The sequence below is a fragment of the Myxococcus virescens genome (assembly GCF_900101905.1).
In the GTDB taxonomy this organism is placed as follows: Bacteria; Myxococcota; Myxococcia; order Myxococcales; family Myxococcaceae; genus Myxococcus; species Myxococcus virescens.
The window spans coordinates 56,768-113,368 of the sequence record NZ_FNAJ01000020.1 but is presented as its reverse complement, the minus strand read 5'-3'; the positions used below and the strand labels follow the sequence as shown (position 1 = coordinate 113,368).

47 protein-coding genes (1 of these 47 running past the window's edge) are annotated in these 56,601 nt (G+C 69.4%); 30 read left to right on the top strand and 17 right to left on the bottom strand.

What is annotated here, in order from left to right; translation table 11 throughout:
* The 7 genes from BLU09_RS33780 to BLU09_RS33750 form a co-directional block, all read left to right on the top strand.
* Window positions 1–65 carry the end of a lytic transglycosylase domain-containing protein gene (locus tag BLU09_RS33780; RefSeq protein WP_011553131.1) on the top strand. It extends 676 nt beyond the left edge of the window, so 65 of the gene's 741 nt are visible here — the last part of the coding sequence; the start codon falls outside the window, past its left edge; it ends in the stop codon at window positions 63–65.
* Between the two features lie 129 nt (window positions 66–194).
* Window positions 195–884, top strand: coding sequence for a hypothetical protein (locus tag BLU09_RS33775; protein WP_244172269.1), 690 nt, complete (start codon window positions 195–197; stop codon window positions 882–884).
* Window positions 885–916: 32 nt separating this feature from the next.
* The gene (locus BLU09_RS33770) at window positions 917–1,384 is read left to right on the top strand and encodes a hypothetical protein (protein WP_011553133.1); all 468 of its coding nucleotides are present in this window, start codon (window positions 917–919) and stop codon (window positions 1,382–1,384) included.
* Window positions 1,385–1,421: 37 nt separating this feature from the next.
* A complete protein-coding gene (gene tgl / locus BLU09_RS33765; protein WP_090494965.1) occupies window positions 1,422–2,183 on the top strand; it encodes a social motility TPR repeat lipoprotein Tgl in 762 nt (253 codons plus the stop codon).
* A 22-nt stretch (window positions 2,184–2,205) separates the two neighbouring features.
* A complete protein-coding gene (locus BLU09_RS33760) occupies window positions 2,206–2,592 on the top strand; it encodes a helix-turn-helix domain-containing protein (RefSeq protein ID WP_011553135.1) in 387 nt (128 codons plus the stop codon).
* Window positions 2,593–2,601: 9 nt separating this feature from the next.
* Window positions 2,602–3,336: a DNA repair protein RecO gene (gene recO, locus BLU09_RS33755; protein WP_090494962.1), complete on the top strand. Its 735-nt coding sequence runs from the start codon at window positions 2,602–2,604 to the stop codon at window positions 3,334–3,336.
* Window positions 3,333–4,355 (top strand): carbohydrate kinase family protein, encoded by a 1,023-nt coding sequence (locus tag BLU09_RS33750; protein ID WP_090494959.1) that lies wholly within the window; start codon window positions 3,333–3,335, stop codon window positions 4,353–4,355. The genes recO and BLU09_RS33750 overlap by 4 nt, the downstream gene beginning before the upstream one ends.
* 125 nt (window positions 4,356–4,480) lie before the next feature.
* Here BLU09_RS33750 and BLU09_RS33745 read toward each other — a convergent pair whose 3' ends face one another.
* A complete protein-coding gene (locus BLU09_RS33745; protein ID WP_090494956.1) occupies window positions 4,481–4,969 on the bottom strand; it encodes a GyrI-like domain-containing protein in 489 nt (162 codons plus the stop codon).
* A 55-nt stretch (window positions 4,970–5,024) separates the two neighbouring features.
* On the opposite strand from BLU09_RS33745, the gene BLU09_RS33740 reads away from it, so the two are divergent.
* The 5 genes from BLU09_RS33740 to BLU09_RS33720 all read left to right on the top strand — a co-directional run bounded on the left by BLU09_RS33740 (window position 5,025) and on the right by BLU09_RS33720 (window position 14,633).
* Window positions 5,025–5,828 (top strand): MerR family transcriptional regulator, encoded by an 804-nt coding sequence (locus BLU09_RS33740; protein WP_090494953.1) that lies wholly within the window; start codon window positions 5,025–5,027, stop codon window positions 5,826–5,828.
* Window positions 5,829–5,844: 16 nt separating this feature from the next.
* Window positions 5,845–7,701 carry an OPT family oligopeptide transporter gene (locus tag BLU09_RS33735; protein WP_167371216.1) on the top strand — a complete coding sequence of 619 codons (1,857 nt, stop codon included), beginning with the start codon at window positions 5,845–5,847 and terminating at the stop codon, window positions 7,699–7,701.
* 15 nt (window positions 7,702–7,716) lie between these two features.
* Window positions 7,717–11,541, top strand: coding sequence for a serine/threonine-protein kinase (locus BLU09_RS33730; protein WP_090494947.1), 3,825 nt, complete (start codon window positions 7,717–7,719; stop codon window positions 11,539–11,541).
* 161 nt (window positions 11,542–11,702) lie between these two features.
* Window positions 11,703–13,247 (top strand): hypothetical protein, encoded by a 1,545-nt coding sequence (locus BLU09_RS33725; protein ID WP_090494944.1) that lies wholly within the window; start codon window positions 11,703–11,705, stop codon window positions 13,245–13,247.
* Window positions 13,248–13,259: 12 nt separating this feature from the next.
* Complete coding sequence (locus BLU09_RS33720; protein WP_090494940.1) at window positions 13,260–14,633, top strand: serine/threonine-protein kinase; 1,374 nt, start codon at window positions 13,260–13,262, stop codon at window positions 14,631–14,633.
* Window positions 14,634–14,636: 3 nt separating this feature from the next.
* Here BLU09_RS33720 and BLU09_RS33715 read toward each other — a convergent pair whose 3' ends face one another.
* The gene (locus BLU09_RS33715; protein ID WP_090494937.1) at window positions 14,637–16,055 is read right to left on the bottom strand and encodes a sigma 54-interacting transcriptional regulator; all 1,419 of its coding nucleotides are present in this window, start codon (window positions 16,053–16,055) and stop codon (window positions 14,637–14,639) included.
* A gap of 378 nt (window positions 16,056–16,433) precedes the next feature.
* Here BLU09_RS33715 and BLU09_RS33710 point away from each other — a divergent pair, with 378 nt between their 5' ends.
* Together BLU09_RS33710 and BLU09_RS33705 are read left to right on the top strand one after the other, a co-directional pair.
* Window positions 16,434–16,829, top strand: coding sequence for an MmcQ/YjbR family DNA-binding protein (locus tag BLU09_RS33710; protein ID WP_244172268.1), 396 nt, complete (start codon window positions 16,434–16,436; stop codon window positions 16,827–16,829).
* Window positions 16,830–16,969: 140 nt separating this feature from the next.
* A complete protein-coding gene (locus BLU09_RS33705) occupies window positions 16,970–18,169 on the top strand; it encodes a cyclic nucleotide-binding domain-containing protein (protein WP_090494935.1) in 1,200 nt (399 codons plus the stop codon).
* Between the two features lie 23 nt (window positions 18,170–18,192).
* Here the strand turns inward: BLU09_RS33705 and BLU09_RS33700 are convergent, their stop codons facing one another.
* Window positions 18,193–19,365 carry a PAS domain-containing sensor histidine kinase gene (locus tag BLU09_RS33700; RefSeq protein ID WP_090494933.1) on the bottom strand — a complete coding sequence of 391 codons (1,173 nt, stop codon included), beginning with the start codon at window positions 19,363–19,365 and terminating at the stop codon, window positions 18,193–18,195.
* A gap of 223 nt (window positions 19,366–19,588) precedes the next feature.
* Between BLU09_RS33700 and BLU09_RS33695 the strand changes: the two genes are divergently transcribed.
* The 11 genes from BLU09_RS33695 to polA all read left to right on the top strand — a co-directional run bounded on the left by BLU09_RS33695 (window position 19,589) and on the right by polA (window position 38,738).
* Window positions 19,589–21,895: a serine/threonine protein kinase gene (locus BLU09_RS33695; RefSeq protein ID WP_090494931.1), complete on the top strand. Its 2,307-nt coding sequence runs from the start codon at window positions 19,589–19,591 to the stop codon at window positions 21,893–21,895.
* A 47-nt stretch (window positions 21,896–21,942) separates the two neighbouring features.
* Window positions 21,943–22,935, top strand: coding sequence for a glycine--tRNA ligase subunit alpha (gene glyQ / locus BLU09_RS33690; protein WP_090494929.1), 993 nt, complete (start codon window positions 21,943–21,945; stop codon window positions 22,933–22,935).
* Window positions 22,925–25,036: a glycine--tRNA ligase subunit beta gene (glyS, locus tag BLU09_RS33685; protein WP_090494926.1), complete on the top strand. Its 2,112-nt coding sequence runs from the start codon at window positions 22,925–22,927 to the stop codon at window positions 25,034–25,036. Before glyQ ends, glyS begins: the two co-directional genes overlap by 11 nt.
* A gap of 137 nt (window positions 25,037–25,173) precedes the next feature.
* A complete protein-coding gene (locus BLU09_RS33680) occupies window positions 25,174–26,652 on the top strand; it encodes a YncE family protein (RefSeq protein ID WP_228565292.1) in 1,479 nt (492 codons plus the stop codon).
* Window positions 26,649–28,715: a hypothetical protein gene (locus BLU09_RS33675; RefSeq protein ID WP_244172267.1), complete on the top strand. Its 2,067-nt coding sequence runs from the start codon at window positions 26,649–26,651 to the stop codon at window positions 28,713–28,715. The genes BLU09_RS33680 and BLU09_RS33675 overlap by 4 nt, the downstream gene beginning before the upstream one ends.
* A gap of 63 nt (window positions 28,716–28,778) precedes the next feature.
* Window positions 28,779–29,645 carry an FHA domain-containing protein gene (locus tag BLU09_RS33670; RefSeq protein ID WP_090494918.1) on the top strand — a complete coding sequence of 289 codons (867 nt, stop codon included), beginning with the start codon at window positions 28,779–28,781 and terminating at the stop codon, window positions 29,643–29,645.
* Window positions 29,646–29,752: 107 nt separating this feature from the next.
* Window positions 29,753–30,292, top strand: coding sequence for an A24 family peptidase (locus BLU09_RS33665; RefSeq protein WP_020478566.1), 540 nt, complete (start codon window positions 29,753–29,755; stop codon window positions 30,290–30,292).
* A 35-nt stretch (window positions 30,293–30,327) separates the two neighbouring features.
* On the top strand, window positions 30,328–31,776 hold the full coding sequence (locus tag BLU09_RS33660; protein ID WP_090494915.1) for a type II and III secretion system protein family protein: 1,449 nt from the start codon (window positions 30,328–30,330) through the stop codon (window positions 31,774–31,776).
* Between the two features lie 163 nt (window positions 31,777–31,939).
* Entirely contained in the window at window positions 31,940–33,727 is a 1,788-nt protein-coding gene (locus BLU09_RS33655) for a TadA family conjugal transfer-associated ATPase (protein ID WP_090494912.1), read from the top strand.
* 7 nt (window positions 33,728–33,734) lie between these two features.
* Window positions 33,735–35,966 (top strand): FHA domain-containing protein, encoded by a 2,232-nt coding sequence (locus tag BLU09_RS33650; protein WP_090494911.1) that lies wholly within the window; start codon window positions 33,735–33,737, stop codon window positions 35,964–35,966.
* 45 nt (window positions 35,967–36,011) lie between these two features.
* Window positions 36,012–38,738 carry a DNA polymerase I gene (polA, locus tag BLU09_RS33645; protein WP_090494908.1) on the top strand — a complete coding sequence of 909 codons (2,727 nt, stop codon included), beginning with the start codon at window positions 36,012–36,014 and terminating at the stop codon, window positions 38,736–38,738.
* Window positions 38,739–39,071: 333 nt separating this feature from the next.
* Here the strand turns inward: polA and BLU09_RS33640 are convergent, their stop codons facing one another.
* The 4 genes from BLU09_RS33640 to BLU09_RS33625 all read right to left on the bottom strand — a co-directional run bounded on the left by BLU09_RS33640 (window position 39,072) and on the right by BLU09_RS33625 (window position 42,206).
* Window positions 39,072–39,614: a hypothetical protein gene (locus tag BLU09_RS33640; RefSeq protein ID WP_090494907.1), complete on the bottom strand. Its 543-nt coding sequence runs from the start codon at window positions 39,612–39,614 to the stop codon at window positions 39,072–39,074.
* A gap of 163 nt (window positions 39,615–39,777) precedes the next feature.
* A complete protein-coding gene (locus tag BLU09_RS33635; RefSeq protein WP_186817885.1) occupies window positions 39,778–40,977 on the bottom strand; it encodes a peptidase MA family metallohydrolase in 1,200 nt (399 codons plus the stop codon).
* Window positions 40,978–41,054: 77 nt separating this feature from the next.
* Window positions 41,055–41,582: a DivIVA domain-containing protein gene (locus BLU09_RS33630; protein WP_011553162.1), complete on the bottom strand. Its 528-nt coding sequence runs from the start codon at window positions 41,580–41,582 to the stop codon at window positions 41,055–41,057.
* A gap of 105 nt (window positions 41,583–41,687) precedes the next feature.
* Complete coding sequence (locus BLU09_RS33625) at window positions 41,688–42,206, bottom strand: HEAT repeat domain-containing protein (RefSeq protein WP_090494901.1); 519 nt, start codon at window positions 42,204–42,206, stop codon at window positions 41,688–41,690.
* Window positions 42,207–42,308: 102 nt separating this feature from the next.
* Here BLU09_RS33625 and BLU09_RS33620 point away from each other — a divergent pair, with 102 nt between their 5' ends.
* Window positions 42,309–42,818, top strand: a complete 510-nt coding sequence (locus BLU09_RS33620) for a J domain-containing protein (protein WP_090494900.1) — start codon at window positions 42,309–42,311, stop codon at window positions 42,816–42,818.
* Here BLU09_RS33620 and BLU09_RS33615 read toward each other — a convergent pair.
* A complete protein-coding gene (locus BLU09_RS33615) occupies window positions 42,752–43,744 on the bottom strand; it encodes a stage II sporulation protein M (protein ID WP_090494898.1) in 993 nt (330 codons plus the stop codon). The genes BLU09_RS33620 and BLU09_RS33615 overlap by 67 nt on opposite strands.
* 1 nt (window position 43,745) lies before the next feature.
* Entirely contained in the window at window positions 43,746–44,510 is a 765-nt protein-coding gene (locus tag BLU09_RS33610; RefSeq protein WP_186817884.1) for an RDD family protein, read from the bottom strand.
* 526 nt (window positions 44,511–45,036) lie between these two features.
* Here BLU09_RS33610 and fruA point away from each other — a divergent pair.
* Window positions 45,037–45,726 carry a response regulator transcription factor FruA gene (gene fruA, locus BLU09_RS33605; RefSeq protein WP_011553167.1) on the top strand — a complete coding sequence of 230 codons (690 nt, stop codon included), beginning with the start codon at window positions 45,037–45,039 and terminating at the stop codon, window positions 45,724–45,726.
* A 93-nt stretch (window positions 45,727–45,819) separates the two neighbouring features.
* On the opposite strand, the gene BLU09_RS33600 is transcribed toward fruA, so the two are convergent.
* Entirely contained in the window at window positions 45,820–46,035 is a 216-nt protein-coding gene (locus BLU09_RS33600) for an MbtH family protein (RefSeq protein ID WP_013939684.1), read from the bottom strand.
* 111 nt (window positions 46,036–46,146) lie between these two features.
* Here BLU09_RS33600 and BLU09_RS33595 point away from each other — a divergent pair, with 111 nt between their 5' ends.
* Window positions 46,147–47,151 carry an Lnb N-terminal periplasmic domain-containing protein gene (locus BLU09_RS33595; protein ID WP_090494894.1) on the top strand — a complete coding sequence of 335 codons (1,005 nt, stop codon included), beginning with the start codon at window positions 46,147–46,149 and terminating at the stop codon, window positions 47,149–47,151.
* A gap of 13 nt (window positions 47,152–47,164) precedes the next feature.
* On the opposite strand, the gene BLU09_RS33590 is transcribed toward BLU09_RS33595, so the two are convergent.
* The 3 genes from BLU09_RS33590 to BLU09_RS33580 all read right to left on the bottom strand — a co-directional run bounded on the left by BLU09_RS33590 (window position 47,165) and on the right by BLU09_RS33580 (window position 50,402).
* Window positions 47,165–47,884 carry a hypothetical protein gene (locus BLU09_RS33590; protein ID WP_090494892.1) on the bottom strand — a complete coding sequence of 240 codons (720 nt, stop codon included), beginning with the start codon at window positions 47,882–47,884 and terminating at the stop codon, window positions 47,165–47,167.
* A gap of 89 nt (window positions 47,885–47,973) precedes the next feature.
* On the bottom strand, window positions 47,974–48,930 hold the full coding sequence (locus tag BLU09_RS33585; RefSeq protein ID WP_090494889.1) for a ketopantoate reductase family protein: 957 nt from the start codon (window positions 48,928–48,930) through the stop codon (window positions 47,974–47,976).
* Between the two features lie 149 nt (window positions 48,931–49,079).
* Entirely contained in the window at window positions 49,080–50,402 is a 1,323-nt protein-coding gene (locus tag BLU09_RS33580; protein ID WP_090494886.1) for a styrene monooxygenase/indole monooxygenase family protein, read from the bottom strand.
* A gap of 212 nt (window positions 50,403–50,614) precedes the next feature.
* Here BLU09_RS33580 and BLU09_RS33575 point away from each other — a divergent pair, with 212 nt between their 5' ends.
* The gene (locus BLU09_RS33575; protein WP_244172266.1) at window positions 50,615–51,607 is read left to right on the top strand and encodes a TIR domain-containing protein; all 993 of its coding nucleotides are present in this window, start codon (window positions 50,615–50,617) and stop codon (window positions 51,605–51,607) included.
* A gap of 10 nt (window positions 51,608–51,617) precedes the next feature.
* Here the strand turns inward: BLU09_RS33575 and BLU09_RS33570 are convergent, their stop codons facing one another.
* Window positions 51,618–52,709: a D-TA family PLP-dependent enzyme gene (locus tag BLU09_RS33570; RefSeq protein WP_090494880.1), complete on the bottom strand. Its 1,092-nt coding sequence runs from the start codon at window positions 52,707–52,709 to the stop codon at window positions 51,618–51,620.
* Between the two features lie 130 nt (window positions 52,710–52,839).
* Here BLU09_RS33570 and BLU09_RS33565 point away from each other — a divergent pair, with 130 nt between their 5' ends.
* On the top strand, window positions 52,840–53,937 hold the full coding sequence (locus BLU09_RS33565) for a winged helix DNA-binding domain-containing protein (RefSeq protein ID WP_090494877.1): 1,098 nt from the start codon (window positions 52,840–52,842) through the stop codon (window positions 53,935–53,937).
* 92 nt (window positions 53,938–54,029) lie between these two features.
* Here BLU09_RS33565 and BLU09_RS33560 read toward each other — a convergent pair whose 3' ends face one another.
* The 3 genes from BLU09_RS33560 to BLU09_RS38505 form a co-directional block, all read right to left on the bottom strand.
* Window positions 54,030–54,407, bottom strand: a complete 378-nt coding sequence (locus tag BLU09_RS33560) for an ArsC/Spx/MgsR family protein (RefSeq protein WP_090494873.1) — start codon at window positions 54,405–54,407, stop codon at window positions 54,030–54,032.
* Window positions 54,408–54,532: 125 nt separating this feature from the next.
* Window positions 54,533–55,219, bottom strand: a complete 687-nt coding sequence (locus tag BLU09_RS33555; protein WP_090494870.1) for a hypothetical protein — start codon at window positions 55,217–55,219, stop codon at window positions 54,533–54,535.
* Between the two features lie 927 nt (window positions 55,220–56,146).
* Complete coding sequence (locus BLU09_RS38505) at window positions 56,147–56,563, bottom strand: hypothetical protein (RefSeq protein ID WP_143043245.1); 417 nt, start codon at window positions 56,561–56,563, stop codon at window positions 56,147–56,149.
* Window positions 56,564–56,601: the final 38 nt, after the last annotated feature.

The following is a 56,601-nucleotide window of genomic DNA, read 5'->3' as shown; positions in this document are numbered from 1 at the left end:
GCCACGGGCTGGGCGGAGACTGGGCCTTGGCGCAGCGCGAGGTGCCTCCCGAGCCCATGCCCTGAGTGGGTGGGGTGAATCTCCGGGCGACTGGGACGCTCCAACGGGGTGTATGCGCGCCTTGTTCCGTCCCGCCGGGTGCGCTAAGCGTTCCAAGTGCCCGGGACTGTTGGAGATTCTCAGGAGTGACCCGCATGAAGAACCCCCTGTTCCCCAGCGCCGCGCTTGCCGCCGCCCTGGCCCTGGCCCCGTTCGGGGCGCACGCTGGCTCCGTCTTCCTCAACGGCGTCAAGATTGACGGCGTCACCAACCAGAAGTTCGAGAAGGCCACCGTCCGCATCGACGAGGCCGGGAACGTGCACATCGACGCGCCGGGCTACGCGGCCCGTGTGACGGCGGTGACGCCTCCGGCCCCCGCCGCGTCACCCCAGGCACCGGCGCCCGCCGCCCCGGGGCCGGCCGCCCCCGCCGCGAAGGCGCCTCCCGTGGCGCAGCAGGCGCCTGGCGCGCCCTCGGCCCCCGGGCGCCTCACCCAGCGCTACTGGCTGGTGACGGAGCAGACGGTGCCGGGGATGACGGGGTACGACATCGACGTGTTCATCAATTCCACGTGGCTGCGCAAGCTGCGAGGCAACGAGGACCAGGTGGTGGTGGACATCACCCGCAACCTGCGGCCGGGGGCGAACAAGGTGACGTTCATCGCCCGGAAGGGAAACGCCGGGGACGCGCGCAGCAGTTCGCCTGCCCACGTGTTTCGGGTCATTATTGGCGAGGGCAACGAGGGCGGCGGGAACGTGATGATCGACAATCCCATCCTCCGCTTCCAGAAGACGGCGGCGGACACGCAGGATGCGACGCAGGAGTTCACCCTCACCACGCGCTGACGGGTGTGGGGCTTCGGGTAACGGAGACAACCGTGTTCAACCTCGACGAGCGCTACCGCGGGCTGCCCGCCACGCGGGAGCAAATCCTGGCGCTGCATACCTCCCTCAACGCGCCGCACGTGGCCATTCCGGGCAAGCAGGCCGGACCGGCGCAGGCCTTTGTCGTGGGCCTCCGGGGAGGGCAGGGGACCGCGGCTGTCTTCGTGTACCTGTACCTGGCGGAGGCCGCGGACTGCGCGGTGTACCTGTCCGGCCGGCGCAACGTGTCAGCGGATGAGTACCGCGATGACGAGGGGGACGCGCTGGCCTTCGTGGAGTCGCTCGGGTTCATGATGGACGACGCCAACTGGCGCGCGATGGCCCCCGAGCAGCAGGACGAGCAGCTCAAGACGTTGCCGGTGTTCTTCAAGGACCCGACGCTCGTGCCCGCCGTGGTTGCGCGCGCCGAGGAGAAGAAGAACGTCACCACCACCCTGGGCCGCTTCCTGGCCGCCTTCTGAGTCACCGCCCCCTCACCCTCGTCGAGAGCCGCTCCCCATGTTCCGCCTTTCCAACGCGTCCTGTTCGCTCGCGCTGCTGCTGGTGTCCTCCGGTTGTTCCCACACGCCCACGGAGAAGGAGAAGCGGAGCGCCGAGATTCACTACGACCTGGCATTGCAGGCCCAGCAGGCCGGCGAGCTCCAGGAGGCGCTGCGCGAGCTGCAGGTGTCGCTGAAGAACGACCCGGACTACCCCGACGCGAACAACGCCATGGGCATCCTGCTGCACCTGGCGTTTCGCCGTCCCGACGAGGCCGTCAAGCACTACACCAAGGCGCTGGAGGTTCGCCCCGACTTCTCCGAGGCGCGCACCAACCTCGCCAACGTGCACCTGGACCAGGGCCGCTACGACGACGCCATCAAGCTCTATGAGCTGGTCCTCAACGACATGCTCTACCCGACGCCCTTCATCGCCCAGGGAAACCTGGGGTGGGCGTACTACAAGAAGGGCGAGCCGGACCGCGCGGTGGAGAGCATCAAGGCCGCGGTGACGACCAACCCCAACTTCTGTTTGGGCTACAAGAACCTGGGCCTCATCTACGACGAGACGGGGCGCACCTCCGAGGCGTGCCGCCAGTTCACGCACTACCGCGAGAATTGCCCGGATGTGGCGGAAGCGTACATGCGTGAGGGCGTCTGCCAGGCGAAGCTGGGGCAGGTCGATGCGGCGAAGGCAGCCTTCGCCACCTGTGAGACCAAGGCGAAAGCTGGTGAACAGGTGCTGAAGGACGACTGCCGGAGGCTGCTGGAAAAGCTCTAGCGCGTTGGGTATCTGGGGACCCGTGGACCACGTCGATTTCGGCAAATACCTGAGCCAGCAGCGAGAGCTCCGAGGGCTCTCGCGTGACGACGTCGCGCGGGAGACCAAGATTCCTCCCACGCTCATCACCGCGCTCGAGGCCGGTCAGGTGGAACGGCTGCCCTCGCGCATCTTCGTGGTGAACTACATCCGCGCGTACGCGCAGGTCATCGGCATGTCTCCGGAAGAGGCCGTGCTGCGCTACGAGGAGGTGGACAAGTCCGTCCCGGCGCCATCTCCCGTGCAGTTGGAGCAGGAGCGGCGCAAGCGGGCCTACGTGGGGCTGTCCGTGCTGCTGGCGGCCCTGCTCCTGGGCGTGTACCTGTTCCTGGTGCTGAGCGGAAAGCTTCCCAATCCGCTCGCGCGTTGAAGCATCTCCATGGAGCGATACGACGACGACGCGCTCGTGCTGTCCTCGGTGGACTATGGCGAGTCCGACCGGCTCGTCACCTTGCTGACGCGCGAGCATGGGAAGCTGACGGCCTTCGCCGCGGGCGCACGCAAGAGCAAGCGGCGCTTCGCCGGCGCGCTGGAGCCGTTCATGCGGCTTCGCGTGCACATCGTGGAGACGCGCGGCAGCACGGTGCGGCTGGACGGCACGGACATCGTCGCGGGTTTCTATGCGGCGCGCGAGGACCTGTCCCTGATTGCCCGGGCCTTGTACGCGGTGGAGCTGTGCCGCGAGCTGACGCGGGACCATGAGCCGCAGCCGGAGCTGTTCGCCCTGTTGGAGTCGTACCTGACGCGACTGGATGCGAAGGAGGCCGGGCCCACGTCGCTCTTGGCTTTCGAGCTGTCCGCGCTGGCGCACGCGGGGTTGATGCCTCGGTTTGATTCGTGCTCGCTGTGTGGCGGCGCTCCGGGTGAGCGGCCTCGTTTCGACCAGGCCCATGGCGGCGCGGTGTGTGAGCCGTGTGGAGCCCGTGCTCGCGAGTCCGTGGCGGTGCCGGTGGCGCTGCTGTCGGGCCTGCGCGCTCTCCAGGAAGGGGCGCGCACGCCGCTGCCGCCGGACTTGCGCGCGCGTGCTCGCGGCCTGCTCAACGTTTTCATTGCCCATCACCTGGGTCGCCGCCTCAAGAGCGTGGACTTCATGGCCCAGGTGGGCCTGGATTGACGAAGTTCGGAAGCGAGGGGCGCATGCCGCCGCTGGATGTCGTGTGCTTTGGTGAGACGTTGGTGGACTTCCTCCCGGCGGCTTCAGGGCACCGCGTGCGCGACGTCCCCGCGTGGCATCCGTGCCCCGGTGGCTCGCCGGCGAATGTCGCGGTGGGGCTGGCCCGGCTGGGGCTGCGTCCGGCCATGCTGGGCGTGGTGGGCGCGGATGAGTTCGGTCACTTCCTTCGCGAGCGATTGGCGGCGGAAGGCGTGGACGTGAGTCACCTGCGCCAGACGGCGGAGGCTCGCACAGGGCTGGTGTTCATCTCCCTGGATGGGAAGGGCGAGCGCAGCTTCACCTTCTTCCGGACACGCTCCGCGGAGTTCCTGCTGGGACACGCGGATGTCGACGCGGCGTTCCTGTCGGGGGCGAAGGCGGTGCATTGCGGCTCCAACTCGCTCCAGTGGCCGGAGGCGCAGGAGGCCGCGGTGCGGATGCTGGGGTTGGCTCGCGACGCGGGGCTCATCGTGAGCTGTGACCCCAACTTGCGGCTGCATGCGTGGGAGGACACGTCTCTCCTGAAGGGCCTGCTGGCGCGGATGCTGCCGCTGTGCACCGTGGTGAAGCTCTCCGAAGAGGAGATTGGCTTCGTCACCGGGACGGAGGTGCCCCACGAAGCGCTGACGCGACTGGCCGCGATGGGCGTGCCGCTGCCCGTGGTGACGCTGGGCGAGCGTGGCGCGCTGCTGCAATGGAAGGGGGAGCGCATCCACGTCGCGGCGCCCCAGACGCGCGTCGTCGACACCACCGGTGCTGGCGATGGTTTCGTCGCGGGCCTGCTGCAGGGGCTGGTGCGCTGGTTCGGCGGCGCTGAGGCGCTGCGCGATGCAACCGGTGAGGAGTTGGTGGCGCTGGCCACGTTCGCGTGTGAGGTCGGGTCCCGTGTCGTGGAGAAGCTCGGTGCGGTGGAGGGGCTTCCCCGAGCGGAGGTGCTGGCTCAGGTCATGCCGTCGCGTCCGGACAGGTCGCGCGCATAGCGCTGTGACGGTGGTGTCGTCGCGTCCGACGAACAGTCGTCTGTTGTCGTGCGCATGGTTTGACGCGGGCAGTTGCTCGATGCCCGCGCTCGTGCTCCTCGTTGACGGTGACTGGGAGACGTCGCTCAGGGCGCCAGGGGTGTGAGCAGTTCGTAGTCGAAGCGCTCGTACGGCGGGGTCACGGGCTGTCGACGCTGGTCGTATCGCTCCAGCACGTAGGCGGCAGGGTCTGAGCGCCTGTCTTCCGACTGAAGCCAATTCGCCAGCCGGCCGTAGGCCGCGTTGATGGCATCCACCGTGCCCAGCACCGGCGTCATGGCGTAGTCGCGCGCGGGAATCGTCAGGGTCTTCAGGCCTTCTGGGACGGCGTCGAGGCCTCGGACCTCGGTGGTGACCCAGTACTGGTAGACGGGGTCATCGCCCGGCTGCTCGTGGTCGCTGCCCGGCACGCAGCCATGGAACACGTCGCGGTCCACCACTCCGGGCAGTCCATCCAGGCGAGAGAGGAGCTCCAGCCACGCCAGCGGGACGCGGTGGCTCAGCTCGCTGCGCCGGCCGACCACCTTGATGCCCACCAGCTTGATTTCTCCTCGGGAGACGATGGAAACGTTCATGGTTTCCGAACCCTCCACCTTGAAGCTGGTTCAACCTCAAGGGGAAAGCCGCCGGATGCTGACGATTTCCCAGTTCGCGGACCGATGTGGCCTGGCACCGAGCGCGCTGCGTTTCTATGAGCGCAAGGGCCTGCTGCTGCCCTCCGCACGGCGCGCGAATGGCTACCGCGCCTATTCTCCCGGGCAGGTCGGTGAAGCACGCTTCATCAGTAGCCTGCGCGCCGCGGGCATCTCCCTCTCCGCCATCCGTGAGTTCCTCCGAAAGGACGCACGCGCGCGCGAGACGATGCTCCTGTCGTGGCGGCAGGACCTGTCCGCGCGGCTGCTCTCGCTCCAACTGGCCGACCAGTACCTCCGGGGGCTCGGCGCGTCGTCGGGGCCGCGGGTCCATCTGGAGCACTGGGTCGAGCCGTCCGTGCTCGTGTGGTTCCCCGTCACTGCTCCCCCGGGGCCCCTGGCGTTCCGCGCCGCGGTGCCGGGGTGGAAGAAGGAACTCGAGCGCCGCGGCATCCCCGTGCTGACGAGTGGGTACGTCCGCACGCTCGACGTGGTGGACGGGCAGCTCCTGGGCGAGGTGGGCTTTCGCATCAAACCCCGCAGGCGGCTGCCTCCCGGGAGCCGGCGGCAGGAGATGGCGCCGACCCTGTTCGCGACGCTGGAGTGCGCCGTCCGTGATGACCAGGCCGCGCATCGCGTGTTCCGCTTCCTGGCCGAATTGGGATTCCGTCCCGATGGGCTCCACCTGGAGCGCTACCTGCCCGGTGTCGCTGACCGGTACCTCCTGATGCTGGGCGTACAGCGCCTGCGTCCCGTGGTGGCGAATGGGGAAGGGGGCTCGTCCCCGATGGCCCCGGAATGAAAAGATGGAGCGGCCCATGTCTCAGTCCGTCCCCCAAGCTGCCTCCGAGGAAGTGACACCGGCGCAGGCACCGCTGACGCTGCTGCGAATCCCAGGGGATTCCCCCGAGGCCCTGGACACTTTCTGGCTGCGCGAGGTCTTCCAGGGGGACCGGGTGCCGCAGCTCACCCTGCGGGCGGTGCTGCTCGGAAGTGGCATTGGTGCCGTCACCTGCGCGACCAACCTCTATGCGGGCCTGAAGATGGCCGTGGCCTTTCCCGTGGCCATCACCGCCGCGTTGCTCGCGCACACGGCACACGGAGCGATGCGGCGCGTGGCGCCGGGCGTCGCGGGTGCTCCGCTTTCGCCGCTGGAGACGTGCTCCGCGCAGGCCGTGGCGTCGTCCGCGGGCTATGCGACGGGCGGCGCCCTGGTGTCCGTTCAGGGCGCGTGGTTGCTCACGACGGGCAGTCATCCCCCCGGGTGGGCGCTGCTCGCATGGACCTTCCTCCTGTCCGCGCTGGGCGTGCTCTTCGCGGTGCCTCTCAAGCGCAAGCTGGTGGACCATGAGCAGCTTCCGTTCGCCACGGGCACGGCCGCGGCGGCGACCATCCGTGCGCTTCACACCACGGGCGCGTCGTCCCGTCCGCGGCTGTCGATGCTGGGCCTGGGGGGAGGTATCGCCGCGCTCGTCACCCTGGTGCGGGATGGGCTGGGCCGCCTTCCCTACGTGTTTCCTTTCCCCGGAACGCTGAGCGGGATGTCGCTGGAGCGCCTGGGCTTCGGCTTCGAGACGAGTCTGCTTCCGCTGGGCGCGGGCGCGCTGCTGGGGCTGCGGCTCACGGCGTCCTGGTTCCTGGGCGCGCTGCTCATCCACGGAGTCGTGGCACCACGCGTGTTCGCTTCGGGGCTGCTGCTTCCAGAGGGAGACTTCCTCGCCTGGAGTCTCTGGCCTGGGACGGCGGCGCTCACCACCGCGTCGTTGTTGCACTTCGCGCTGGAGGGCCGCGTCCTGGGGCGCGCATTGAAGGGACTCTTCAAACGTCCCTCCGTGGCGCCCCATCCGGTGGACGCGCTTCAGGTGCCGGGACGCTGGCTGCTGGCGGGGCTGGTCGTGTTGACGCCCGCCACGCTCGCCGTGGCCAAGGTGGGCTTTGGCGTTCCGCTGCCACACGCCGCGCTCGCGGTGGCGTTGTCATTCGTGCTGTGTCTCATCGCCTGCCGCGTCACGGGGGAGACGGATGTCACGCCCGTGGGCCCGCTGGGGCAGGTGACGCAGATGACCTATGGCGTGCTGCTGCCGCGCAACGTGGAGGCGAACCTTGCCACCGCGGGCATCACCGTCAACGCGGCGTCGTCCGCGGCGGACCTCCTCAGTGACGTGAAGACGGGACACCTGCTGGGGGCCCATCCCCGCCGCGTGTTCCTGGCGCAGCTCGTGGGTTGCGCGGTGGGAGCCGCCGCGGTGGTGCCGCTGTTCTTCCTGTTGGTGCCGGACCGTTCGGCGCTGGGGGGCGAGCGCTTCCCCGCGCCCGCCGCCACGGTCACCGCCAGCATCGCCCAGGTGCTGGCTTCGGGCCTCTCGGGGTTGGAGCCGGGCACGCGCGCGGCGCTCGGTTGGGCCGCGCTCGCCGCCGCTGTCCTCACGCTGATGGAGCGACTGCTTCCCGAACGGGTGCGACACTGGGTGCCGTCTCCCCTGGGCATGGGCCTGGCCTGTCTGTTGCCGGCGTCCACCGCGCTGGGGTTCTTCCTGGGCGGGGTGGCGGCGGCCTTGGCCCGCAGGGCGAATCCAGGGGCGCAGGAGGGGCGGGTGGTGACGCTGGCCGCCGGCCTCATCGCGGGCGAAGGGTTGATGGGGGTTGTCATCGTCCTGAGCCAGGCGCTCTGGTAACGTTCGATTCACCCCATGCGCTGTCCGGTCTGCCACCGCCGTCTCGCCACCGGCGCGGTGTGTCCTGTGCATGGCCAGCGCGCTTCGTCGCCTGGCCCTGACGCCGAGCCCTTTCCGCTCCCGGACGTGCCAGGTTTGAGCCCCGCGGCCTTGCTGGGCTCGGGCGGCTTCTCACACGTCTTCACCGCCTACCGCGAGGAGGATGGCCGTGAGGTCGCGCTCAAGGTGGGACGGCCGCCTCACCGCGAGCGCTTCGCCCGGGAGGCCGCCGCGCTCCGCCGCATCGGCGCGCCGACGACGCCCACGCTCCACCACTCGGGGGTTGTCCGAGGGCGGCCGTTCCTCGTCATGGAGCGGCTGCATGGCCAGACGCTCGCCGCGTGGATGGCGGCGTTGCCGGGCTCGGGCGCGGCGTCCGTGCCCCGTGTGCGCGAATTGCTCAGGGGCCTCTGCGCCGCCTTGGAGCGCGTCCATGCCGTGGGCGTGGCCCACCGCGACCTCAAGCCGGAGAACATCTTCCTGCGTGAGGGTGGGGCGCTCAGCCTGTTGGACCTCGGGCTCGCGCGGTTCCTCGGCGCACCTGACGACGGAGAGCGCCCGGAGTCCGAGGTATTGACGCTCGTGGGGCAGCGGCTGGGCACGCCGTATTACATGGCACCTGAGCAGTGTCTGGACGCGCGCGAGGCCGGCGCTGCCGCGGATGTCTACGCCCTGGGCGTCCTCCTGTACGAGTTGCTCACTGGCGCGCCGCCCTTCATCGGCGGCGCCGAGGAGATTCGCCACGGGCACGTCAGCCTTCGCCCCGCCCGGGTGTCGGAGCGCGCGCCCGTGCCGACGGCGCTCGACGCGGTGCTGTCGCGGTGTCTGGCGAAGGCGCCCTCCGAACGTTTCTCGCGGGCTTCGGATGTGCTCGCCGCTTTCGATGCCGCGTGTACCCAGTCCCTGTCCATGGCTCCGCCGGAGGGCGCGCCCGCCGCGGTGCCCACGTCGTCCGGGCCGGGGGCCGGCGAGCGGTGGGGCGCGCTGCTGGGCGTCCGCGCGGACATCTCGGTCGATGTGCTTCGGCTGACCTTCGAGCCTCAGGGCGGCACGCTCGCGCGCGCCAGTGCACGGGGCTATCTGGTCGTGTTCTCCGAGTCCCTGTCCGCCGAGGCCAACCTTCGCGCAGGCGCACTGGTGGCGCGCAAGCTGATGGAGGAGGGCAAGGCCGCCACCGTCCTGCACCTGTCGCGGCTGCACGTTCTTCCGGGCGCCACGACCACGCGGGTCGCGGGGCCTGCCTTGGAGTCCGCAGGAGACTGGTGGCCGGAAGACCTCGCCCTGGGAGAAGCGCGCGTCACTGCCTCCGCCGCGGCCAGGTTGGGGCCGGGCGCCACGGAGCACTCGCCCGACGGCGCGCGCCTGCGATTGCACGACGGGGGCGCGGCCACGTCCTCCGCGGATGCACCGCCCCTGTCGGGCCGCGATGCCGTCCTGGCGGCGCTGGAGGCCGAGGCATCGCGCTGCATCGAGGAGGGTGTCCCAGGGCTGTGCGTCCTCACGGGTGACGTGGGGCACGGCACGTCCCGCGTTCTGGAGGCACTGTCCACCCGGTTGGAGGCCGCGGGGCGGTGCCTCGTGGTGCGGCTCCGCGCGCCCTCTCCGGACGCCGCGTCCTCGGAGTCGCTGCTGGACGCGCTTCGGGCCACCGCCGAGCCGGCCCGTGTTGTCCAGGCACCCACGCTTCCACTCGCGGATGAGCGACACGCAGCCGCGCGCTGCCTCGCCGAGGGACTCCAGCGGCAGGCGCAGGCGGCCCCTCGTGTGTTGCTCATCGACGACGCGCACCTGGCGGACCCCACCAGCCTGGATGCGCTGGAGGTCGCCACCTTGGCGGGTGTGCGTGCACCGCTCTGGGTCTGCATCGCCGCGAGGCCCGCGTTGCTCGGGTTGCGACCGCACCTGGGCGAGCGCAGCGCTCGCGTCGCGCGAATCGCACTGCCGCCGCTGACGCCCGAGGCGAGCCGTTCCCTGTTGCTGCACCTGCTGCGCCCCGCCGAGCACGTCCCCGAGCCGGTGCTGGCGCGGTTGGAGCAACTGGCGCAGGGTGTCCCCTTGTCGTTGGTGGAGCTCGCGGGCGCGCTGCGGGCCGCGGGGGCCCTGCGGGCGTCTCCAGGAGGCGGGTGGTACATCGCGCCGGACGCGTTGCTGGACGTCTCCGTGACGCCGCTCTTCGAGCGACTCGCCGCGCGGGCGTTGGCCGGGCTCCCCGCGGCACACCGAATCCTGGCGCGGCTTTGCGCGGTGCTGGGCACGGAAGTGGAGGTGTCCCGCGTGGACGCCGCCCTGCGACACCTGGAGCCGAGCGAGGAGATGGCTCGCGTGACGTCGCTTGATGCGGGGGCCGGACTCCGGCGGCTGGCGCGCTCGGGGCTGTTGCGGCCCACGGCCCCGGGCCACTTCGCCTTCCGTCACCCCCTGCTGCGCGAGGCGCTGGAGGCGTTGCTGCCGGCTTCCTCACGTCGCGTCCTCCACGCCGCGGCGCTGCGCGCCACGCCCCGGGACGGGATGGCCGAGCGCCGTCGCTGGGCCCACCACGCCGCGGCCTGTGGTGCTCATGCGGAGGCCATCACCGCATTCCTCTCGCTCGCGGAGTCCGCGCGCCGTGCGCACCTGTCCGTCGAGGCGGAGCAGCACTACACGCGCGCGCTCGCGTTGCTGCCGGAGGGAGATGTGGAGCGCCGGGCCCTGGCGTTGTCGGGGCGTGGGCGCGTCCGTCACCGGCTTCAGCGCTTCCGGGAGGGGCTGGCGGACCTGGGCGCCGCGCGGGCACTGGCCGTGGCCTGCGGTGACGAGGCCCAGCAGGTGGAGTTGCTGCTGGAGGAAGCCACCGCCCGCGACTGGATGGAGGACGTGGAGGGTTCGTCGGCCTGTACACGTGAGGCGCTGGAGCGCATCGAGCGGCTGGATGAGCCTCGCCTGTCCCTGCGCTGCTCGCTGGCCCGGGGCCGGCTCCACGTCCGGCTGGGGGAGTGGGGCGCCGCCGTGCGCGTTCTGACCGGCGTGGTGGAAGGCGCGGAGCGGGCGAAAGACCACGAGACGCTCGTGGTGTCGCTGGCGCTGCTGGGCTCGGCGCTCACGTTCCTGGACCGGACCGACGAAGCCGCGACCCGCTTCGACATGGCACTGCTGCGCTGCGAGCAGGCCGGGGACGCCCTGCACCGGGCCGCTACGCTCATCAACCGTGTGTTGCTGTGGTTGCGCCTGGGGAATGTGGCTCGGATGGAAGAGGACCTGCGCCGCGCGATGGCGCTGGGACGGGAGCTGGGCCATGCGCAGGTGGAGCGCTGGTCGACCTTCAACCTCGCCGAGGTGCTTTACATGCAAGGCCGTCTGGAGGAGGCGCTGCCGCTGGCCCGGCGTGTTCACGAGCTGGGCGTGCGTTTCTTCCGTGAGCACCCCGTCCCGGTGGATGCGTTGCTGCTCGCGCGCTTGGCCGCCGCGCTGGGCGACCTGGAGGAGGCGACGCGGCAGCTCCGGTGGATTGACGCCCACTGTCCGCCTGAATCGCTGCCGCCCACGGCCGTCATGCGGAGGCTGGTGGAGCTACAGGTCCAGGATGCACGGGGCGGCGGCTCGGCGCGGGAGGCGTGGCTGGCCCTGGCGGACGACGCGGACACCCTGGCTTCAGCGGATGAGAAGGCGGAGATTCTCCTCCAGGCCGCCCGGGGCGCGCTCCAGGCGGGACGTGCCGACGAGGCGCGCACCTGGGTGGTCCGGGCCGAGCGCGCGGTGGAGGAGGGCGCTCCCCTGTGGCGAGCCCGCCTGGAATCCCTGCGGGTTGCCCTTTTCGACGTGTAGCGAGAAATGTCACTGTCCGGTGGCAGTGTGACGTGAAGCGCTACGCGAATGCTGCGTGGAGATCTGCTCTCATGGCACCGCATACAACCTCCCAGGCTGGCTCGGCACATGCTTGCTGGGAGGCAGCTCTCCTTCCTTCCGTCGTTCTTGGAGGACGTCTCATGGCCCTTGGTTCGCCTCGCCTGTTGGCGGTTTCCTCGCTCGTGTTTTTCGCCCTGTCGGGCTGCGGAACCGGGCCTCATGAAGAGGAGACGCCCACGGTAGGGGCGCAGGCGTCGGAGATTCGCATCGCCAACTCGCTCACGACGCAGGCGCTGGTGCTCAACGCCATCTCCACCAACGCCGACTCCAACCTGTTGCTGGGGACCTCGGCGCTCGTGCAGCTGTTCCACCCCACGCTGGGCGACGCGAACACGCGCCGACGGCTGCATGACCCCAATGCGCAGCGGTTCATGGAGTACCTGGTGGGCTGCGCGCTGACGGTCGAACAGGAGGTTGCCTATTACGACCCGCGGGAGCCCAGCCCCGGCATCCGGAAATGGCTTGGACAGGCGGGGCTCTGCCCGGATTGGGCTGATTCCCCGCCGAGCCGGAGCTGCCTGGAGCGCGTCTCCGCCTGTGTGCTGGCGCGCAACAACGCGGAGGGTCGGCGCGTGGAGCTGTCCATGCGCGGCGAGCACCAGTTCTACGCGTCGGGACCCAACATCTACACGCTGGATGCGAAGACGCGCCCGGCCACGCACGTCCCCATCACGGGCAATGCGCTGGCCAGCTTCGGGGACTGTGTCCTGGGCGAATCAGGCGAGCAGCGTGACTGCGGTTGGACGCCAGATGGCGTTGGCCGCTGCACGCCTTCCACGGCCGTCGTGGTGGGGGCGGGTGGTCCGCTGTCCTGCGTGGGGCTGTCTCCCATCGTGGGCTCCAGTGTGAATGGGCCCACGGTCCTGCGGGTGTGCGAGGGCATCGCGGGGTGTGACCATCTCGACGCGCGCAACCTGGGCGAGGCGACAGGGAGCTGCGCGGGGTCGCCCGCCGTGCCGGTGGTCTCCTTCACCTGCCCGGCCGGGGGCTACTACAGCGTGATGACCGCGCCAGCTTCGAGCACGACCGTGGAATGGCTGGCGAACGTCGAGGCGTATCCGGACTCCGCGTCCACCTATGGCCTGTCCGAGCAGCAGGTCTATTCCGTGCGCGAGGGCGCATTCTACGGAAACATCTTCCTGCCGAACGAGCTGGGGGCGGAGGTGGACGTCGTGGAAATGGGGGATGGGGACAAGAAGCGGTACGTGGTGGTGGGCGCCGACGTCATCGTGCGCGGATCCATCTACCGGAAGATGTTCTCCTGCTACGACCCGGCCTGGTCGAGCGGGGCGGCGTACGCGGCGAACCGCGTCTGCGCGCTGCCCTCGTCGGGCTCCAACTGTGCCGCGCGCGTGACGGGGTCCTGCTTCACGTCCCTCAGTCCGCCCGTGGCCGGTAAGTGCGAGATCCTGGATGGGCCCCTCACGCCGAGGGATGGCGACTACGAGGCGTGCCACGACGATGACAACGTGCTGTGGAAGCAGTCGGTGACCACCTACCTCCATGCCCCGTGTGACACGGTGGCGAAGGAGATGCGCACCCAGTCCTGCGGGCGTACCTCGGGGACGGTCAAGCCGCTGCCTACGGGGGAGGAGCTGCCCCTTCCCTTCCCTCGGAAGAAGTAGGCCCTCTGCCGCATGGCATCGGGTGACGAAGAGGCCCTCTATGGCGAGGAGCTGGGCGTCGGCGCCCTGGTATCGGACTGGTTGGTGGAGCAGGTCCATTACCGGGGGCCTGTCTCCACGCTCTACCGTGCCCGACATGTCCGCACGTGGGCGCTCGCGGCGCTGAAGGTCCTGCTCCCGCAGCCCTCGGACGTCTCCCTGCGGCGCTTCCGCCGGGAGGCGGAGACGCTCCAGCGGTTGAGCCATCCGCACATCGTCGACGTGCTTGGCTACGGCACGCTCGCGGACGGGCGGCCCTTCATCGCGATGGAGTGGTTGGAGGGGAGGGACCTCGCGGCGGAGCTGGCTTCGCGCGGGCCGCTGTCGCCGGGAGAGGCGCTGGAGGTGCTGGAGCAGGTGGGCGGCGCGCTGCGCACTGCGCACCAGGCCGGTGTCGTGCACCGGGACTTGAAGGCGCAGAACGTGGTGCGCTTGAGCACGGGCGGTGGCGCGCCGCGCGTGAAGCTGGTGGACTTCGGCGTGGCGAAGGGGCTGACGCCGGATGCGCCGGGCGCGTCCACGCTCACGCTGACGGGCGTCTCCCTGGGGACGCCGTTGTCCATGGCGCCCGAACAGATTCGCGGCGAGCCGCCCGACGCCCGCACGGACCTGTACGCGATGGGCGTGCTGCTCTTCCAACTCATCACCGGGCAGCCGCCCTTCCAGGGCGCCACCCGGCACGAGGTGGAGGACCTGCACCTGAATGCGCCGCCTCCTCGGCCCAGTGAGCGCGCCCCGGTGCCTGCCGCACTGGATGCCGTGGTGCTGCGCAGCATGGGGAAGCGGCGCGAGGACCGATACCCGGACATCGATGCCTGGCTCGACGCGCTCCGGCGCGCGGTGAAGGGCAGCCCCACGGAGGACCAGCCCACGCTCGCCGTGGCGCTGTACGCGGAAGCCCGGCTCCACGGCGCGGTGGAACCTTCGTCCTTGGAGCGGCTGGATGCGTTGCTGGAGCGCGTGGGGGGGACCGCGCGCGCCGCGGGGCTGGACGTGCGGCTGGAGGGGAGCGGTTGCCTGCTGGCCTTCGCGCCGCTGCCGCCGGAAGCAGGGGCGGAGCAGGCCGCGCGAGCGCGAGTGCTGCACGCCGCGCTGGCCCTGGTGGAGTTCGTGACGGCGAGCGAGGCGCCGCGCCCGGTGGACCTGGCCATCACCGTTCACGTCGCGGAGCTGCCTCGCGAGGACAGCGGCGGCGGGTTGTTGCACCTGCCGGGCTGGGTCGCGGAGCCACCAGGAACGGACCTGGTGGCGACCGCGCGTGCTCTCGAGGGCCTGGAAACGGCCTTCCTGGCGACACCCGTGTCCGCCGCGGGACTGGGGTGCTGGCGCGTCAGCCGCCCGCGGTGAGGCTCACGGCTTGATGCCGTGGCGTCGCAGCAGGCGGTACAGGTGGACGCGGTCCATGCCCGCGGTGACGGCTGCCTGGGCCACCTTGCCCTGGTGCTTCTCCAGCAGCGCGCGCAGGTACCGGCGCTCGAAGTCATCGACGACGTGACGGCGCTGGTCGGCGTACGGCTGCGAGGGGTCCACCTCGGGTGGGCCGGAGCGGTGGGCCTCTTCCTCGGAGAGCTCGACTGCTTCCTCGAAGACGAGGCAGCGCTCCAGGTAGTTGCGCAGCTCGCGCACGTTGCCGGGCCACGCCGCGTGCCGCAATCTGGCCAGGAAGTCCGGCGTGCGCAGCGCGCCCGTGCGCTCGCGGTCCGCGCCGAGCAGGTCGAGGATGCCTTCCACCAACATGGGCAGGTCCTCCGGACGCTGTCGCAGTGGTGGAAGCAGCAGGCGCAGCACCGCGAGCCGGAAGAAGAGGTCGGAGCGGAACCGGCCCGCGTTGACCTCCGCGCGGAGGTCCCGGTGCGTGGCGGCGAGGAGGCGCACGTTCACCGGCTGATACGTGTTGCTGCCCACGCGGCGAATCTCGCGGTTCTCCAGCACGCGCAGCAGCTTGGGCTGCAGCTCCGCGGGCAGCTCGCCAATCTCGTCCAGGAAGACGGTGCCGCCGTCGGCTTCCTCGAAGACGCCCGCGCGCCGCTGGACGGCGCCGGTGAACGCGCCCTTCTCGTGGCCGAACAGCTCGCTCTCCAACAGGTGCGCGGGGATGGCGCCGCAGTCCACGATGAGGAAGGGCGCGTCGCGCCGGGGGCTTGCCTGGTGGATGGCCAGCGCGGCCTGGCTCTTGCCGGTGCCCGTCTCGCCTTCGAGCAGCACGGTCACATCGCGGCCCGCCGCGCGCTCCATCATCGCGAAGCAGCCCCGCATGGCCACGGAGGCGCCCACCAGCGTGCCGAAGCGCGAGTTCTCCGACAGCGGCAGGCGGTTGTTCTCCGCGCTGAAGTCGAAGCGCAGCACCACGCGGCCCAGGCGCAGCAGGCTGCCACTGCGCAGCACGCCCTCCACCACCTGCACCCCGTCGACGATGACGCCGTTGAGGCTGTCCAGGTCCTTCACCTGGGGGCCCCGAGGTCCGATGCGCACCTCGCAGTGGAACCGGGACACCGTGGAGTCCTCCACGGCGAAGTCGTTCAGCGGGTGCGAGCCCACCGAGCAGGTGTCACCCGTGGACTCCCACGTCGCCCCCATGTTCGGACCTTCCGCCACCGTGAGCCGGAACCGGCGCACCGTGGAGGCGTCATAGCCCCGGCGTGCGTGCTCGTAGGGCAGCGTGACGTGCAGCGGCGTGTCACCCTTTCCTTCGACTTCCGTCCTCCATTGCGATTCGCCCTTCACGTCCGGCGAGGAGGGTGCGGCATGAGCCCGGTCCAGTGCAGACATGGAAGTCAAGATATCACGGGAGCCGACATCCGAACGGTTCTCTCCTGGGCTCATTTTGATTGGGGGTGGTTGTTGGCCGCCCGCTCTGGGAGCGAGGCAGGTCCCGCGCGGAGGCGCGGCGGCTCCGGGATTTCCGCTAGTCGCGGCTGTCTGGGCCTTCTCGGCTGAGAGGTGCTGTGTCACAGCGGACTCGGAGCGTCGCGGACCCCACGTGTCGGCGCGGACGAACGTGCTGATGAAATCACAGACATGACACCTCGGGTCATCACATCGCCACATCCGCCCGGGGATGAAATCATGTCTGACATTCCACGGGATGGAGTCTCAACATGGCGCGCGACCTGCCGTGTTTGCCCCGGGCTCTGGTAGGAATGCGCCATGGCGACACGGGGCAGGCGCCGCGCGATTCGCGGTGGGGGTACGCAGGGGCTGACGTTCGACGCGGTGCGCGCGCTGGCGCTGTCCCTGCCGGGGATGGAGGAGGGCACGTCCTTCGGGACGCCCTCGTTCCGCGTGCGCAAGAAGTTCATCGCCCGCTTCCATGAGGACGGCGAGTCGCTGGTGGTGAAGGTGGAGCCCGGCGTGCGGGACGTCCTCATGCAGGCCGAGCCAGACAGTTGCTACATCACCGACCATTACGCGGGGTACCCCGAGTACCTGCTCGTGCGCGTTGCCGCGGCGCGTCCGGCACTGGTCCGCCAGCTGTTGGAGGACGCGTGGCGGAGGACTGCCTCCCAGCGGCAGCTGGCGGAGCGGGCGCGGGACGCGGACTGACGCCCGCGTTTTCGTGGCGGGCGTTGGCAGGCCCGGCAATTCAATGCGAGGCTCTGGGAGAAGAGGGGGCAGGCCGGGACGGGGCGCAACGCGTTGGCAGCGCCCATGCTGGCCGGTCTCACCGGAACGGGAGACCCGACATGACAGAGTCAGCAGGTGGCCAGGGCGAGGGGAGCGGGCGGCTGCGCACGCCCGTGGAGGGTGCCCTCCGGGCGGTGCGCTCTCTGGTCGAGTTGGAGGACACGGACCGGGCGGCACAGCTCTACGAGGAGCTGGGCGATGCACAGCGCGAGCGCATCCGTCACGAAGCTGAACAGGGGCCGGCGAAGGAGCGCCGTGGCTTCGTCGAGGTGTTGCGGCGCGCGCGGGACTTCCTGGGCGCGGCCCGGCTGATGGATGGCCAGGGCGAGGACGCCACCGCCGGGGACCTCTACTTCCAGAGTGGGAAGTACATGGCCGCCGCGGAGAGCTACCTCCGAGCGGGTGATGCCGAGCGCGCCGCCGCTGCCTTCGAGCGAGGGGGGGCGCTGGAACGCGCGCTGGCCATCTACCAGGAGCTGGGCTCCCGCGAAGCCATGGCGCAGTGCCTGGTGCGCCTGGACCGTCCCTTCGAGGCGGCCACGCTCTACCGGGAGCTGGGGCAGGCGCACGCGGAGGTAGAAGCGCTCGGAGGCGTGCGCGCGGAGGACCCGCGCTTCGTGGAGGCGGTGCTGCGCATCTGCCAGTTGCTGGACGCGGAGGGCTTCACGCACCGGGCGTTGGCAGTGCTCGCGGACGCGGTGAGCAGCTCGGAGGATGCGCGCGGGGACCCGGCGCTGGTGACGGAGAAGGCCCGGCTGCTGCGCCGCATGGGGATGGAGGCGGAAGCGGAGGCCATGCTCATTCGCCGTTCCGGAGGCGCGTCGGCGCCCGCGGCGAACGGGTACCGGTTCCTCAAGGCCATCCCCATCTTCGGCGAGCTGTCCCTGGAGGACATGAAGGACCTCTACCGGCTGGCGCGTCAGGTCGTCATCGCGCCCGGCGCCGTGTTGCTGGAGAAGGGCGCGCCCGGCCTGGGGCTCTTCGTCTTGATGGACGGCTCCGTGGACGTCTTCAGTGGCCCCGAGGAGGACGCCCGGCACCTCAATACGCTGGGGCCCGGGGCGTACCTGGGGGAAATCTCCCTGGTGCAGGATGGGCCCGTGTCCGCCCATGTCCGTGCGCGGACCTCCGTGCGGGCGCTGCGCATCAGCCGTGTCGACTTCGAGCGCTTCGTGGACACGCACGAGGCGGCGGCGCTGCGCATCTTCCGCCTCTTCACCCAGAACCTCGCGGGCCGGGTGCGTGCGCTGAGCGCCTGACAGGGACGTCCCATGGCGTGTGTCTACGTGGGGCCGAGCGGGAGCCGGACGCTGAACGTGCTCCCTTTGTCCGGCACGCTGGACACCTGGATGTCGCCCCCGTGCGCCGAAACGACCTGGTGGGCGATGAAGAGGCCGAGCCCCAGCCCACTGAAGTTGCGGCCGGACACGGCCCGCATGAACCGGTCGAAGACGTGGGGCAGTGCTTCCGGCGCGATGCCGATGCCCTCGTCGCGAACGCTCAGCAGCGCCAGGCCGCCTTCCGCGCGCAGGCTGACGTGAATCGGCTTGCCCCCTCCGTACTTGAGCGCGTTGGAGAGGAGGTTGGTCATCACCTGCTCCACCCGGCGTGTGTCCCATTCGCCCTGCACGGGCGCCGGCGCGTCCAGTTCCACGGTGCTTCCGAGCTGGCTGGCTTGTGGCAGGTAGCGGGCGACGACCTCTCGAAGCAGGGCCGTGAGGTCCGCGGGCACACGCTCCAGGGTCAGCTGGCCCACGCTGATGCGTGACACGTCAAGCAGGTCGTCCACCAGCTCCACCAGCTTGCGCACCTGGCGGACGGCGACGTCGAGGTCGCGCCCCACGCGCTCGCTCGGCAGCATGCCTCCCGGGGCGCTGTCGACGGCGCGGCGCATGGCCGTCAGCTTCAGTTGCAGCGGGGTGAGCGGGGTGCGCAGCTCGTGGGACGCCACGGACAGGAAGTCGTCACGGATGCGAAGGGCCTCCCGGAGGCGCTCCATCTCCCGTTGCTCCTGGGCCTGATAGCGGGCGGTGAAGTCGCGCGTCACCTTGCCGAAGCCACGCAGCTGCCCGGTCTCGTCATACAGCGCGGTGATGACGACGTTGGCCCAGAAGCGGCTGCCGTCCTTGCGGACGCGCCAGCCGTCCTCCTCGAAGCGGCCCTCACGCGTCGCCACGTCGAGCCCGTACCGCGGCCGGTTCCGCGCCACGGCTTCGGGCGGATAGAAGCGGCTGAAGTGCTGCCCCAGAATCTCGTCCGCGCGGTAGCCCTTGATGCGTTCGGCGCCCGGGTTCCAGCTTGCTACGTACCCGTCCAGGTCGAGCGTCAGGATGGCATGGTCGGTGACGCTCTCAATCAACAGCCGGAGCTGGTCCGCGGTGTCTTGCTTGGATTCGCCTTGCCCGGAATATGCGATGCGCCTGGCACGTCCGGGGCAGCCGTTGGTGTCTTCCATGAGCCTCCTACTCTGACTTGCTGGTATGAGAACACGCCCCCCTCCGTCACGGGGAATCGCGCGATGTGGCCATCGGCCATTGGACACTCCGGCCGGCGCACGGGCAGGCGGCCAGCCGGTGCCAGTCCCCGACGCGGTGTGCAGGAGCCCCTCCAGCTTGTCGAGGAAGGGGGCGTCACGAAGGTCGACTCGGACCCATGCGGGCGTTAAGATGCCGCGCCGAATGTCCATGCAGGGTGGCGCCGGTGACGATCCCGATCGGGGGCGGCGCATCGGGAAATACGAAATCCTCACGCGCCTCTCCATGGGAGGGATGGCGGAGCTGTTCCTGGCCTACACCTCGGGGCCTGGGGGATTTCGCAAGTTCGTCGCGGTGAAGCAGATTCTCCCGGACATCAAGAAGGACGAGCAATTCGTCCAGATGTTCCTGGATGAGGCGCGCATCACCGCGGCCTTCTCGCACGCGAACATCGGTCAGGTCTTCGACCTGGGCGAGGAGGGCGGCGAGCTGTACCTCGCCATGGAGTTCCTGCCCGGGCAGAACCTGGAGCAGGTGGTGAAGGCCTCCACGCGCCAGGGCTACCCGTTGCCGCTCGGCTTCGTCGGGCGGGTGATTCGCGATACCTGCCTGGGCCTGCACTACGCGCACCACTTCACGGACCCGTCGGGTCGGCCCGCGGTGGTGGTGCACCGCGACGTGTCTCCGAAGAATGTGATGCTCACCTACGACGGCGTCGTGAAGGTGATCGACTTCGGCATCGCCAAGGCGCGCGGGCGGTTGGGGCGCACTCAGGTGGGGACGGTGAAGGGGACCAGTGGCTACATGTCCCCGGAGCAGGTCCGAGGCGTGGCCACCCTGGATGGCCGCAGTGACTTGTTCTCCGTGGGCGTCATGCTGCACGAACTGCTGAGTGGCCAGCGGTTGTTCAGCGGGCCGCACGAAGCGGCGGTGATGATGCAGATCGTGGAGGCCGACGTGCCTCCGCTGCGCGGCATCAACCCGGATGTCCCCGAAGCCTTGGAAGCCGTGGTGACGCGAGCGCTGTCCCGGGACGTGTCCCAGCGCTTCACCAACTGCCGGGAGATGGCGCGCGCCATTGAAGCGGCGCTCGGCTCGGAGCTCTTCGACGAGGACGGCATGACCGCCGTCATGGGCGACCTCTTCGCCGACAAGCGCCAGAAGACGCGCACGCTGTTGGAGCTGGCCAGCCGCGCGGAGGATGCCCGCGTCAGCGAGGCGGCGGGTGCCCTCCAGCAGGAGGACAGCGCGGACTCCGCCCCCACGTCGCAGATGCCGGCCCCGCGCGCCCGGCCTGGTTCGCCCTCGGCCCCGCATTCGAGCGCGCCCAAGCCCGTGCCCCAGCGCCGTCCGGCGGAGGGCGGCGTGGCTTTGCGTGGCACCTCAGGCGCCGGCAACGGGAGCGCGCCCAAGCCCGCCCCTCAGCGCCGGACCAGTGAAGTGGCGCCTCCGACTTCGCGCACACCGCGCGGAGGTCAGGACAGCGCGCCGGCCGCGCGTACACCTCGGCCGCGGCCCACTGCCCGGCAGGAGGCCCCGGCCGAGCCCGAAGCTCTCGACGAGCCGAGCGATCTCCAGACGCAGCGCTTCCGTTCCCGGCCCCAGCGGCCCGGCGCGGACGGTGCTCGGGCCTCCGGACGGTCGGCGCGCCTCGATACGTCGCGGGCCTCGGACACGCCGGTGGAGACGCCCGCCGCCCGTCCGCCGTCGCGCTGGGCGAGCCGGCTGTTCCTGCTCCTCCTGCTGGGAGGCCTCGGTTGGGCTGCGACGCTGCCTGCCGTGCGTGCGCAGCTCCTGCCGGGCTTCGAAGCCGCCAAGGCGTGGGTGAGCGCGGAGTTGAATCCGCCGCCAGCGGAGGACCCCGCGAACCAGCCCTGGCCACCGCAGCAGGCGGGCCCGCCGCCGGGCTTCCGTCGGGCCGAGCCTTCCCAGGCTGTCGCCGAGGCCGAGCAGGCCGCTGGTGGCGAAGGTTCGGACGAAGAGGCGGTGGAAGGCGCGCCCGAGGCCAAGGCTCCGACGAAGGCCCCGCCCGGGCGGAAGGCGAAGGAAGGCGCCTCTTCGCCGGCACGCCGGGCGGCCGCCCCGAAGGCCGAGGCCGAACCTGCCAGCGCCAAGGCCGCGCCGCCCGCGCAGGCCAGCCCACCTCCGCGTGAGCCAGCGCCCCGCGTGGCGGCGGCCCCGCCGGCCGCCGAGCCCGTCACCACGGTGACGCAGGACCCCGAGGGAATGGCGGAGGTGCTGGATACCAGCACGGCGAAGGGGGCCGCGAAGGCGGGACTGGGGTGGATGACCCTCTACACGGTGCCGCGGGCGGCCGTGTTCGACGGCGCCACGGAGCTGGGCACCACGCCCCTGAAGAAATTCCCGCTCCCCGTGGGGGTCTACCGCCTGCGCGTGGTGGACCCGACGGGGGTGGAGTCGGTGAGCCGGCTCCTGTCGGCTCCCATCAAGCCGGGCGAGGAGACGAAGATTCAAATCCGGCTGGCGGATCTCCCACCGTACAAGGAGTGAGCGCCGTCCTTGACGCTCCGGACCCCCGTCACTAGGGTCCGCGCGCTATGTATTTTCAGGACCTTATCTTCACGCTCCAGAAGCACTGGGCCGACCAGGGGTGCATCAACACGCAGCCCTACGATGTCGAGGTCGGCGCGGGCACGATGGCCCCGTACACCTTCCTGCGTGCCCTGGGCCCGGAACCCTGGAACGTGGCGTATGTGCAGCCCTCGCGGCGTCCCGCGGACGGCCGGTTCGGAGAGAATCCCAACCGCCTGTTTCAGCACCACCAGTTCCAGGTCATCCTCAAGCCGGCGCCGAAGAACGTCCAGGAGCTGTACCTGGAGTCGCTGCGGAAGATTGGCATCGACCCGTTGGAGCACGACATCCGGTTCGTCGAGGACGACTGGGAGTCGCCCACGCTCGGCGCCTGGGGCCTGGGCTGGGAAGTGTGGTGTGACGGCATGGAGGTGACGCAGTTCACCTACTTCCAACAGTGCGGCGGCTTCGACTGCAAGCCCGTCTCCGCGGAGCTCACCTACGGGTTGGAGCGCATCTGCATGTACCTGCAGAACGTGGAGAACGTCTTCGACATCGAATGGGTCAAGGGCGTGAAGTACCGCGAGGTGTTCCACCCCAACGAGGTGGAGATGAGCAAGTACGCGCTCCAGGAGTCGGACGCGCAGATGCTCTTCGCGCTCTTCGACGCGTACGAGAAGGAGTGCAAACGCCTCATCGAGCGCCAGTTGCCGTTGCCCGCGTACGACTTCGCGCTGAAGTGCTCGCACGCGTTCAACCTGCTGGACGCGCGCGGCGCCATCTCCGTCACGGAGCGCGCCAACTTCATCAAGCGCGTGCGCGACAACGCCAGGCTGTGCGCGGAGGGCTACCTCCAGATGCGTGAGCGGCTGGGCTACCCGCTGCTCAAGTCGCCGTGGACGGTGGGTGAGCAGCCCCCGGTGCTGGAGGGCAAGCCGGCCAGCGACTACTGGAAGACGGTCGTCCTCAACAAGCCCGTGGAGAAGAAGCAGAAGGCGGAGGTGGCTCATGGCGCGTGACCTGCTCCTGGAAGTGGGCGCGGAGGAGATTCCGGCGTCCTTCATCGGTCCCGCGCTGGACGACCTGAAGCGCGTCATCACCGAGCGCATGGCGGACGCCCGCCTGAAGCACGGCGAGGTGCGGACCTTCGGCACGCCGCGGCGGCTCGCGGTGTGGGTGAAGGACGTGGCGGACGCGGGCGAGGACATCATCAAGGAGGTGCTTGGCCCCAGCGCCAAGGCGGCCTTCGACGCGCAGGGCAAGCCCACCAAGGCGGCGGAGAAGTTCGCCGAGAGCCTCAAGCTCGCGGTGGACCAGCTGGGCCGCGCCACCACCGCCAAGGGCGAGTACCTGTCCGCGCGCGTGGAGGAGAAGGGCCGCCCGGCGGCGGACATCCTGAAGGACACGCTGCACGCGGCGGTGCACGGCATCAACTTCCGCAAGTCCATGCGCTGGGGTGACGTGGACACGTCCTTCGCGCGCCCGGTGCAGTGGCTGGTGGCGCTGCTGGGGAGCGACGTGCTGCCCGTGGTGTTCGGTGACGTGACGAGCGGCCGGACCACGCGGGGGCACCGCTTCCTGTCGCCCGACGCCATCGAGCTGAAGGCTCCGGCGGAGTACGAGGTGGCGCTGGAGAAGGCGCACGTGGTGGCGGACATCTCGAAGCGCCGCGCGCAGCTGGTGGAGAAGGTGAGGGCGGCCGCGAGCAAGGCCGGCGCCCAGCTGCTGGAGGACGAGTCGCTGGTGGACCAGGTGACGAACCTGGTCGAGCTGCCCAGCCCGGTGGTGGGCACCTTCGAGGAGCGCCACCTGGACCTGCCTCCAGAGGTGCTGGTGCAGGAGATGAAGAGCCACCAGCGCTACTTCTCGCTGGTGGACAGCGCGGGCAAGCTGCAGCCGAAGTTCATCGCCGTGTCCAACACGCCGGTGCGCGACGAGCAGCTCAGCCTGCGCGGCTACCAGCGCGTGCTGCGCGCGCGACTGGCGGACGGCCGCTTCTTCTTCGACGAGGACCGGAAGACGCCGCTCATCGACCGCGTGGAGAAGCTGGGCCGCGTGGTGTGGCAGGGGCAGCTGGGGAGCTACCTGGAGAAGGTGGAGCGCTTCCGCACGCTGGCGGTGTGGCTGGGCCAGCAGGCGGGGCGGGCAGGGGAGGCGGTCACCATCGAGCGCGCCGCCACCCTGGCCAAGGCCGACCTCGTCACCGGCATGGTGGGCGAGTTCCCCGAGCTCCAGGGCATCATGGGCCGGGAGTACGCCCGCGCGGGCGGTGAGCCGGACGCCGTGGCCCTGGCCATCGCGGAGCACTACCTGCCGCGTGGCGCCGAGGACGCGCTGCCCACGCAGGACGCAGGTGCGCTCATCGGCATCGCGGACCGGCTGGACTCGCTGTGCGGCATCTTCGCCATCGGCAAGGCGCCCACGGGTGCGGCGGATCCGTTCGCCCTGCGCCGCGCGTGCATCGCCATCATCCGGCTGGTGCTGGGGCGGGGCTACCGCTTCAGCCTGTCGGCCGCGGTGGACGAGTCGCTCCGGTTGCTGGCGCCGAAGATTGCCAACGCCAAGCGCAAGGCCGGCGAGCCCGCGCCGCGTGAGCAGGTGCTGGAGTTCTTCCGCGGCCGCCTCAAGGCGCTGTGGGGGGAGCAGCACCGCACGGACGTCGTGGAGGCGGTGCTGTCCGCTGGCTTCGACGACCTGGTGGCCGCGCAGAAGCGCCTGGAGGCCCTGAGCCTCATCGTGGGCCGGGCGGACTTCCAGCCCCTGGCCGTGGCCTTCAAGCGCGTGGTCAACATCGTGGAGAAGCAGGGCCGCGACGTGCAGGGAGGGGAGACCAACCCCCAGAAGCTGGTGGACGAGCCGGAGCGGAACCTCCACACCGCGTTCACCCAGGCCCGGAGCACGGTGTCGGGGTTGGTGCGCGCGGATGACTTCTCCGGTGCTCTCCGGGAAATCACGGGCCTGAAGCCCGCCGTGGACACCTTCTTCGACAAGGTGATGGTCATGGCCGAGGACAAGGCCCTGAGGGAAAACCGCATCCGCCTGCTCGTGGAGATTGGCGCCCTGTTCAACCAGGTGGCCGACTTCTCGAAGATCCAGGCTGAAACGGCCGCCGCGGCCTGATGCGTGGCCTGCCTGCCCTCCGGGGAATGAAGCACCCCGGGGGGCACGGCTGCGTCGGGCGCAAGGCGCATGGGAATGGCCCGCCGCGTTTCCGGTTGCCCGGGGGGAGACCCCTTCCTAGACTCCGCCCCCCTCCGATGCGCGCCTACCTTCTTACCTCCGCGCTGCTCCTCGTGTCCTGCAACGTCGGCACCGAGAGCAAGCCCCCTCCGTCCACCCGGCTCGTGTACCCGAGCGGTCTTGCCTTCTGGCGCCCCGAAGCGGGTCCGTCCACCAACGGATACCTCTACGTAGCGAGCGCCAACTTCGACAAGTGCTACGACTCGGGTTCGGTCGTCGCGCTGGATCTGGACGCCGTGGGGGTGCGGCCCTTCGGCACGGACTTCGACCCCGGGGAGTCGCTGCCCAACGACGTCACGTCGCTGGGCATCGGCGCCCAGTCCTACGTGCAGATTCAGAGCTTCGCCGGCGAGATGGCCATGTGGAGCCCTCCGGGGCGGCCACCGCGGCTGTTCGTCCCGGCGCGGGCCGAGGGCAGCCTGCTTCACGCCATCGATGTGGGCGATGACGGCCTCAGCCTGAGCTGCGTGCAGGGCGGCGAGCGTGACTGCCGCGTCAATGCGCTGTCGCTGCTGGATGTCCCAGGCGCCTCCAACGGATTGCCTTCGGCTCCGGGGCCGCTGGGTGTCAGCGTCGCCGGCAACGGCGAGGACGCTCGCGTCTGGGTGACGCACACGGAGCTGGCCGGGCCGCCGACGACCTTCACCGAAGCGGACCTGGGGGGCTACGTGCTTCACCTCCCCGCGGCGAACCCCACGCGCGACGCGCTGAACACCAGCGAGTTCGTGGCGCTGGGGACCAATGACCGGCTCTCCGGCGTCGCGCACGCGACGGCCATTGGCAGCCGGTATGTGTACGTCTCGGGGCGCAACTCTTCCTCCGCGCAGCTGGGGGCGCTGCCGGCGCGCTTCATCCTGCGGCTGGTGGACCGGACCGTCGCGGGTCGCGTGCTGGAGACCGACCTGGAGCTGTCGTACTCGGTGCGTGAGGCGCGCGGCGTGGCGGTGGTTCCCTCGGCCACGCGCGTGCCCGACCCGGCGTCGCCCGAGCTCACCATCGTGGACGAGCGCGTCTACCTGCTGGCGCGCGGTCCGGACACGTTGCTCATCCTGGACGTCCTGAACGCGGCGGGCACGGCGCCTGACGCGGGGACGACCCCCAGCGTGCGCATCGTGTCGGCGCTGCCGGTGCCCGCGGGCGCCAGCGAGCTGGAAGTCATTCCGCGCGGCCCGGGTCGCGGCAATCTGGTGGCGGTGACGGGCAGCGGCGACGAAGCCGTGGCCATCTTCGACGAAGAAGTCGGGCAGCTCGTCGCCCAGGTGCAGGTGGGCGACAACGACCCGAACCAGCCCAGCCAGCCCTTTGGCCTGGCCGCGGACGTCCGCGGCAACAGCGCTCGCATCTTCACCAGCACCTTTGGCGACGGCCGCGTGGCCATCATCGACATTCCCGACCTCGACCGGCCGCAGAACGCCCGGTTGGTGGCGCGGCTCGGCGCCCGGCAGGGAAGAGACCCGCGCCAGGGCACCAGCCTGTGCCAGGAGACCTCACCGTGAAGCGCGGTACCCTTGCTCTGCTCCTCGCGAGCGCCGGCCTGTCCGGCAGTTGCTCCTCCACCAACGTGACGACGGGCTTCGCTGGCCTGTCCGGCACCTTCGACGTGACGCTGGCCAACAACCTCGTCTTCGTCACGTCGTCGGACCGGGACGAGCTGCGCGTGCTCGACCTGGAATCGAACCCCCGCACCTTCGTCCCCGCGCCCAACCCGCTGGAGGCGCTGTCCATCCCCGTGCTGGACCGGCCGGACGCGCTCACGCGCGACGTGGCGTACAACGCGGAAGGCAACGACGTCCCGGGGCCGTACATCTACGCGCGCAGCTCGGGCTCGTCGGAGGTTTCGGTGGTGGCGTCCGCGCGCGACCAGCTCCGGCAGGTCGCCCGGCTCCAGGCGCCGAGCATCGTCACGGCCTTCGCGGCGCGATCGCCCGCCGAGGGCAGCGGCGGACCCAGCACGCTGTACTACGCCATCCAGGACCCCGACGGCATCTTCGGCGCGGACACCGGTGGCGCCCGGGTGATGCGGCAGGAGATTCCGGGGCCAGACGCACTGCAGGCCGCGGAGCCCGCGCCGATTCCCGAACCGGTGACGGTGTTCTGCCTCCAGCCCGGTGAGTCCATCCTGTCCATGACGATGCTGGCGGGCCAGGGCCAGTTCGCGGTGGCCACACGGCAGGCGTCGGGCCGGTCGGGCCGCACGCTGCTCGTCACCGATTCAGGGCCGGTCGCGGACTGCCTTCAGCCTTCCGCGCCCACCGTGGATTTGTCCGAGGGCTTCGGCAACGTGCCGGTGCGGCTCCTGGTGAGCCACCCCCGGATCTCCATCCCCAACGTGGAGGCCATCAACGCGGGGCGCTACATCTTCGGCGTCCGTGACGAGGCCTCTTGCTCCGCCGCGCGCGAGTGCTCCGGAGTGCTCGCGGTGGACACCGAGTCATCCCCCCCCGGCCAGACGGCGAGGGACCTCAGCGGTGCGCCGATGCTGCCCATCTTCCCCGCGGGCGGCTTGCCGACGGGACTGGCCCTGATTCCGGACGCGCCGCTTCGCATCGTGCTCGACGATGGCTCGACGCCCCCTCTCACGGTGCCGCTCCTGGGAATCATGCCGTCCTCCAACGGCTACATCTCGTTGTTCTCCGCGAGCGACCTGCGCCAGTTCGACCTGTCGGGGGCGAGCGCACGCTCCACGGTGGCGCTGCTGGACAGCAACGAGTTGCCGCTCGTCATCGAGACGACGGACCTGGTGACGGTGACCCAGGACCAGACGCTCCAGTCGACGGTGCTCTACGAGGGCTCCGTTCCAAACGGCTTCTACCGGATCATCTACCAGGGCGCGTTGCCAGGGCTGAGTGGCCTGCCTCGGGAGCCCTCCACCCCGCGGCTCTTCGAGGCCGAGGCCACCGCGGCCGCTTCGGCGCGGGCCGGGGACATCATCGTCCTGGAGGGCACGGATGTGGTGTGCGCCGTCGACCTGCCCATCGCGTCGGTGGAGCCCGTTGCGGGGACCACCCGGGTGCGCTTCGCCATCGCGGACTCGCAGGAGATTCCGACGGACTGCGCCAGCCTGACGCGCTTCACAGTCCGTGCGGGTGGAGACCAGCCCTTCGTCCTCTTCGACGAGGCGGGCACCTTCCTGTCCCGCGATGTGACGGGGGCCTCGAGCTACAGCATCCCCACGGAGTACTTCTTCCACCCCGACACCTTCTACTTCGACGACGACGCCAACCCTCAGACGCCGCCGGTGCCGAACCTGTCGAAGTTCCCCCAGCCGCCGCCGCCGCTGCGCATCCGCGTGGCGGCGGTGGGCCGCGAGGTGCGTCGGGGAGACCGCTACGCGGTGACGGTGAATTCCGGCATCCGTAACTACATCTTCACGCCGGACGTCAGGGCGGGGACGGAGCTGGCCTTCTACACGCTGCCTGGGCCCGTGGTGGCCGCCCAGGACCGCAGCGCGAGGTTCGCCTACATCGCCTACCCGTCGGCGGATGGCATTCTCCAGGTCGGCTTTCAGGGGCTCACCGACAACCGGGCGCAGTCATTGGCACTGGTTCCCTTCGAGTAACTGGGCGGGAGTGGAGGGGTCTGCTATCGTCCGGGGCCTCCTGGTTCACGCGAGTCAAGACCGATGATCGATCAGAACTCCCGTCCTGCCCGCAAGGTAGGCATCGCCGACCACCTGTGGGAGGCGTTCGAAGACATGGCCCAGCAGATGGGCTCGGATCGTGATGCCCTGATCAACCAGGCGCTCTTCATGTTCGCGCGCCTGAACGGCTTCCTCGAGGTGAAGTCCCGCTCCGAGGCCGCCGTGGCACCCGTGGCCGCCGCGCCGGTGAAGCCCGTGCAGGCCGCTGCCGCCGCGCCGCCGCGTCCGTCCGCGCCGCCGGTGCTGGCGCCCGCGCCCCGGCCAGAGACCACGCCCGCGCCCGCCCGTCCTCCCGTGCGCGCCACGCCGGAAGAGCGGGCCTCCGCCAATGGCCTGGACAATGACCCGGTGCGCCGCGAGGTGGCCGAGCGCGTCCTGGAGACCGCCGCGGAGCTGGAGCGCCTCATCAAGGGCAAGAACAGCGAGCCGCCCCCTCCCGCCGACGACATGGTGGAGGATGACGAGGAGCCGCTGCCCGAGGCCGAGGATCCGGGCCTCATGGACGAGGAGCCGCCCCCCGATGAGGCCGAGGAAGAGCCCGCCGACGACCTCGCCGAGGAGGAGGAGGTCGGCGCGCTGTACCTGGTGACCGAGTCCGGTGATCAGGAGCAGATCGTCAAGGACCGCTTCGTCATCGGCCGCGGCAAGCACTGCGACTTCGTCATCAACTCCGGCAAGGTCTCCCGTGAGCACGCGGTCATCGTCCACGAGGGCGACGACTGGATCATCGAAGACCTGGGCTCGTCCAACGGCACCTGGTTCAACAAGCAGCGCATCAAGCGCCGCAAGGTCGAGGACGGGGACGAGTATTTCATCTGCAGCGAGAAAATCCGTCTCCTGGTCCGATAATGAGGTGACCCAGGCCCCGTCCCGCGGGGCTTCTGGTTGTTCGCCAATTGACGGGCTCCAGGCGTCCCTGGTTTGATAACGGACGCCTGCCGCGAAGAGGACAGGCGATGATGACGCCTGTTCAAATCGCGTTGTGGACGGTTCTTGGAGTGGCCCTCGTGATCTCCGTGGTGACGGATGTGCTTCGCCGCGAGATCCTCGACGCGGTCACCTACCCGCTGATGGCGGTGGGCCTGGGCGTGCGCCTGGCCACCGAAGGGGTGGGGGACCTGGAGCATGGGCTCATCAGTGGTGTGGTATCGGGGGTAGGGCTCGCGTTGATGCTGCTGCCAGCGGCGCTTCGCGGGCGGATGGGGTGGGGCGACGTGAAGTTGATGGGCGGGGTCGGAGCCGTGCTGGGCTTCCCGGCGGTGCTCGCGGCCGCGGCCTTCATCTCACTGGTGGGCGCGCTTCAAGCAGTGGTGACACTGCTCTGGCAAGGCGCGGTTTGGGACACGCTGGCGGCAGTGGTGCGCCGGTGGGCGGTGTGGGTGCGTTTGGCCAGCGCGGACGCGCAGCCGGCGCCCCAGCGCCACATTCCCTATGGAGTGGCCATCGCGCTCGGCACCGTCTGGGCGCTGTGGTGGCAGCACGGAACGTTGGGTTAGCTCGGACTTCTGGAAGAGAAGAGGGGACACGGACGATGTTCACACGCATCACGCATGCCGCGGCGCTAGGCGCCCTCATCGCACTGGTGGCGGGCGGCAGCGCCCTGGCGCAGGATGGCACCACCGTCAGCCTCGGCGTGGGTTCCCAGAAGGTGATCACCATCCCTGGTCTCAGCCGCGTGGCGCTCGGTGATCCGAGCGTCGCCGAGGTGAAGACGCTCGGCTCCGGCCAGCTGCTCATCACCGGTCAGGCTGAAGGCAAGACGACGCTGCTCGTCTGGAAGTCCTCGGGCCAGCGCGTCAGCTACCTGGTGGCGGTTCGCAAGCAGGACCCCAACGAGGTCATCTCCGAAATCAAGCGCCTGCTGGGTGAGATTGAAGGCGTCTCCGTCCGCATGGTGGGTGATCGCATCTACCTGGACGGTCAGGCCTACACCACGCAGGACGCCGACCGCATCGAGCAGGTGGTGGGCCTCTACCCGAACGTGAAGTCGTTCGTGAAGATTGCCCCCAACGCCAAGAAGCTGGTGGCCCAGAACCTCAACGCGGCCTTCCAGAAGGCGGGCCTGAAGAACGTCCAGGCCAACGTGGTGGGCGCCACCATCTTCCTGGAGGGCTCCGTGGAGAGCCAGCAGGACCTCCAGAAGGCGGAGCTCATCACCAAGGCCATCGGTGAGAAGGTGGAGAACCTCCTCGTCGTCGGCATCAAGCGGATGATCCTCTCCGAGGTCCAGTTCGTCGAAATCCGCCGCAACAGCCGCGACCGCTACGGCATCCGCTACCCGACGGACATCACGGGTACGGCGACGGCCATCGCCAGCATCTCCCAGGAGCTCTTCCCGGGCACCTTTGGCTCGGGCGTGTCCACGCTCACGCTCAACGCGAACTCGGACTTCTCCTTCGGCTTCCAGGGCAACGACGGTTACGGCCGTCTGCTCGCGCAGCCCAAGCTGGTGTGCGCCAGCGGTGAGAAGGCGGAGTTCCTCGCCGGTGGCGAGGTTCCCATCCCGCTCATCACGAACAACCAGTTCACGGTGGAGTTCAAGAAGTACGGCGTCATCCTGAACCTGCGCCCCACTGCGGACCGCAACGGCAACATCCAGACGGAGATCGAGGCGGAGGCCTCTGAAATCGACACCTCCGTGGCGGTGTCCTTCGGTGGTTCGTCCTCCATCCCCGGCTTCCGGACCCGCAAGGTGAAGACGAACGTCACCGTGCGCCATGGTGAGACCATCGTCCTGTCCGGCGTGTTCAGCCACGACGAGCAGAAGTCCGTGTCGAAGCTCCCCGGCCTGGGTCACATCCCGATTATCGGTGAGCTCTTCAAGAGCCGTGGTTTCGACTCCACCAAGCGCGAGCTGGTCATCTTCGTCACCCCGCGCATCGTCAACCCGGACTCCGACAAGGTCCGCACCATCATCGAGGACGTGAAGAGCCGCTACAAGCAGGCCCGGTCCGAGGTGAACTTCAACATCTTCGACTGAGGCGGGCGCCCCGGGCGCCGTTTCAGACGGGCCTTCCGGGCCCACGGCACGGGCCGGCTTCTTCCCTTCCGGGGGCGGTTGCCGGCCCGTTGCCTTGCGGGCAAGCATTCAACCCGGTTCTCACGCTTTGAGGACGAAGGGGGGCTTGCTAGCATCCGTCCCCATGTTTCTCATCACCCTCGCGGAAAAGGGCGGCGGGACCGAGCAGCGCGAGTATCACAAGAATGAAGTCACCATCGGCCGTCTGCCGGGCAATGACATCATCCTCGCGAAGGGCAACGTCTCCAAGTACCACTCGCGAATCGTTGCCAAGGACGGGAAGTTCATCATCGTGGACATGAAGTCCACGAATGGCACGTTCGTGAACGGCAAGAAGATTGCCGCGCCCCAGGTTCTCAAGCCGACCGACCAGGTCTACATCGGCGACTACATCCTCAACGTGGAGGCGCTCGAGGACGAGGGCCCGGTGATGACCCGCGCGGGTCAGGCCGAAGAGGAGTACTACGACGAGCAGGGCGAGGAGCCCTACGAGGACGAGGAAGGGGCTTACGAAGACGAGGAGCCCTACGAGGAGGAGGAAGAAGAAGCGCCGCCTCCCGCGCCCGCTCCCAAAGGCATGCCGGCGTCGCTGGCGTCCGCCCTGGCGAAGAACAAGCGCAAGGTGGATCCGCGTCAGGAGCGCTACACCCGGCTCCAGAAGGAAATCCATGACCGGCTCATCGAGTACCTCGATCTGCGCCGCATGGACATGGACCGGCTCGGCGACGACGAGCTGTGGCGCCGCACCGAGAAGGCCATCCGCGACATCATCGACCAGATGGAAGCGGACGGAGAGCTTCCGGAGGACGTGGACCGCGAGGAGCTGCTCACTGACGTCATCAACGAGGCGCTGGGGCTCGGGCCCCTCGAGGCGTTCCTCGCGTCGGATGACATCAGCGAGATCATGGTGAACCACGCCAACCAGATCTACATCGAGCGCAAGGGCAAGCTGACCCTGTCGGAGAAGACGTTCTCCTCCAACCAGGCGGTGCTCGGCGTCATCGAACGCATCGTGGCGCCCATTGGCCGCCGCATCGACGAGTCCAGCCCGCTGGTGGACGCGCGCCTCAAGGACGGCAGCCGCGTCAACGCCATCATCCCTCCGCTGGCGCTGAAGGGGCCCTGCATCACCATCCGCAAGTTCAAGAAGGACTCGCTGAAGATCGCGGACCTCATCAAGTACAAGACCGTCACGGCGCAGATGGCCGAGTTCCTGGAGATGTGCGTCAAGGCCCGGCGCAACATCGTCATCTCCGGCGGCACCGGTTCCGGGAAGACGACGACGCTGAACATCATCAGCTCCTTCATCCCGGAGGGTGAGCGCATCATCACCGTGGAGGACGCCGCCGAGCTGCAGCTGCCGCAGGACCACTGGGTGCAACTGGAGAGCCGGCCGCCCAACCTGGAAGGCAAGGGCGCCATCACCATCCGCGAGCTGGTGAAGAACTGCCTGCGCATGCGGCCCGACCGCATCGTCGTGGGTGAGTGCCGCTCCGGTGAGACGCTGGACATGCTCCAGGCCATGAACACCGGCCACGACGGTTCGCTCACCACGCTCCATGCGAATACACCGCGTGACGCCATCGCCCGCTTGGAGACGATGGTGCTCATGTCCGGCATGGACCTGCCGGTGAAGGCCATCCGTGAGCAGATCGCCAGCGCGGTGCACATGATCGTGCAGCAGACGCGCTTCTCCGACGGCACGCGGAAGATCTGCTACATCACCGAGGTGTCCGGCATGGAGGTCGACATCGTGACCCTCCAGGACATCTTCTATTTCAAGCAGGATGGCTTCACGGAGGACCACAAGGTCCGTGGCCGCTACGTCGCCTCCGGCTTCGTGCCGAAGTTCTACGACGAGCTGCAGCGTAAGGGCATCCCCGTCAACATGAGCATCTTCCGCGAGGACTGACGCGCCCATGGCCACCCTGGTCGTCCGTCACCCTGACGGCACTGAGAACGAATTCGCCATCACGGGCGAGCTGAAGATTGGCCGCCAGCAGGGCAGTGACATCCTCATCACCGAAGGGGGCGTGTCGCGGACGCACGCGCGCGTCTTCGACGAAGGCGGCACCGTCTTCATCGAGGACGTGGGCAGCGCCAACGGCACGTTCGTCGACGGCCAGCGCATCATGGAGCCCACGGCCCTGACGCCGCAGTCGGAGGTCCTCCTCGGGGACTACGTGCTGCGTCTCAAGGCGGCCGCGGTGCGGGGGTCTGGGGCCCGGCGCGCGGCGGCCAGGCCCGCGGCGGGGGGCGATGAGCCCATGCCGGTGGGCGACGAGGGCGGCGGTGTACGCGCCACCCGGGCCATGCCCAGCATCAAGAAGGGCTCCGGCGCGGCGAAGAGCGAGCCCGGCGCGGCGCTGGCGAAGCGGCCCGCGCGTCCGGCACGTCCCGCCCCGGGTGGCGGCGCACGTCCGGCGCCGGCGGGTGGCCCGGTGCTTCGCGGCATGGTCGGTCCCTGGGCCGGCCAGACGTATCCGCTCAAGGGCAAGGTGATCGTGGGGCGGCAGCCGCCCGCCGGCATCATGCTGGATGACGACTCCGTGAGCCGCCGCCACGCGGAGCTGGAAGCGACCAGCTCGGGCGTGACGGTGCGGGACCTGGGCAGCGCCAACGGGACGCTGCTCAACGGCGAGCCGTTGGACCAGACGCCGGTTCCGCTCGAGCCGGGGGATCAGCTCCAGTTCGGCGTGGTGGAGATGACCTTCGAGCCCGAACCTTCCGCGGTGCCCGTGCGCCGGGGCGCGGCGGGCGCGGCGCGTGGGGGCTCGGACGAGGATCCCGCCGCCAAGCGCAAGAAGCTCATCATGGTGGCGGCCGGACTGGTGGGCGTGCTGCTGATGGTGGGCATGGTGTCCTCCATCCTGAACCCCAAGCCGGTGGACGTTCAGGGGCCGGGCGGGGCCGCGCAGATGGATCCGGCGCAGAAGATCCAGGAGCTGCTGAGCGAGTGCCGCTCCTACGCCTCCAGCGAGCTGGGCGCCCCCAACTGGGAGAAGGCCCACGAGGTCTGCACCCAGGCGTTGGACCTGGACCCCATCCACCCGGAGGCGAACACGCTCATCCGGCGCATCAAGCTGGAGAAGGAGTCCTTCGAGTACTACTCGCAGGGCGAGCGGCTCCTGCAGCGCCTCAAGCCGGAAGAGGCCCTGGAGTCGTTCCGGAAGATCCAGAAGGAGAGCGAGTACTTCCGCCGCGCCCGCGCCAAGGCGCGCGAGGCCGCCGAGGCGGTGACGAAACGCGCACAGGAGGACTGCAAGCTGTACCTGCGTGACTCGCAGTGGAGCGCCGCCGTGTCTCGCTGCGAGGTGTACATGGCGGTGTGGTGCCAGTCGAAGTCGCGCGAGGACCTGCAGCCGCCCCTGGGCTTCACGCTGAAGCTGGAGGGTCGCCTGCGCCGCGACGAGTGGCGGCCGAAGGATCCGATGTTCGTGAAGTTCCTCATCGCGCGGCAGAAGATGGACGCCAACGCGGCGCCGTGGGAGTGCCCGGTGGCGGAGGTGCTGGCCGGTGACGAGCGGGTCGTGGACCCGCGCACCTTCGTCATGGAGGCGGCGAAGAAGCGCTTCCCCAACAAGCTGATGCAGGCCGCGCTCCTGGACTACTGGGGTGGCCGTGGCAGCGAGGCGCTGGCCACCATGCAGAAGCTGCGCGCCAACTACGAGGCCGCGCAGTACCACGCCGAGGCGGACGAGCTGATGAAGATCATGTCCACCGTGGATCAGCTCTTCAAGGTGGGCCAGAGCTACCTGGCCGCCGAGGATCCGGAGAAGGCCGCGGAGCCCTTCCGCGAGGCGCTGGCCACGGACAAGGCGGTGATGCTGGAGCTGGCGGAGTCCAAGCCGTCCTTCTACCGGCGCAACATCCTCCAGGACATCGCGGAGAAGTCGTACCAGCGCGGCAAGCATTGGGCCGACCGCGAGGACCGCCGCCGGGCCTGCCGCGTGTGGAAGCTGGGGTTCAGCTTCTACGCGGGCAATCCGAACCTGAACAAGGCGGCGGCCTTCTGCTCCTCGAGGGCCCTGGAGGCCTTCCGCGCGGCGTCTGGCTGCGGCGACATGGCGGTGGCGCTGGACTACGCCGTCAAGGGCGACGGTGTGGAGGAGATGGTCGTCGCGAAGCAGGCCGAGCTGGGCTGCAAGTAGCACGCGTCGTGGACAGGGCGGGGCGGGCGCGCTAGGCACGGGGGCATGGTCGACACCAGCCCTTCGCGCTCAGCGCCCACCCTGGTCCTCATCGACGCGTCCGGCTTCATCTTCCGCGCCTACCACGCCATCCCTCCGCTCACGACGAGCAAGGGGGTGCAGACCAACGCCGTGCTGGGCTTCACGCGCATGGTGCTCAAGGCCCTGCGTGAGCTGAAGCCCACACACGTGGCGCTCGCCTTCGACAAGGAGAGCCGCACCGAGCGCCAGAAGATTGATCCGACGTACAAGGCGAACCGCGAGGGCCCCCCGGAGGACCTGGTTCCCCAGTTCGCCCTCATCCGCCGCGTGGTGGAAGCCATCAACGTGCCTGTGCTGGAGGTGGCCGGCTGGGAAGCCGACGACGTCATCGGCACGCTGGCCGTGAAGGCGAAGCAGGAGGGGTTCTGCGTCCAGGTCGTCACCGGCGACAAGGACTTCGTGCAGATTGTCGACGACGACGTGCGCCTGTACGACCCGATGAAGGACGTGCACACGCTGCCCGCGGACGTGAAGGCGCGGCTGGGCATCGAGCCGGGGCAGATGCGGGACTACCTGGCCCTCATCGGCGACGCGGTGGACAACGTCCCCAAGGTGCCGGGCATCGGTCCGAAGACGGCCACCGAGCTCATCCAGCAGTTTGGTGACGTGGAGACGCTGCTCTCGCGCCTGGATGAGGTGAAGAAGCCGAAGATCCGGGAGAACATCGCCTCGCACCGCGAGAGCCTCCTGCGCGCCAAGGTGCTCGTCACCTTCAAGACGGACCTGTCGCTGGACGTGCGCATGGCGGACCTGGTCCGCCGGCCGGTGGACGCGCAGCGCTCGCGCGAGCTGTTCACCGAGCTGGAGTTCTTCGCCCTCCTCAAGGAGCTGCCCCAGCAGGACGGTGTCGCCGGGGCGTCCGAGGAGGTGAAGGAGAAGCCCGCGCCGCTGGCGGTGACGCCGCGGCTGGTGGGCACGGACGCGGAGCTCGCCCAACTGGCTGGCGCCGTGCGCGAGGCGGGCGCCGTCACCCTGATTCCCGCCTACGAGGGCTCACCTTTCGGCGCGAAGCTGGTGGGCCTGGGCGTGGCGCTGCCGGACGGGCAGACGGCGTATGTGCCGCTGCGGCACGCGCAGCTCGGCGTCACCCAGGTGCGGCCAGAGGCCTTCACCGCGGCCTTCCGCGAGGTGCTGGAGGACGCGGCGGTGAAGAAGGGCGGGCATGACCTCAAGGCGCTCAGCCTGGTGCTGGCCAACGACGGCATCACCCTGCACGGCGTGCACGACGACGTGGAGCTGCTCAGCTACCTGCTCAACCCGTCCCGCCGCGAGCACGCGCTGGTGGACCTGGCGCGCGAGCGGCTGAACACGGAGCTGCCGCCGCTGCCGCCCGCCGCGGAGGGCAAGCGCGGCAAGAAGGACCGCGCGCTGGCGGACCACACGGTGGAGGAGGTGGCCACCGGCTTCGCCATCCGCGCCGAGGCCGCGCGGCGGCTGGCGCCCGAGCTGTGGAAGGAGCTGGAGGCGGCGAAGCTGGCGGCGCTTGCTCGCGACATGGAGCTGCCGCTGTTGCCGCTGCTGGCGCAGATGGAGCGCAGGGGCGTGCTGCTGGACACCGCCGAGCTGTCGCGCACCTCCGTGAAGGTGGACGCCGCCGTCGAGGCGCAGGTGAAGGAGGTCTACCGGCACGCGGGCCGCGAGTTCAACATCGGCTCCAATCCTCAGCTGGTGGAGGTGCTCTTCACGGAGCTGAAGCTGCCCATCATCAAGCGGGGCAAGACGGGCCCGTCCGCGGACCAGGAGGTGCTGGAGAAGCTGTCCGAGGAGCACCCGCTGCCGGGCGCCATCATCGAGTATCGCAGCCTGTCCAAGCTGAAGAGCACCTACCTGGACACGCTGCCCACGCTGGTGGCCGCCGACGGGCGCATTCACACCACCTACCACCAGGCGGCCACCGCCACCGGGCGCCTGTCCTCCACCGACCCGAACCTCCAGAACATCCCCGTCCGCACCGACCTGGGGCGGGAGATTCGCCGCGCCTTCGTGGCCGCGGAAGGGCACCAGCTGGTGAGCGCGGACTACAGCCAGGTGGAGCTGCGGCTGCTGGCGCACATCGCGGACGACCCCGTGCTCATCGAGGCCTTCCTCCACGACGAGGACATCCACACCCGCACCGCGGCCGAGGTGTTCGGCGTGGCCAAGGAGCAGGTGGACCGCGAGCAGCGCCGCGTCGCGAAGATGGTGAACTTCGGCATCGCCTACGGCCTGTCACCGCACGGCCTGGGGGCGCGGCTGGGCATTGCCCAGGACGTGGCCCGAGACATCATCGAGCGGTACTTCACGCGCTACGCCGGCATCCGGCGTTACCTGGAGGAGACGGTCGATAGGGCGCGCAAGACGGGCTACGTGGAGACGCTCTACGGCCGCCGCCGCTACATGGCGGACCTGAACTCCAAGAACCGCGGCGTGGCCCAGGCCGCCGAGCGCGCCGCCATCAACATGCCCATCCAGGGCACCGCCGCGGACCTCATCAAGAAGGCCATGCTGGCGGTGGACGAGGCGTTGACGGCCCAGAAGCTGCGCACGCGGATGCTGCTGCAGGTCCACGACGAACTCCTCTTCGAAGCACCCGATGCGGAAGTGGAGCAGGTGAAGGCGCTGGCGGTGAAGGCCATGTCCTCGGTGGCCGACCTGAAGGTGCCGCTCAAGGTCGAGGTGGGCGCGGGGCGCAGCTGGGCGGACGCGCACTGACGCGCGGGCAGGGCGGGGCGGCGCGAAAAAATACGGGAGGAGCGCCCACCCCCGTAGGCGCCCCTCCCGCATGCTCCACCCGCGGCCCCCACAGCCGCTGCTGCACACACTGCGACAAATGCGCCGACCCGTCCGACCGGCGAGTCGCGTGGACCCCCATCCACGCGTCTTGCCAGCGGCTCGCGGTGCGCGCTCACCACTCCCCAGCGGGAGCACGCCTTCCCACAAAGCGCGCCATGGGCCCCCACCCAGGCACACTCCCTCCCGCCGGTCTCGGACGCGCCCGTTTCCGGGCACGTCAAGTCGAACGGGCCGGCCAACCCCTACACGCCCTCAGTGCATTGCCGTACGTCCATCTCCCGTGTCCGGGGACACGCGCCGCGTCCGGGAAGGACGCTCGAAGTATTCGACGACCAGCCCACCGAAGGGCACCCGCGGACCATCCGCTCGCGGGTCCTTCATCCGTTGGAGGAGCGCCACCGCGGAGTCCACGGCTTCGTCCACGGCGCGGTTGATGCGCTCGCGCTCCCAATCCCCGCCACCGAGCACCTCGGAGGCATCCACCAGGCAGCGCCGCAGCGCCGCGAATTCGTCATAGAGCGAGCGGGCGCCCCGGTGCGCCGACAAGCGCAGCACCGCGCGGGTGCGACTCCAGGGGCTGGACTCCTCGCCCGCGAGCGTCCGGCCCAGCTCGCGGATGAAGGGCTCCACCAGGTTGTCCAACTGGGTGGGGGCGCCCCGCGACGCGTCCGAATCGGGCGCCGCCAGCACCATCCTTCGCCACAGCGCGGAGATTCGATCCGGCTGCTGACGGAAGAACCGCGCCAGCACGGCTGCCTTACGTCCACGCTCGCTCATGTCCAGTGCCTTCCGCATCGCGTACGGAAGCCAAAGCAATCCATCGGCCAAGACCCCTGGGATAAGTCTCCCCAGTGAAATCAGCCATTTGCCTTGAAGGGATGGGCAGGCAGAGGAGCAGCACGCCCGTAGAAACTACAGGCCCCGCCCTGTAGTCATGGCAGGGCGGGAAGGGCGGCGCTCAGTGGAGGGTGGGCTTCGGCGGCCGGCCGTTGGGGCCGTCTTCGTCGTCCAGTTCACCCGGGAGGTCGCCAATGGCGCTGTCCGCGGGTGCCTCGCCGTCCTGGGCCTCCAGGTGGGCTTCCGTGCCCTGCGAGCCCGCGGGCCAGTCCGGCCAGGTGGAGTCCCCGGCACTCACGGCGGTGCCCTGCGCCTGGGCCTGCGCGGCCTGGGCGGCCAGCAGCCGCAGCGCGGCGTCCTCCGCGGCATCCTGGGCCGCCATCTCCGCCAGCTTCGCGGCGCGCTGCTGGCGGCGGCGGGCATAGGCGGCCACGCAGAGGAAGGACGCGCTCAGCCAGACGAGCGCGGAGCTGGTGGTGAGTGGGAGCCAGCCGTAGCGCGCGGCCAGGCCTTCACGCCAGTCGGTCTCCTCGACCAACAGCGAGGTGCGGAAGGCCTTGCCGAAGGCCGTCTCGAAGGGCTCGCCGCGCGCCACGCCGTCCACGAGCGCGGCCATGGCCTGGGGGCCGAACTTCGCCGACAGGTGCGCGACGAAGGCGGCGCTCTGCGCGTAGGCGATTTCCACGTCCGACGGCACGTCCGGCCAGGCCCGGTCGAGGTGTTCGAAGTGGAACACGCGCTCCTGGGTGACAGCCCGGAAGAGGGCGGAGTAGTGCGTCAGGGAGTAGCGCTCCCCGGTGACGTATTGCGCGACGCCTTCCTGGAACCAGCGCGGCCACGACGGAGCCAGCTGCCCCAGGGCCACGTGCGCCAGCTCGTGCCGGAGCGTCTGCTGGCCCTCCGGCTCATGAAGGCTGAGCGCGTCCAGCAGGATGATTTGATGGGCGGGGTAGGCCAGCGCCACGGCCCACCCGGGGGGCTTTCCTCCGGGCAGCGCCAGGGCCTCGAATTCCTTGCGGCCCACGCCCAGGCGAATCTCGGTGACGCCCGGCCAGTCCTTGCCCAGGATGGTGCCGAACCGGTCTCGGACACCTTCAATCTGCCGGGACAGCTCGTGCGCGGCCGCGGTGGCGGCGGCGGTGTGGAGGATGCGGAAGCGCTTCGTCGTCACGTCCCCGCTGACCTCGGGCGGACGCGTCAGGGGCACCAGCGCGGCGTCCGTCACGACGTCATGGGCGTGGGTGCCATGAGGGCCGCCCGGTTCCTGGGCCCAGGCCCCAGGGGCGGCGAGCAGCAGGAGCAGGACAAGCAGGTGGCGCATGTGCGGCGGCCTCACGTTCCCACTGACATAACAGCCTCGCCCCAGGTTGCAGCAACCTCACCGCGCGGCGCGGTGCGTCAGGAGTCGCCGTTGGCTTTCTTCTGGGACAGATACGCCACGTTGTCCTCGACGCGCGCGTAGTCGCGGTCCGCGAACGTGGGGCTCTTGAAGGTTTCCAGCAGCTTCTGGTGGGCATCCAACACGGAGCGGACCTGCGACTCGAATTGGGTGCGCTGGCGCTTCAGCTCGTTGATGTCCTCCACCACCTGCACCAGTCGCTGGTGGGCGCCGTGGACGATCTTCTCCGCCTGATGTTCGGCGTCCGCGATGATGATTTCCGCTTCCTTCTTCGCGGCGTCCTTCAGGTCCTCGCTGATGCGCTGGGCGGTGACCATGGTCTCCTGGAGGGTGCGCTCCCGTTCCTGGTGTTGCTCCACCTTGAACTGGGTGCGCTTCACTTCCTCCTTGAGCGCGATGTTCTCCTTCACCACCTCCTCGAATTCACCGGCGATGAGCTCGAGATAGGCCTCCACCTCACGGCGAGAGAAGCCGCGCAGGGCCGTTTCGAACCGCTTCTGCCGGATGTCGAGCGGAGTGATTTTCATGACGCCGCAGTGTAGCGCAGGGGCGTCACATCTCCAGGAATCGGCCCTTGACCTGGGCGCCGGGGCTGGCGGGTGGTGCTTGCATGGCTCCCCGGCGGGCGGGCGTCAGCGGCGCGTCGCGTCCCACTGAGACACGACGGCGCGCGCGGCGTTCTGCACCCCCGCGGTGAGCCGCGAGTCGACAGCGGCGTCCTGGACGGCCCGGCGCGCGGTGGGCGTGCGCTGGAAGACGAGCCCGTTGAGCGCCTGGATTTTCAGCGCGTCCGGCAGCCGGGGGTGGCGCACCACATTGGCGAGAATCTCCTCCGCGCGGGCGTGCTGGAACAGCGTGACGGCCCGCAACGCCGCCTGCTGGATGCGGGGGTTGGGGTCCCACAGGAGCGTGGCCAGCGCGTCCAGGGCGCGGGCATCTCCCAGCAGCGCCAGGTCTTCGATGGCGATGGCCCGAATCTCCTCCGGCGCGGGCCGCACCGCCCCCAGGAGGCCCCGCAGGAGGGCGGCGTCGTCCGTCGCGGGCGCCAGGGCGGCCTCCACCGGGGGCGTGGGCGCCGGACCCGGGGGGGACGAGGCTTGGGCACGGGTGGCGGTGGCAAGGAGCAGGCCAGCGAGAACCAGGGGACGCATGGAGGCCCTTCTAACCCGGGGCGGAGAGATTTTCTTGACGCGATCTCCCATCGTGGGACCTTCCCCGCGCTACAGGCGTGTTGCAAACGGGAGCAAGGTTCGATGAACGCGGCGGCAGCGAACTGGCAGACACTGGAAAACGTCGATGTGGAGTGCACCCACTGCGGCATCCGGATGACCCAGCAACCGGGGACCCGGGTTCGCTACTTCCGGTGTTCCGGGTGCCACCGCTGGGTGTCCAGCGTGTACTCCGACGTCTTCCGGGCGGACGCGAAGGTGCGCACGCACCCGGTGAAGGACACCGGCGCCCAGGACGAGCAGTTCATCGAGGTCAAGGACCGGCTGGACCGGTGGCTGTCCGCGCTGGAAGAGCAGGACCCCTACCGGCTGCTGGGTGTCTCGCCGCTGGACTCGGCCGACACGGTCCGCGCGCGCTACCACGCGCTGGCCATGGAGCAGCACCCGGACCGCGGCGGCTCCGCGGAGAAGATGCGCGAGCTGAACGCGGCCTATGAGCGCATCCTCCGGCACCGCCAGCGCAAGCGTCAGGAGGCGCTGTCGGCCGGAGCGCCCGTGGCCTCCGCCACCGTCCTTCCCGCGCGCAGCAGGTAGGCCCAGAAGAGCGCCCCCAGGACCAGGCCCAGCCCCGCCTTCAGCCAGGTGGGGAACATGTCCCCTGGGGAGACGTAGCCCTCCACCACGCCGATGAGGGCGAGGAAGGGCGCGCAGCCCAGCACCAGCTTCACCGCTTCCCGCCCGCGCACCGCCAGCGCCTGTCCCCGGGGCAGCTCCCCCGGGTCGATGAGCGCCTGGCCCACCATCAGTCCCGCCCCACCGGCGATGACCAGGATGGACAGCTCCACCGGGCCGTGCGCGGCGATGAAGTCCAGCAATCCCCCCAGCATGCCCTCGCGGGCGCACAGCGCGCTGATGGCGCCGATATGCACCCCGTTGTTCACCAGCAGGAACAGCGTGCCCAGGCCGCCGGTGAGGCCCAGGGCGAAGGTGACGATGGTGACGGTGAGATTGTTGGTGGCGATGCCGGACGCCACCGAGTTGGGAGGCGCCACCGACAGGATGTCATCCGTCCACATGCGGCCCTGCGCCACGTAGTGGCGCACGCCGGAGGGCACCAGCAGCTCGGCGCCCCGCGGCTCCCACAGCACCACCAGGGCGCCCAGCAGGATGCCCAGGATGAACAGCACGGCGCTGGCGCCCACGAAGCCACGCTCGCGGCGCAAGGTGGCGGGGAACTCGCGGCGGAAGAAGTCCCGCACCGCGGGCCAGCGCTCGCGCGGCGGCTGGTAGATGGACGCGTAGGCCTGGCCACAGAGCTGGTTGAGGAAGCGGTGGACATCCGTGCCGGCGTAGAAGGTCTGCGCGTGCGCCAGGTCGGCGGACGCGCGGCGGTACAGCGTGTCCAGCGTGCGCAGCTCGCCCAGCTTCAGCGTGCCGGAGCGCTGCTTCGCCAGCAGGGCCTGGAGCGCATCCCAGTCCGCGCGGCGTTGGGCCACGTAGGCGGGCAGGGGCGTGGCCATCTCAGCGCGCTCCCTGGACGCGGGCGCGCAGGAAGGCCTCGGTGCTCTCCGCGGACGCCAGCACCGCCGCGCGTGCTTCCGCGTCGTCGGGCCCCACGCGCTCCACCAGCCGCGCGCCCAGCCGCTGCCGCACCTCCGGCGCCAGCCCCGGCGCGCGTGAGAGGAAGGACAGCACCAGCTCCACGTCCTCCGGAGACAGGGGCCGCGCACCCGTGCCCTGTGGCAAGGGCTCGGACGTGGGCGGCGCGGCGGTGTACTTGTCCAGGTCGATGCGCTCCTCGCGGACCAGCAGCGTGCCGGCGAGCAGGTCTCCCAGTCGCCGGTGCTGGCGGGTGAGCAGCATGCTGACACAGGCGGCGGCGTACAGCATGGGCAGGAAGTCCACCGCGCGGCAGAGGTTGCGCACCGCGCTCTCGTAGACGCCCACGGGCGAGCCGTCCGTGCGCACCACCCGGATGCCCAGCACGCGCTTGCCCACCGTCTGGCCGTGGAAGAAGACCTCGCTCACCGTCCAGTACAGCCACTGCGTGGCGAAGACGCCCACCACCAGCAGCGTCTGCCCCACGCCCGACAACGCCTGGAAGACGCCGAGCACGTCCGACACCAGCAACGTGAAGACGAAGTAGGCCACCAGCCAGAAGAAGAACAGCAGGCTCGCGTCCACCAGCCACGCGAGGCACCGGTAGCCGATGCCCGCGATGGGAAGCGTGAGCGCCACGCGTTCGGGGGTGGCGACGTCGAGATGGGGAGTCGGAGCGGAGCGCATGCGGGGTCGGCAGCATACACGTCTGCCTTCCTCCCACGCCTCCATGTCGCACCTCCTTTTCTGCTTGGACTTGCGGGATTTTCGGGGCCCAGACGCATGTGTCACGGTTGACAGTCAGCGCCGTGCGGGAGGGGGCTTTCATCGACTTGTGGACGCCCGGGCGTGTCCGGCTCCGGACAGCGATGACGAACCAACGGATGAAACCCCTGTAACGGGCTCTGATTCATGCACACTGGACACTCCCATTGGGGCTGGTTCGCGTCTGCGCTTTCCCGGTGATAGGGTTTCTGCGTTGGACCATGAACCTGGGCCGAAGGAGGTGCGGCCCGCAGGGACGTCAGGAGTAGCTGAAAGTCGAAAACAGTCAGGAGTCGAGTCGTACATCGGTAGGCCGACTCCGGAGTGGCTCAGCGGACGCGCTCGTTCTTCCCTGTCATGCAACCCACTGGCCCTGCTCGTACCGGAGCCGGCTGTGGTCAGTTGTCTGTTCATGCAGTTTTCGCCATGACGGCTGGGGGGCCTTCGCATGGCAACCAATCAAGCAGCGATTCGTGTATCGATTCTGGAAGGACCGTGGGCAGCCTGGCAGGGCCTGGCCGACGGGCTCCGTGGTGAAGGCGTGCAGGTCTCCTCGGTGACGAGGGATGTGCGCCTGTTCCTCGACAGCCTGGGGACGGACCCGCCGCAGGTCGCGGTCATGGACGTGGAGGGTGACAGCGAGGCGGCCGTGGGCTGCTCTGTCACGGAAGGCATCAACCTCCTGCGGGAGGCGCGCAAGCGCCGGCTGGAGGTGCGGATGCTGTTGCTCTCCGCGGTGAGCACGCCGGAAATCATCTCGCAGTGCTTCGACGAGGGTGCCTCCGGCTACCTGTTCCGCGCGGGGCTGGGCACGACGGCGGTGGCGTCCGCCATCAACTCCCTGGTCCGAGGCGAGCGGCTGTTCCCGGTGCAGCTCCTGAGGAACGACTTCGAACATCCACCCGTGACGTCACCCACCGCGAGCGTGCTGCTGGCGCTCACGCAGCGCGAGCGCGAGGTGCTGGCGTATGTCGCGGGCGGTGCGGACAACCTGAAGATTGCCGCGCACCTGCAAATCGCCGAGCGCACCGTGAAGTCCCACGTCACGCAACTCTACCGGAAGCTGGGCGCGGAGAACCGCACGCAGCTGGCGCTGAGGGCGTGCCACCTGGGCGTCCGGCCGCCGCCGGACCTCTAGGCGTCGCTGTCGTTCCGCTCATGCAGCACGCCCCCCGGACCCTGGCGCCGTTGCCTGGGGTCGCGAGGGGCGTGCGCACGGACGGTGCCGTGACTACGACTTCAGCTCTTCCATCTTCTTGCGGAGGCTCAGCGGACGCATGTCCGTCCAGACCTCCTTGATGTACTCCAGGCACTCGGCCTTGAGCCCCTGCTTGCCTGCATCCTTCCAGCCGAGCGCGTTCTCGCGGTCGGCCGGCCAGATGGAGTACTGCTCCTCGTGGTTCACCACGACCTTGTAGACGGTCGTGTCCTCTCGCTCATCCGCCATTGATGTCTCTCCTGGAACGGGGCGTATTCTGGCCACAATCCAGGAAAAGGGGTCAAGACACGGAAGGCGTGGGTGCGGTCGGCGTCTGAAGCCCGCATATACTCGCCGGCCATGCAAAGTGTCTTCCGTGTCATCACCGCCCTGCTCCTCACGCTGGGCGTCACCTGGGCCGCGCTGGCCCTGGCGTTGACGGGGGCGGGCCCCGAGGGCGCGCACGGACTGCGGGCGTTGGGGGCCGGGCTGCTCGCGGTGGGCGCGGTGGTCGCCTGGCGGCGTCACTCACAAGGGGCGGCCCTGTCCGTCATTGGCGTTGGGTGTGTGGTCATCTGGGGGTGGACCCAGACGGTACGGCCCGCGACGCAGGCGGACTGGGCGCCGGACCTGGCGCGCTCCGCCCGGGCGGTGGTGGAGGGCTCCCGTGTGACGTTGCATGACGTGCGTGACTTCCGCTACCGCACCACGTCGGACTGGGATGCGTCGTGGTACTCGGCCACGTACGACACGCGTGAGCTCACGGGCGCGTGGTTCATCGTGGAGCCCTTCTCCGGCGTCTGGGGCGCGGCCCACACCATGGTGAGCTTCGGCTTCGCGGATGGGCGCTACCTCGTCTTCTCCGTGGAGGTCCGCCGCGAGAAGGGGGAGACCTTCTCCGCGCTGGGCGGCCTGTTCCGCCAGTTCGAGCTCACCTACGTGGTGGGGGACGAGCGGGACCTGGTGCAGCTGCGCTCCAACCACCGCAAGGATGACGTCTACCTCTACCCGGTGGATGCGTCGAAGGAGCGCATCGCCAGCTTCTTCCTCGACATGGTGGCGCGGATGAACGCGCTGCACGAGAAGCCGGAGTTCTACGACACGCTCACCAACAACTGCACCACCAACCTGGTGCGGCACCTGGAGAAGGTGAGCCAGAGCCGGGTGCCCTACGACCACCGCACCTTGCTGCCGGCGTTCTCGGACGCCCTGGCGTATGAGCTGGAGCTCATCGACCGGGACGCGCCGCTGGAGCAGGTGCGCCAGCGCTACCACATCAACGCGCGCGCGCAGGCGGCGGATGGGCGCCCGGACTTCTCACGGCGCATCCGCGAGCCGCTGGCCGCCGCTGACACCGCGCCGTGACACGCCAGGCCCCTTACGGGGCGTGGCGCGCCTTCAGGTGCGTGTCGTAGTGCTGTTGCAGCGCGGCGAAATAACCGCGCTCCTCCCAGAGCGCGGCGATGAGGCGCTCCGTCAAGGTCTTCACCTCGGCGCTCTCGCCCGGCTCGGGCGTACGGGGGCCAAGGGCGTCGGAGCTGAAGAAGGCGCGAGTGGCCTCGGCCATGAGCAGGCGGCTGCCGACGAAGAGCCGGCGCAGGGCCTGATTGACGGGGCGCGGGTCCAACTCAGCGCAGGCGGCGACGATGGCGTCGTGAATCTTCCCGGGCAGCGGGCCCTCCAGGTCCTCGGGTCTCAGGTCGCCACGGTCCAGGGCATGGTTGAGCAGGTAGCCGTGATGCAGCGCTGATGACGCCACATCCACGCAGTCCTTCACCCACAAGACGAAGAAGATCTTGCGGAACAGCTTGCGCACCGGGAAGAGCGCCAGTCCCTTCATGTAGCTCATCAGTCGGCCGCCCGCCGTCCGGCCAACGTGTGAGCCGGCGAGGACCTCCACCGCCCGGGCCGGCCTGGGAAGGCTGTGTTCGGAGAGGATGGTGAGGACCATGCTCTCGCGGGCCTGCCGGAGCGCGTAGTCGTCCAGGAAGGGGACGGGGATGAGCGGCGTCAGGCCGGACACGACGGCGAGAAAGGCCACGCGGCCCAATACGGGGGGCAGCTCGTTCTCGGAAGGGTGGGGCTTCGGCTCGGTCATATGACGTTCATATGCCCATCGGGCCCGGCGATTGCGCGGGCCTTGAAGGCGGGGAGGGTGTTGGCTGGCCTCCAGCCGGGCGCCGGGGCTCAGGCCTTTCGTTCCCCCTGGGCGTGGGGCAGCAGCAGGACATAGAGGGTGCTCATCACCGGCGTGGGGACGCCCCGCGCGCGCCCCCGGCGCACCACCGAGCCCTGGAGGTATTCGACCTCCAGCGGCTTGCCGTTCTCCAGGTCGCCCAGCATGGATGGGCGCATGTGGGCGGGCAGCCCGTCCATGTACTGCACCAGGGCGTCCGGCGTGCGCGTGGTGGTGATGCCCTCCGCGGCGGCGACGCTGAGCACCTCGGCGGCGGCCTGCCGGAACACCTCGCGGAAGGCCGGATTGTCCCGGAGGGCGCCCACGGGCAGCCGGGACGCGGTGCAGAACGCGGAGATGCAGGCGAGGAAGGACAGCTTGTCCCAGAGCGCTCCGCGCGCATCCGCCACGGCCTCCACGGTGATGCCCGCACCGGCCAGCGCGTCCCGCAGGGACTGCGCACGGTCCGAGATGCGCGAGGTGTCACCGAACACTTCTCCGAGCACGATGCGGTGGTTCGTTCCGGTCTGGGTGATGACGCCGGGCTCGCTGATGGCAGTGGAGATGTACGTGGTGCCGCCCAGGACGGCGGCCTCGCCCACGGCGGCGGCCACTTCGGAGGGGATGTCCACGCCGTTCTGCAAGGTGAGCACGAAGGGCGGCGTTTCGCCCGGCGCCGGTGCGCCTCGCGCGGAGAGCAACGTCTTCACCGCGGGGAGCACGGAAGCGACGTCGTAGTTCTTCACCGCGAGGACCACGACGTCCACGGGGCCGAAGCGCTGGACGTCATCGTCGGCCTTGACCGCGACGGTGAAGTCTCCTTCGGCGCCGCGGATGGTGAGCCCGTGTTCCCGCATGGCGCGCAGGTGCGCTCCGCGCGCGAGGAACGTCACGTCATGCCCGGCGCGGACCAGCTTCGCGCCGAAGAAACCACCGACGCCTCCAGAGCCCAAGATGGCGAATCGCATGGCGCGGAAGATAACCGCACGTCCCCAGCGGGGCAGGGTTGAATCACGCGCTCGCACTCCGCGCATCCGCGAGCGAGGCCGCTGTGTTGGAGCACAGCCGCACGAGGCGGCCAGTCTGCGCCGCCTCGTCGCGAAGACTTCAAGGCTCCTCAGCGGGTCAGCGACACAGTGACCTTGGGCTCCTCGGGAGGCAGGTGCCACGCCAGGGGGCTGGGAGGCGGCGCGGCCTCGCGGGCCATGGGGCGGTGCCGCGCGATGAACGCCGCGGTGCTCTCCGGGCTGGCACATGCGGAGAGGATGAGCTCGGGCGTCACGAAGGCGGTGGCGACGGCATCCGCGACCCGCGCGTCCTTGCTGCCAGCGGCCAGCAAGTCAATCACGTGCGGAGGCGGCGGCTGGAGCAGGGCGTTGGTCCAGTGCGTCGCCGGCGCGGTGGCGGCCCACGAGCCCGCTTCGGCCTCCCGACAGAAGACCTCGTCGAAGGGACGGTTGTCCGCCAGCGCGGTGACGATGTGCTCCGCCAACGCGAAGGCGGAAGCGGACCCCGCGTTGGCCCCCTGTCCCGCGACGGGGTCGTTCGTCACGTGCGTGTCGCCCACTGCCAGCGCGAAGCGGCCGTTGGAGAGGGGGGCCCAGCCCTGGCGCACCGTCGGAGTGAAGGAACCCTGGAGGTAGTCCATGGGACCTCGCACGCCGAAGCTCGCCGGATCCACGCGCTCGTAGGTGGTGGGCGCGAAGCGCCGCAGGAAGTCCATCAGCATCGCCTCGAAGGCGCGCGGGTCTTCGTCGTAGCGCTGCGTGCTGAGCCGCGACAGCTCACTGCCGGGAAGGGCTTCGATGAGCACGCTGGGGACCCGGCCGTTCTCGGTGACGACCTGGGACTCGAAGATCTCGCCCTGGCCCGGAATCAGGTTGGCATTCATCCCAATGGGCTCCTGCATACGCACGCCCTTGAGCAGCGCGGCGAAGAGCATGCGCGGCGGCTGCGTGTGCGGCGACAGCGCGGGCACGCGAGGGAACAGGCGTGTCAGGCCATTGCGGCCAGTGGCGACCACCATCAGCGCGTGCTGCTGGGCCAGGCGCTCCAGCACGTCGAGGTCCACGGGAAGGACCTCCAGCTTGCCGCCGCGCGCGACGAAGTCCTCCGCGAGACGCGGCTGGTACTGCCGGTAGTCCACGAAGATGGAGGGGGAATCCACGCGGCCCCGGAGGCTGAACGGGTGAGGGCCGCCGTTCACATGGATGCCGATATAGAACATGTCAGCGTTGGGGCCGCTCCAGTGGTCCACGCCCAGGATGCGCTCGCGCATGCGCGTGGGGGCATGGTGCGCCACCGTGTTGAGCAGACGGGAAACCCGTAGCTTGCTCGGCTCCTGCTCCGTGTAGATCGTCACGGGCACACCGTGGGACAGCAGCTTCAGACCCAGGTGAAGTCCCGCGGTGCCGGCGCCAACAATTGCAATGCGCTCCATATGACTCTCCTCCGTGCCCCGTGCCGTCATGGCTGTGTCGGGATGGACCCCCCAAGGGCCAGGGGCGTTCCTTAACACAACACAAACGGAGATCTTCAGACAGGACGTACTTGATAGCCGAGAAAAAGAGAGGCGCATTGCGTCATGCACTGATGGGCAGACGTGGACGTCGGGTTGGGAACAGCAGACGCAAGGCTTTACAGTGGGGCGCAATGGCCCAGTTCCTCGACGTGGCGTTGAAGGTAGGAGACCTCACCGAGTTCACCGCGGACGCGGTGCTGTTCAAATACGCACAAAGTCTCTATGGCGCGACAGGTCAAGCCGCGCGGCGCCTGGAGCTGGCGGGCGTTCCCCTGGCGCAGCTCGAGCTCGCGCCGGGCGCGACGCGCCTCGTGGAGACGCGGGGGGCGCTGACCGCGCCACGGGCGCTCATCGTGGGTACCGTTCGCCTGGGGGAGTTCGGCTACCACGAGATTCGCCAGTTCGCGGTGCGCGCGCTGGCGGCCCTGGAGAACCACTCGGGCCTCGCGCATGTCGCGGGCACCGTTCACGGCCCCAACTATGGATTGGATGAAGACGAGGCCGTGCTCGCCTTCGTGGGCGGGCTCGTTGAAGCCTTCCAACGTGGCTCCGGCCCCCAATCCCTGACGCGCTTCACGGTGGTGGAGCGGAACGCGAGCCGGGCGCAAAGACTGGCAAAGGCCTTCGCGCGCGGTTTGAGCGCAACGCCTGGCGTGGAGCCGCTTCCGGACGGTGGCTTCCGCGTTCGGCGGATGTCAGCCGTGACGCAGGCGCCGCCCCTGGCGACGGCGGGTACCGTGTCCATGGCAAAGCCTCACGCCTTCGTGGCCATGCCTTTCGCACCCGAGCTGGAGGACACCTATCATTACGGCATCCAGGGCCCGGTGAAGGCCGCGGGCATGTTGTGCGAGCGCGTGGACCAGGAGCTGTTCGACGGCCCCATCATCCAGCGCATCCGTGAGCGCATCGAGACGGCGAAGGTGGTGATCGCCGACCTGTCCCTGGCGAATCCAAACGTGTACCTGGAGGTCGGCTACGCATGGGGCCGAGGCCGGCCCACGCTGCTGCTGGTGCGTGACGTGAAGGAACTCCGCTTCGACGTCGCGTCCTATCGCTGCATCGTCTATCGCAACATTCGCGAGCTGGAGCAGTCGCTGACGAAGGAACTCCAGCGCATGGACTGAGTGGCGCGTGTCACCAGCCGCGTGCGGTGATGGCGTGCGTGCCGGCCCAGGTAGCCTGACGCAGCAGGTGCAACCGGTCGTGCAGGTTGACGGAGGCGCAGGCGTGGTTGGGCACCACGCGCACGCGGTCGCCCACGCGGGGCCGCCAGTCGGTGCGGGAGAGGTCCAGCAGGCCGTGCTCCTCGGACAGGCCGCGCACCAGGACGTCAGGCATGTCGAGCAGGGCGCCGTACCCGCCTGCGTCCGTGAAGCCTTCCTCCTTGGCCAGGGCCTTGGAACCCGCGTCGATGACGGCCTGTCCCGGCACCGTGGTGCTCACCACCGTGGCCAGCACGGAGTACGCGCATTCGTCCCATGCGCACGCGCCCACCGTCGCGGAGTTGCGGTCGTTGAAGACGTTGATGCCCGGGCGAATCTCCGTGAGCCCGGCGACCTCGTGCGAACGCCACAGCGTCGGCGTGGAGCCGCCGCTCACGGTTTCGGGCCGCAGTCCCGAGTCCGTCAGGGCCTCGATGAAGGCCGCCAGCCGCTCGGACTGTGCGCGCATCGCAGAGCCCAGCTGCTCCTGGGGAAGGCGCAGGTGTCCGGCGTAGAAGGTGATGCCCCGGTACTCCAGGCCACTGCCGAACGCCACGTTACCGGCCAGGGCGATGGCGTCCCCGGTGGACTGGAGGCCCACGCGCCGCATGCCCAGGTCCAGCTCCACCAACACGCCCACCGTACGGCCCGCCCTCCGGGCCGCGCGGCTCAGCATCTCCAGCGCCTCGCCCGAGTCCAGGGCCACGGTGAGCCGGACGTGGGGTGGTAGCGCCATGAGCCGGGCGAGCCTGTCGTCGCCCACGGGGGGATAGGCGAGCAGGATGTCGTCGCAGACGGTGGCCATGACCTCCGCCTCGCGGACGGTGGCCACGGTGACGCCCTGGGCTCCGGCTGCGAGCTGGAGCGCGGCGAACTCCGGTGTCTTGTGCGTCTTCGTGTGGGGCCGCCACCGCAGGCCGTGCTGGCGGGTGTACATGGCCACGCGCTTCAGGTTGGCGTCCACACGGTCCAGGTCCACGAGGGCGGCGGGCGTCGTCATCATGTCGAGCCAGTCCAAATTCATGCCGTGCAATGTGGCACTCCGGTGTGCAGGGCTCCAGGAGTACCGGGCATGTTCGCCCTTCGTTCGTGAAGTGCTACACCTCCGCGACTCGCACCACGACCCACCAGGTGCACCCCGCGAGCGAGGCCACATGCCAGATACCCCGTTGACCCTCAGGGCCCTCAACCGCGCGACCTTGGCGCGGCAGATGTTGCTGGCGCGTGAGCAGACGTCCGTGCTCGGCGCGGTGGAGAAGCTCCTGGCGCTTCAGGCCCAACAGGCGAAGCCGCCGTTCATCGGCCTGTGGTCGCGTGTCGCGGGCTTCGAGCGCGACGCGCTCCAGGTGCTGCTCCAGCGCAAGGAGGTGGTCCGCGCCACGTTGATGCGCGGCACGTTGCACCTGGCGAGCGCGGAGGACTACCGGCACCTGCGAGCCAGCTTCACACCGCTGCTCGAAGCCTCTGTGGCGTCGGTGCTGCGCGAGCGCGCGAAGGGGCTGGACGTCGCGCCGCTCGTCAAGGAGGCGCGCGCCTTCTTTGATGAAGCGCCGCGCACCTTCGAGGCGCTGCGCGACCACCTGGTGGCCCGGCATCCCCAGAACGACGAACGCGCCATGGGCTTCGCGGTGCGGATGTTCCTACCCCTCATCCAGGTCCCCACGGAGACGGAGTGGGGCTACCCCGGCACCACGGACTTCGCGGTCGCGGAGTCCTGGCTGGGCGCACCGCTGCGCGCCGAAGCGGACCTTCCCGCGCTGGTGCAGCGCTACCTCGCGGCCTTCGGTCCCGCATCGGTGACGGATGCCCAGACCTGGTCCGGCCTCAAGGGCCTGAAGTCCACCTTCGAGGCGCTTCGGCCTTCGCTGCGCACGTTCCGGGACGAAAAGGGGCGGGAGCTGTTCGACCTGCCCAAGGCACCCCGGCCGGACGAGGACACGGCCGCACCCGCGCGCTTCCTCCCGGAGTTCGACAGCCTGGTGCTCGGCCATGAGGACCGGGCCCGGCTGGTGGATGACGCGTACCGCTCCAAGCTCATCACCAAGAATCTGCGAGTCCCCGCAACCTTCCTCGTGGACGGCTTCATCGCCGGGACGTGGACGGTGGAGCGCAAGCGCGCGGCGGCTACGCTCGTCGTCGAGCCCTTTGCGCCCATCAAGAAGAAGGACCGTGACGCCCTGGTGAAGGAGGGCGAGGCGCTCCTGCGTTTCATGGAGCCCGAAGCCCGCACGTTCGAGGTCCGCGGGCACTGACAGCGCTCGGCGAAAGTGCGGAAGTCTTCGCCATGCGGGCACGACGTTGGCCTCCGGAAACGGACGAAGCCCACGCGGCCTGAAGCCCCCGCTCAGGTGCCCGAGCCGCGCTCCGCGGCGAGCACCCTCTCCAGCGCCTCCGGGCTCCGCCCCACCACAGTCGTCCCGTCGCTGGCGGTAACGATGGGTCGCTGAATCAGCTCCGGGTGCTGGACCATGGCTGCAATCCAGTCGGCACGGTGTGTCGCGTCTCTGGGCAGCATCTCCAGCGCGGCCTCGGTCGCCGCGGCCTCACCCATGCGCACCAGCTCCCAGGGCTCCAGCCCAAGCCTCCCGAGTACGGCCTCCAGCTCCGCAGCGGTGGGGGGCGACTCCAGGTAGCGGCGAACGACGTAGGCTGTACCGGACGCATCCATCGCGGCCATCGCGGCGCGGCACTTTGAACAGGCAGGGTTGATCCAGAGCTCCATCCGGTCAGTCTCGCATGCTCCGGAGCCGCCCGTCCGCACTCTTGCCGGGCTGTCGGCGCTGCGGCAGGCAGAAGCGAGGCGCGCCCCCGCTTCGCCTGCCCGTGGAGGTGCCCACGCGCCCCGTATCACCCCGCGGGCGGCGGGCCCACGCACTTGCCGCTGACCTTGTTCCCCCAGCCGGTGGTGCTCGCCTCTCCCTCGTAGGTGCTCCCATCCCCTCTCAGCTCGAGATGGACGGTGCCGGACGTGCCCTCACGACTGACCCAGGTTCCATCGAAGGCCTGGCCCGTGACCTTGCCGTTGATGGCGCCGGGCGACGTCGTTCCGGTATAGGTGCCACTGGCGCTCTCGCCAATCTGGACCAATTGCATGGTCCCGAAGATGTTGTCCGACCAGGTGCCGGAGAATTTCCAGCAGCCGGCAGGGGTGGGGGCTCCCGGCGTCGGGCCTCCCGGGGCAGAAGCGGGTGCACAGGCCGCCCCGACCGCCTCTTCAAAGGCGGCGAAATCGCGTCCGCCGATTGGCTGGCTCCAGTCGGGTGGCCGGATGGCCCGGACTCCCGGGCGGTTGACATATTGGTAGATGTAGAACTGGCCGCCGTTCTCACCCGGGCCATTGCAGTTGATGATGCTGACGACCGACTCCTCGACGAGGAGTTTTCCCGTCGCATCGCGCGACTCGGGCTGGCGAAACTGCTGAACGACCTCGGCGGCATTCGCGCTTCCTCCGAAGAGGACCAGCGACGACAGCAAGGCCCGCACGCTGAGGAACTCCAGGTGGGGGCGTGCCGCTTTGGACTGATTCGAATTCATTCTCGGCTCTCCAGTGGTGGTGCGGAGTTGATTGGCCGCACGCCGCTGGAGTTTGTGTACGTCGCGCCTGCGACGGGAGGCACAGCGCTCTTGAGCTAGCAGCGGGACGCCGGGCCCTGTGCTCCAGACCGCTGGTGGGGCCAAGCATGGCATGGCAGCGCGCGTCCTGCTGACACGCGGCCGCACACGCAGGGGCGTTCTGCGTTGAGGCCTTGAGGAAGCGCTCGCCTGGCACGCAGGCTTCACGTGGCTCGCGTGAACACATGCCTTTGGCTCACCTGATAGACCCGCGTGCGGATGAGCTCGCGGAGGGAGCGCGGCGCGGCCATCCTCGGGGCACATGCCGCCCACGCGGCCCATCCAGGCGGCAGGCCTCAGTGGTATGGGCCCCCAGGGCACTGTGGGTGCTTGGGTTCAACACCACGCGCTCTGGGGTGGACGCTGTGCCGGGGCCAGCATCGCAGGCCGGGAGGGCAATGCCTGGTGCTCCAGAATGGCGCGTCCCCCACTGGCGGGCCGTCAGGTATGCCAGCACCCTCCTGCGGCCTCCACACCGAGAGCAGGCGATGACATCCCGCGCGAACGTCCGGCGCAGCAGTCCCACCCAATCCAATCGCGGTGTGCGCTCCCTCGTGTCTTGAAGCTTCCGCCGCTGCCGCTACCCCAGCAATCCCTCACGGCACGTCGTTCGCCGGACGGATACACCCGAACCACGTTGCGACACCGCGCAACAGATGCGGGAGCGGCGTCCATGTGATTCCAGAGCAGTACGACGCTGACGCAACATCACGGAGCCCTGGGGATGAATTCCCAGGGCCCCGTTTCACTCATACGAGCGAGGCCTCATTCGCGGCTGCGTTCGCCGGGACTGCGCCTCGCGTTTCCGCAACGCACGGAAACGCAGTTCCAAATTCCTATCCTTCGTGGCTATGTTTCAACCGCATCCAGATAAGTATTCAGTGGGCCGATGACCGGGCGACGGCTGTACCACCATCCTCTGTTCGCTTCCGGTACGAGGAATTCCGACAAGCTTCGGCCTCCATCATCCCGGGTGGCCTTGCGAAACGTCTCATCGGCTTCGTTGACCAACCTCTGCAGCAGCTCGCTGTGAGGCCCTGGGAGTCTTTTGATGGTGGCCTCAAGTGTATCCCGGGAATGCAGAGAATATATGTAGTCGTCAATCCCGCCTGTGTATTCGCCAAGGGTGTATGCCAGATCCTGCCAAAGTGCGAGGCTGTACTTGACCGGATGACCGCGACCCACCCAAACGTGAGCACGCATGTACGCGGTCATCTCCTCCAGAACTGCAAGTTCGGCTTCGGAACATCGCGGCTGAATGCTCATGAGTACACACAAGTTAAAACATCTTCGCAGCATGGACA

Bases quoted from the DNA above. Each gene is read 5' to 3' on its own strand.
- BLU09_RS33635 (WP_186817885.1), bottom strand. From the start codon at position 40,977: ATGCGCCACCTGCTTGTCCTGCTCCTGCTGCTCGCCGCCCCTGGGGCC.
- BLU09_RS33740 (WP_090494953.1), top strand. From the start codon at position 5,025: ATGCTGACGATTTCCCAGTTCGCGGACCGATGTGGCCTGGCACCGAGC.
- BLU09_RS33695 (WP_090494931.1), top strand. From the start codon at position 19,589: ATGTCCATGCAGGGTGGCGCCGGTGACGATCCCGATCGGGGGCGGCGC.
- BLU09_RS33700 (WP_090494933.1), bottom strand. From the start codon at position 19,365: ATGGAAGACACCAACGGCTGCCCCGGACGTGCCAGGCGCATCGCATAT.
- BLU09_RS33565 (WP_090494877.1), top strand. From the start codon at position 52,840: ATGCCAGATACCCCGTTGACCCTCAGGGCCCTCAACCGCGCGACCTTG.
- BLU09_RS33615 (WP_090494898.1), bottom strand. From the start codon at position 43,744: ATGGCCACGCCCCTGCCCGCCTACGTGGCCCAACGCCGCGCGGACTGG.
- BLU09_RS33655 (WP_090494912.1), top strand. From the start codon at position 31,940: ATGTTTCTCATCACCCTCGCGGAAAAGGGCGGCGGGACCGAGCAGCGC.
- BLU09_RS33775 (WP_244172269.1), top strand. From the start codon at position 195: ATGAAGAACCCCCTGTTCCCCAGCGCCGCGCTTGCCGCCGCCCTGGCC.
- BLU09_RS33660 (WP_090494915.1), top strand. From the start codon at position 30,328: ATGTTCACACGCATCACGCATGCCGCGGCGCTAGGCGCCCTCATCGCA.
- BLU09_RS33600 (WP_013939684.1), bottom strand. From the start codon at position 46,035: ATGGCGGATGAGCGAGAGGACACGACCGTCTACAAGGTCGTGGTGAAC.
- BLU09_RS33665 (WP_020478566.1), top strand. From the start codon at position 29,753: ATGATGACGCCTGTTCAAATCGCGTTGTGGACGGTTCTTGGAGTGGCC.
- BLU09_RS38505 (WP_143043245.1), bottom strand. From the start codon at position 56,563: ATGAGCATTCAGCCGCGATGTTCCGAAGCCGAACTTGCAGTTCTGGAG.
- BLU09_RS33730 (WP_090494947.1), top strand. From the start codon at position 7,717: ATGCGCTGTCCGGTCTGCCACCGCCGTCTCGCCACCGGCGCGGTGTGT.
- BLU09_RS33595 (WP_090494894.1), top strand. From the start codon at position 46,147: ATGCAAAGTGTCTTCCGTGTCATCACCGCCCTGCTCCTCACGCTGGGC.
- BLU09_RS33715 (WP_090494937.1), bottom strand. From the start codon at position 16,055: ATGTCTGCACTGGACCGGGCTCATGCCGCACCCTCCTCGCCGGACGTG.
- BLU09_RS33640 (WP_090494907.1), bottom strand. From the start codon at position 39,614: ATGCGGAAGGCACTGGACATGAGCGAGCGTGGACGTAAGGCAGCCGTG.
- glyS (WP_090494926.1), top strand. From the start codon at position 22,925: ATGGCGCGTGACCTGCTCCTGGAAGTGGGCGCGGAGGAGATTCCGGCG.
- BLU09_RS33670 (WP_090494918.1), top strand. From the start codon at position 28,779: ATGATCGATCAGAACTCCCGTCCTGCCCGCAAGGTAGGCATCGCCGAC.
- BLU09_RS33580 (WP_090494886.1), bottom strand. From the start codon at position 50,402: ATGGAGCGCATTGCAATTGTTGGCGCCGGCACCGCGGGACTTCACCTG.
- tgl (WP_090494965.1), top strand. From the start codon at position 1,422: ATGTTCCGCCTTTCCAACGCGTCCTGTTCGCTCGCGCTGCTGCTGGTG.
- BLU09_RS33575 (WP_244172266.1), top strand. From the start codon at position 50,615: ATGGCCCAGTTCCTCGACGTGGCGTTGAAGGTAGGAGACCTCACCGAG.
- BLU09_RS33630 (WP_011553162.1), bottom strand. From the start codon at position 41,582: ATGAAAATCACTCCGCTCGACATCCGGCAGAAGCGGTTCGAAACGGCC.
- BLU09_RS33745 (WP_090494956.1), bottom strand. From the start codon at position 4,969: ATGAACGTTTCCATCGTCTCCCGAGGAGAAATCAAGCTGGTGGGCATC.
- BLU09_RS33570 (WP_090494880.1), bottom strand. From the start codon at position 52,709: ATGAATTTGGACTGGCTCGACATGATGACGACGCCCGCCGCCCTCGTG.
- BLU09_RS33625 (WP_090494901.1), bottom strand. From the start codon at position 42,206: ATGCGTCCCCTGGTTCTCGCTGGCCTGCTCCTTGCCACCGCCACCCGT.
- BLU09_RS33710 (WP_244172268.1), top strand. From the start codon at position 16,434: ATGGCGACACGGGGCAGGCGCCGCGCGATTCGCGGTGGGGGTACGCAG.
- BLU09_RS33590 (WP_090494892.1), bottom strand. From the start codon at position 47,884: ATGACCGAGCCGAAGCCCCACCCTTCCGAGAACGAGCTGCCCCCCGTA.
- BLU09_RS33555 (WP_090494870.1), bottom strand. From the start codon at position 55,219: ATGAATTCGAATCAGTCCAAAGCGGCACGCCCCCACCTGGAGTTCCTC.
- BLU09_RS33650 (WP_090494911.1), top strand. From the start codon at position 33,735: ATGGCCACCCTGGTCGTCCGTCACCCTGACGGCACTGAGAACGAATTC.
- BLU09_RS33725 (WP_090494944.1), top strand. From the start codon at position 11,703: ATGGCCCTTGGTTCGCCTCGCCTGTTGGCGGTTTCCTCGCTCGTGTTT.
- BLU09_RS33720 (WP_090494940.1), top strand. From the start codon at position 13,260: ATGGCATCGGGTGACGAAGAGGCCCTCTATGGCGAGGAGCTGGGCGTC.
- glyQ (WP_090494929.1), top strand. From the start codon at position 21,943: ATGTATTTTCAGGACCTTATCTTCACGCTCCAGAAGCACTGGGCCGAC.
- BLU09_RS33610 (WP_186817884.1), bottom strand. From the start codon at position 44,510: ATGCGCTCCGCTCCGACTCCCCATCTCGACGTCGCCACCCCCGAACGC.
- BLU09_RS33680 (WP_228565292.1), top strand. From the start codon at position 25,174: ATGCGCGCCTACCTTCTTACCTCCGCGCTGCTCCTCGTGTCCTGCAAC.
- BLU09_RS33560 (WP_090494873.1), bottom strand. From the start codon at position 54,407: ATGGAGCTCTGGATCAACCCTGCCTGTTCAAAGTGCCGCGCCGCGATG.
- BLU09_RS33620 (WP_090494900.1), top strand. From the start codon at position 42,309: ATGAACGCGGCGGCAGCGAACTGGCAGACACTGGAAAACGTCGATGTG.
- BLU09_RS33585 (WP_090494889.1), bottom strand. From the start codon at position 48,930: ATGCGATTCGCCATCTTGGGCTCTGGAGGCGTCGGTGGTTTCTTCGGC.
- BLU09_RS33705 (WP_090494935.1), top strand. From the start codon at position 16,970: ATGACAGAGTCAGCAGGTGGCCAGGGCGAGGGGAGCGGGCGGCTGCGC.
- polA (WP_090494908.1), top strand. From the start codon at position 36,012: ATGGTCGACACCAGCCCTTCGCGCTCAGCGCCCACCCTGGTCCTCATC.
- recO (WP_090494962.1), top strand. From the start codon at position 2,602: ATGGAGCGATACGACGACGACGCGCTCGTGCTGTCCTCGGTGGACTAT.
- fruA (WP_011553167.1), top strand. From the start codon at position 45,037: ATGGCAACCAATCAAGCAGCGATTCGTGTATCGATTCTGGAAGGACCG.
- BLU09_RS33735 (WP_167371216.1), top strand. From the start codon at position 5,845: ATGTCTCAGTCCGTCCCCCAAGCTGCCTCCGAGGAAGTGACACCGGCG.